Annotated in this window: 52 protein-coding genes and 2 rRNA genes (1 of these 54 running past the window's edge); 32 read left to right on the forward strand and 22 right to left on the reverse strand. The window is 42.2% G+C overall.

The features are described 5' to 3' along the window. From AC25JC_RS01895 to AC25JC_RS01920, 6 genes are all read left to right on the forward strand, one after another. Positions 1-80 (forward strand): 23S ribosomal RNA (locus tag AC25JC_RS01895); the annotation flags it as partial. A 190-nt stretch (positions 81-270) separates the two neighbouring features. After that, a 5S ribosomal RNA gene (gene rrf, locus AC25JC_RS01900) occupies positions 271-385 on the forward strand. Between the two features lie 160 nt (positions 386-545). Next, complete coding sequence (locus AC25JC_RS01905; RefSeq protein WP_486923354.1) at positions 546-1,745, forward strand: MFS transporter; 1,200 nt, start codon at positions 546-548, stop codon at positions 1,743-1,745. Between the two features lie 315 nt (positions 1,746-2,060). Beyond that, the gene (locus AC25JC_RS01910; protein ID WP_486923355.1) at positions 2,061-2,891 is read left to right on the forward strand and encodes a M48 family metallopeptidase; all 831 of its coding nucleotides are present in this window, start codon (positions 2,061-2,063) and stop codon (positions 2,889-2,891) included. Positions 2,892-3,120: 229 nt separating this feature from the next. After that, the gene (locus tag AC25JC_RS01915; RefSeq protein ID WP_180093187.1) at positions 3,121-5,532 is read left to right on the forward strand and encodes a YgiQ family radical SAM protein; all 2,412 of its coding nucleotides are present in this window, start codon (positions 3,121-3,123) and stop codon (positions 5,530-5,532) included. A gap of 434 nt (positions 5,533-5,966) precedes the next feature. After that, positions 5,967-6,509: a DUF2726 domain-containing protein gene (locus tag AC25JC_RS01920; RefSeq protein WP_078189487.1), complete on the forward strand. Its 543-nt coding sequence runs from the start codon at positions 5,967-5,969 to the stop codon at positions 6,507-6,509. A gap of 76 nt (positions 6,510-6,585) precedes the next feature. On the opposite strand, the gene AC25JC_RS01925 is transcribed toward AC25JC_RS01920, so the two are convergent. The 6 genes from AC25JC_RS01925 to mdtD form a co-directional block, all read right to left on the reverse strand. Continuing rightward, the gene (locus AC25JC_RS01925) at positions 6,586-6,942 is read right to left on the reverse strand and encodes a RidA family protein (protein ID WP_486923356.1); all 357 of its coding nucleotides are present in this window, start codon (positions 6,940-6,942) and stop codon (positions 6,586-6,588) included. A 30-nt stretch (positions 6,943-6,972) separates the two neighbouring features. After that, positions 6,973-8,289 carry a shikimate transporter gene (shiA, locus tag AC25JC_RS01930; RefSeq protein ID WP_486923447.1) on the reverse strand — a complete coding sequence of 439 codons (1,317 nt, stop codon included), beginning with the start codon at positions 8,287-8,289 and terminating at the stop codon, positions 6,973-6,975. Positions 8,290-8,524: 235 nt separating this feature from the next. Further along, positions 8,525-9,580 carry a DNA polymerase IV gene (gene dinB, locus AC25JC_RS01935; RefSeq protein WP_486923357.1) on the reverse strand — a complete coding sequence of 352 codons (1,056 nt, stop codon included), beginning with the start codon at positions 9,578-9,580 and terminating at the stop codon, positions 8,525-8,527. A gap of 63 nt (positions 9,581-9,643) precedes the next feature. Continuing rightward, positions 9,644-10,498, reverse strand: a complete 855-nt coding sequence (locus tag AC25JC_RS01940; protein ID WP_486923358.1) for an MBL fold metallo-hydrolase — start codon at positions 10,496-10,498, stop codon at positions 9,644-9,646. A 217-nt stretch (positions 10,499-10,715) separates the two neighbouring features. Beyond that, the gene (locus AC25JC_RS01945) at positions 10,716-11,501 is read right to left on the reverse strand and encodes a glycoside hydrolase family 25 protein (protein ID WP_180116071.1); all 786 of its coding nucleotides are present in this window, start codon (positions 11,499-11,501) and stop codon (positions 10,716-10,718) included. A 77-nt stretch (positions 11,502-11,578) separates the two neighbouring features. After that, on the reverse strand, positions 11,579-12,970 hold the full coding sequence (gene mdtD, locus AC25JC_RS01950) for a multidrug transporter subunit MdtD (RefSeq protein WP_486923359.1): 1,392 nt from the start codon (positions 12,968-12,970) through the stop codon (positions 11,579-11,581). A gap of 200 nt (positions 12,971-13,170) precedes the next feature. Between mdtD and AC25JC_RS01955 the strand changes: the two genes are divergently transcribed. Both AC25JC_RS01955 and AC25JC_RS01960 read left to right on the forward strand, forming a co-directional pair. Then, positions 13,171-13,308: a hypothetical protein gene (locus AC25JC_RS01955; RefSeq protein WP_486923360.1), complete on the forward strand. Its 138-nt coding sequence runs from the start codon at positions 13,171-13,173 to the stop codon at positions 13,306-13,308. Between the two features lie 158 nt (positions 13,309-13,466). After that, a complete protein-coding gene (locus AC25JC_RS01960) occupies positions 13,467-14,432 on the forward strand; it encodes a hypothetical protein (protein WP_078189479.1) in 966 nt (321 codons plus the stop codon). An 87-nt stretch (positions 14,433-14,519) separates the two neighbouring features. On the opposite strand, the gene AC25JC_RS01965 is transcribed toward AC25JC_RS01960, so the two are convergent. Beyond that, positions 14,520-15,140 carry an LOG family protein gene (locus AC25JC_RS01965; RefSeq protein WP_078192607.1) on the reverse strand — a complete coding sequence of 207 codons (621 nt, stop codon included), beginning with the start codon at positions 15,138-15,140 and terminating at the stop codon, positions 14,520-14,522. A 320-nt stretch (positions 15,141-15,460) separates the two neighbouring features. On the opposite strand from AC25JC_RS01965, the gene AC25JC_RS01970 reads away from it, so the two are divergent. The 6 genes from AC25JC_RS01970 (at position 15,461) to AC25JC_RS01995 (ending at position 24,013) form a co-directional block, all read left to right on the forward strand. After that, positions 15,461-17,032 carry a TerC family protein gene (locus tag AC25JC_RS01970; protein WP_180109860.1) on the forward strand — a complete coding sequence of 524 codons (1,572 nt, stop codon included), beginning with the start codon at positions 15,461-15,463 and terminating at the stop codon, positions 17,030-17,032. 133 nt (positions 17,033-17,165) lie between these two features. Then, positions 17,166-17,633 carry a YchJ family protein gene (locus AC25JC_RS01975; protein WP_486923361.1) on the forward strand — a complete coding sequence of 156 codons (468 nt, stop codon included), beginning with the start codon at positions 17,166-17,168 and terminating at the stop codon, positions 17,631-17,633. Between the two features lie 59 nt (positions 17,634-17,692). Beyond that, entirely contained in the window at positions 17,693-18,337 is a 645-nt protein-coding gene (locus AC25JC_RS01980) for a trimeric intracellular cation channel family protein (RefSeq protein ID WP_078189475.1), read from the forward strand. 144 nt (positions 18,338-18,481) lie between these two features. Further along, positions 18,482-19,801 (forward strand): niacin transporter NiaP, encoded by a 1,320-nt coding sequence (niaP, locus tag AC25JC_RS01985; protein WP_078189474.1) that lies wholly within the window; start codon positions 18,482-18,484, stop codon positions 19,799-19,801. Positions 19,802-19,964: 163 nt separating this feature from the next. After that, positions 19,965-22,184, forward strand: coding sequence for a DNA topoisomerase IV subunit A (parC, locus tag AC25JC_RS01990; RefSeq protein ID WP_180024223.1), 2,220 nt, complete (start codon positions 19,965-19,967; stop codon positions 22,182-22,184). A 149-nt stretch (positions 22,185-22,333) separates the two neighbouring features. Beyond that, positions 22,334-24,013: a long-chain-fatty-acid--CoA ligase gene (locus AC25JC_RS01995; protein ID WP_486923362.1), complete on the forward strand. Its 1,680-nt coding sequence runs from the start codon at positions 22,334-22,336 to the stop codon at positions 24,011-24,013. Between the two features lie 58 nt (positions 24,014-24,071). On the opposite strand, the gene AC25JC_RS02000 is transcribed toward AC25JC_RS01995, so the two are convergent. Continuing rightward, positions 24,072-24,461, reverse strand: coding sequence for a hypothetical protein (locus tag AC25JC_RS02000; RefSeq protein ID WP_078189471.1), 390 nt, complete (start codon positions 24,459-24,461; stop codon positions 24,072-24,074). A gap of 107 nt (positions 24,462-24,568) precedes the next feature. Between AC25JC_RS02000 and AC25JC_RS02005 the strand changes: the two genes are divergently transcribed. Next, a complete protein-coding gene (locus AC25JC_RS02005) occupies positions 24,569-24,967 on the forward strand; it encodes an MAPEG family protein (RefSeq protein ID WP_180116065.1) in 399 nt (132 codons plus the stop codon). Between the two features lie 115 nt (positions 24,968-25,082). Next, positions 25,083-25,619, forward strand: coding sequence for an inorganic diphosphatase (gene ppa, locus AC25JC_RS02010; protein ID WP_078189469.1), 537 nt, complete (start codon positions 25,083-25,085; stop codon positions 25,617-25,619). A 102-nt stretch (positions 25,620-25,721) separates the two neighbouring features. Here the strand turns inward: ppa and AC25JC_RS02015 are convergent, their stop codons facing one another. After that, a complete protein-coding gene (locus AC25JC_RS02015; protein ID WP_486923363.1) occupies positions 25,722-27,065 on the reverse strand; it encodes an OprD family outer membrane porin in 1,344 nt (447 codons plus the stop codon). Between the two features lie 715 nt (positions 27,066-27,780). Here AC25JC_RS02015 and AC25JC_RS02020 point away from each other — a divergent pair. Further along, positions 27,781-28,557 (forward strand): TorF family putative porin, encoded by a 777-nt coding sequence (locus AC25JC_RS02020; RefSeq protein WP_486923364.1) that lies wholly within the window; start codon positions 27,781-27,783, stop codon positions 28,555-28,557. 396 nt (positions 28,558-28,953) lie between these two features. Continuing rightward, positions 28,954-29,685, forward strand: a complete 732-nt coding sequence (locus AC25JC_RS02025) for a TorF family putative porin (RefSeq protein WP_486923365.1) — start codon at positions 28,954-28,956, stop codon at positions 29,683-29,685. A 43-nt stretch (positions 29,686-29,728) separates the two neighbouring features. Here the strand turns inward: AC25JC_RS02025 and AC25JC_RS02030 are convergent, their stop codons facing one another. Next, complete coding sequence (locus tag AC25JC_RS02030) at positions 29,729-31,219, reverse strand: YifB family Mg chelatase-like AAA ATPase (RefSeq protein WP_486923366.1); 1,491 nt, start codon at positions 31,217-31,219, stop codon at positions 29,729-29,731. 66 nt (positions 31,220-31,285) lie between these two features. Continuing rightward, complete coding sequence (locus tag AC25JC_RS02035) at positions 31,286-31,513, reverse strand: accessory factor UbiK family protein (protein ID WP_078189551.1); 228 nt, start codon at positions 31,511-31,513, stop codon at positions 31,286-31,288. Positions 31,514-31,791: 278 nt separating this feature from the next. Here AC25JC_RS02035 and glnK point away from each other — a divergent pair, with 278 nt between their 5' ends. From glnK to AC25JC_RS02070, 7 genes are all read left to right on the forward strand, one after another. Continuing rightward, positions 31,792-32,130, forward strand: a complete 339-nt coding sequence (gene glnK, locus AC25JC_RS02040) for a P-II family nitrogen regulator (protein ID WP_067763174.1) — start codon at positions 31,792-31,794, stop codon at positions 32,128-32,130. Positions 32,131-32,191: 61 nt separating this feature from the next. Continuing rightward, positions 32,192-33,583 carry an ammonium transporter gene (locus AC25JC_RS02045; protein WP_486923367.1) on the forward strand — a complete coding sequence of 464 codons (1,392 nt, stop codon included), beginning with the start codon at positions 32,192-32,194 and terminating at the stop codon, positions 33,581-33,583. 138 nt (positions 33,584-33,721) lie between these two features. Further along, positions 33,722-34,180, forward strand: a complete 459-nt coding sequence (gene nrdR / locus AC25JC_RS02050; RefSeq protein ID WP_067763170.1) for a transcriptional regulator NrdR — start codon at positions 33,722-33,724, stop codon at positions 34,178-34,180. 36 nt (positions 34,181-34,216) lie between these two features. After that, positions 34,217-35,320, forward strand: coding sequence for a bifunctional diaminohydroxyphosphoribosylaminopyrimidine deaminase/5-amino-6-(5-phosphoribosylamino)uracil reductase RibD (ribD, locus tag AC25JC_RS02055; RefSeq protein WP_486923368.1), 1,104 nt, complete (start codon positions 34,217-34,219; stop codon positions 35,318-35,320). After that, positions 35,317-36,609 (forward strand): DNA adenine methylase, encoded by a 1,293-nt coding sequence (locus AC25JC_RS02060; RefSeq protein WP_486923369.1) that lies wholly within the window; start codon positions 35,317-35,319, stop codon positions 36,607-36,609. Before ribD ends, AC25JC_RS02060 begins: the two co-directional genes overlap by 4 nt. Before the next feature lie 33 nt (positions 36,610-36,642). After that, entirely contained in the window at positions 36,643-37,302 is a 660-nt protein-coding gene (locus AC25JC_RS02065; RefSeq protein ID WP_078192598.1) for a riboflavin synthase, read from the forward strand. 112 nt (positions 37,303-37,414) lie between these two features. Beyond that, complete coding sequence (locus AC25JC_RS02070) at positions 37,415-37,960, forward strand: VTT domain-containing protein (RefSeq protein ID WP_111884846.1); 546 nt, start codon at positions 37,415-37,417, stop codon at positions 37,958-37,960. A gap of 62 nt (positions 37,961-38,022) precedes the next feature. Here the strand turns inward: AC25JC_RS02070 and AC25JC_RS02075 are convergent, their stop codons facing one another. The 4 genes from AC25JC_RS02075 to AC25JC_RS02090 all read right to left on the reverse strand — a co-directional run bounded on the left by AC25JC_RS02075 (position 38,023) and on the right by AC25JC_RS02090 (position 40,910). Further along, positions 38,023-38,241 carry a hypothetical protein gene (locus AC25JC_RS02075; RefSeq protein WP_078189459.1) on the reverse strand — a complete coding sequence of 73 codons (219 nt, stop codon included), beginning with the start codon at positions 38,239-38,241 and terminating at the stop codon, positions 38,023-38,025. A 142-nt stretch (positions 38,242-38,383) separates the two neighbouring features. Continuing rightward, a complete protein-coding gene (gene blhA, locus AC25JC_RS02080; RefSeq protein ID WP_486923370.1) occupies positions 38,384-39,022 on the reverse strand; it encodes a cell division protein BlhA in 639 nt (212 codons plus the stop codon). A gap of 39 nt (positions 39,023-39,061) precedes the next feature. Further along, positions 39,062-39,469: a DNA polymerase III subunit chi gene (locus tag AC25JC_RS02085; RefSeq protein ID WP_078192594.1), complete on the reverse strand. Its 408-nt coding sequence runs from the start codon at positions 39,467-39,469 to the stop codon at positions 39,062-39,064. Next, positions 39,462-40,910 carry a leucyl aminopeptidase gene (locus AC25JC_RS02090; RefSeq protein ID WP_486923371.1) on the reverse strand — a complete coding sequence of 483 codons (1,449 nt, stop codon included), beginning with the start codon at positions 40,908-40,910 and terminating at the stop codon, positions 39,462-39,464. Before AC25JC_RS02090 ends, AC25JC_RS02085 begins: the two co-directional genes overlap by 8 nt. Before the next feature lie 159 nt (positions 40,911-41,069). Between AC25JC_RS02090 and lptF the strand changes: the two genes are divergently transcribed. From lptF to AC25JC_RS02110, 4 genes are all read left to right on the forward strand, one after another. Beyond that, entirely contained in the window at positions 41,070-42,170 is a 1,101-nt protein-coding gene (gene lptF, locus AC25JC_RS02095; RefSeq protein WP_486923372.1) for an LPS export ABC transporter permease LptF, read from the forward strand. Between the two features lies 1 nt (position 42,171). After that, positions 42,172-43,242, forward strand: a complete 1,071-nt coding sequence (gene lptG, locus AC25JC_RS02100) for an LPS export ABC transporter permease LptG (RefSeq protein ID WP_486923373.1) — start codon at positions 42,172-42,174, stop codon at positions 43,240-43,242. 122 nt (positions 43,243-43,364) lie between these two features. Further along, positions 43,365-44,912 (forward strand): 2,3-bisphosphoglycerate-independent phosphoglycerate mutase, encoded by a 1,548-nt coding sequence (gene gpmI, locus AC25JC_RS02105; RefSeq protein ID WP_486923374.1) that lies wholly within the window; start codon positions 43,365-43,367, stop codon positions 44,910-44,912. A 17-nt stretch (positions 44,913-44,929) separates the two neighbouring features. Beyond that, the gene (locus AC25JC_RS02110) at positions 44,930-46,105 is read left to right on the forward strand and encodes a S41 family peptidase (protein ID WP_168378227.1); all 1,176 of its coding nucleotides are present in this window, start codon (positions 44,930-44,932) and stop codon (positions 46,103-46,105) included. Between the two features lie 22 nt (positions 46,106-46,127). Here the strand turns inward: AC25JC_RS02110 and AC25JC_RS02115 are convergent, their stop codons facing one another. The 3 genes from AC25JC_RS02115 to gacA all read right to left on the reverse strand — a co-directional run bounded on the left by AC25JC_RS02115 (position 46,128) and on the right by gacA (position 49,798). Next, the gene (locus AC25JC_RS02115) at positions 46,128-47,504 is read right to left on the reverse strand and encodes a sigma-54-dependent transcriptional regulator (protein WP_486923448.1); all 1,377 of its coding nucleotides are present in this window, start codon (positions 47,502-47,504) and stop codon (positions 46,128-46,130) included. Positions 47,505-47,574: 70 nt separating this feature from the next. Continuing rightward, positions 47,575-49,140 (reverse strand): sensor histidine kinase, encoded by a 1,566-nt coding sequence (locus AC25JC_RS02120; RefSeq protein ID WP_486923375.1) that lies wholly within the window; start codon positions 49,138-49,140, stop codon positions 47,575-47,577. A gap of 22 nt (positions 49,141-49,162) precedes the next feature. Continuing rightward, positions 49,163-49,798 carry a response regulator transcription factor GacA gene (gacA, locus tag AC25JC_RS02125; protein ID WP_111884856.1) on the reverse strand — a complete coding sequence of 212 codons (636 nt, stop codon included), beginning with the start codon at positions 49,796-49,798 and terminating at the stop codon, positions 49,163-49,165. Between the two features lie 212 nt (positions 49,799-50,010). Between gacA and AC25JC_RS02130 the strand changes: the two genes are divergently transcribed. Continuing rightward, positions 50,011-51,060, forward strand: coding sequence for a serine hydrolase (locus AC25JC_RS02130; RefSeq protein ID WP_143221671.1), 1,050 nt, complete (start codon positions 50,011-50,013; stop codon positions 51,058-51,060). A gap of 123 nt (positions 51,061-51,183) precedes the next feature. Here AC25JC_RS02130 and thrC read toward each other — a convergent pair whose 3' ends face one another. The 4 genes from thrC to xerD all read right to left on the reverse strand — a co-directional run bounded on the left by thrC (position 51,184) and on the right by xerD (position 55,647). Then, the gene (gene thrC, locus AC25JC_RS02135) at positions 51,184-52,323 is read right to left on the reverse strand and encodes a threonine synthase (protein ID WP_078192584.1); all 1,140 of its coding nucleotides are present in this window, start codon (positions 52,321-52,323) and stop codon (positions 51,184-51,186) included. A gap of 62 nt (positions 52,324-52,385) precedes the next feature. Then, positions 52,386-53,690 carry a homoserine dehydrogenase gene (locus AC25JC_RS02140; RefSeq protein ID WP_078192857.1) on the reverse strand — a complete coding sequence of 435 codons (1,305 nt, stop codon included), beginning with the start codon at positions 53,688-53,690 and terminating at the stop codon, positions 52,386-52,388. 130 nt (positions 53,691-53,820) lie between these two features. Beyond that, positions 53,821-54,633, reverse strand: coding sequence for a DsbC family protein (locus tag AC25JC_RS02145; protein ID WP_180102304.1), 813 nt, complete (start codon positions 54,631-54,633; stop codon positions 53,821-53,823). Positions 54,634-54,729: 96 nt separating this feature from the next. Next, positions 54,730-55,647, reverse strand: coding sequence for a site-specific tyrosine recombinase XerD (gene xerD / locus AC25JC_RS02150; protein WP_486923376.1), 918 nt, complete (start codon positions 55,645-55,647; stop codon positions 54,730-54,732). Between the two features lie 172 nt (positions 55,648-55,819). Between xerD and AC25JC_RS02155 the strand changes: the two genes are divergently transcribed. Both AC25JC_RS02155 and feoB read left to right on the forward strand, forming a co-directional pair. Beyond that, positions 55,820-56,083: a FeoA family protein gene (locus tag AC25JC_RS02155; RefSeq protein ID WP_078189444.1), complete on the forward strand. Its 264-nt coding sequence runs from the start codon at positions 55,820-55,822 to the stop codon at positions 56,081-56,083. Continuing rightward, on the forward strand, positions 56,080-57,671 hold the 5' portion of the coding sequence (feoB, locus tag AC25JC_RS02160; protein ID WP_180093144.1) for a ferrous iron transport protein B. 271 nt of this gene lie beyond the right edge of the window; the window shows 1,592 of its 1,863 coding nt (coding positions 1-1,592); it begins with the start codon at positions 56,080-56,082; its stop codon lies beyond the right edge, outside the window. Before AC25JC_RS02155 ends, feoB begins: the two co-directional genes overlap by 4 nt.

Raw genomic sequence — 57,671 nt, forward strand, 5'->3', positions numbered from 1 at the left:
TACGACGTTGATAGGTTGGATGTGGAAGTGCGGTGACGCATGAAGCTGACCAATACTAATTGCTCGTGAGGCTTGACTATACAACACCCAAACAGTTGTATGTAAAGCATCAATTGATTCGATATTAAGCAAAATAACTTGATTTAGTTAACGCTTAAGAACAAAATACTGCAACTCAGATATGATCTGTTAATAACTCATTTGGTAGAAAACTTAGCACGAAGAGCACTGCTCTGAGATTAGACTAAGCAAGTATCCATAAACAGTTGTGCTGGCGACAATAGCAAGAGTGAACCACCTGATCCCTTCCCGAACTCAGAAGTGAAACCTCTTAGCGCTGATGGTAGTGTGGGGTTACCCATGTGAGAGTAAGTCATCGCCAGCTCATTATTCGAAACACCCCCTGATATGTCAGGGGGTGTTTTTTTTTGTGGGGAAAAAGGGAGGGAAGGGGGAGAAAATAAAGAATTCTTCATTCATTTTTATGTGATTTTTAAATTAAAGGCAGAAAGGCGTATACTATCCTCGTCATTGATGGAAAGCTCATGTCTGATTTAGCCTCAAATTCTCCATATATTGAATATGGCACACGGCCATTTCTTGCCATTTTATTTTCTTTATTTTTAGCAGGTTTCGCAATTTTTTCATCGTTGTATTGTGTACAACCGATGATGCCCATCTTTGCGGATTTCTTTCATGTCAGTCCGACACATAGCAGCTTTCCATTATCTTTTTCAACCATTGCCTTAGCGGTAGGGCTGCTGTTCACTGGTTTGATTTCAGATCGATTCGGTCGTAAGCCTGTGATGGTCACCGCTTTATTTTTGGCAGCATCACTTTCAATTATCAGTTCTATATTTCCACTTTGGGAAATATTTTTACTGAATCGAGTGTTGATCGGATTAAGTGTTAGCGGTGTTGCTGCTGTTGCAATGACTTATATAGGTGAAGAAATTGCGCAAAAAGATATAGGCTTTGCAATGGGCCTGTATATTTCAGGTACCGCAATTGGCGGAATGGGTGGGCGTCTCATTGCTGGGGTATTGATTGATTATATCAGTTGGCAAAATGCCATGATGATTATCGGTATGGTTAACCTCTGTATAGCCACAGCGTTCTTTTTATTACTTCCGGCATCTCAACATTTTCAAGCTTATCCTATTCGTTTCAACCGATTTTATGAATCTTTCGTTAAAAATTTAGCAGATCCAAAGCTGAGAATTTTATTCCTTCAAGGTTTTATCCTCATGGGATGTTTTGTCTCTATATTTAATTATATGAGCTACCACCTATTAGAAGAACCTTATCAACTTTCTCAAACTTGGATTGGGCTAATCTCCATAGCATATTTGGCAGGAATATATAGTTCACCTCGTGCTGCAAGTTGGGGAAAACGCTTTGGCCGGGCAAAAGTTTTACCTTCGATGCTGATCATGATGCTGTTGGGGTTGTTGATCATGCTCATTCCGGCATTTTGGTCAGTCATTTTGGGGCTGATTATATTCACTTTTGCTTTTTTTGCAGCGCATTCCACGGCAAGTAGTTGGGTTTCGGTTCAATCCATGCAGTACCGTGCCGTAGGTTCATCTCTGTATTTATTTTGCTACTACTTAGGTTCTAGTATTTTGGGTAGTAGTAGTGGTTTGGTTTGGGAAATGTCTGGTTGGATAGGGTTGACGAGCTTTATTGCTGTTATCTTGATGATCGGTTTCTTATTAGCAATAAAATTGAATAAATTAAAATAGAAATATGTGAATAAGCTATTATTTAATATTCGTTTTACATCTATTTTTTAATATAAATAACACTATAAAAATGGCTGAATTTACTATTTTTATGATTATATAACTTTGGTTTAATATTTCTTTTAAAAGGTGCCTTATAATAATGAAACGCATCACAATATAATAAATAAAATATTTTTGGTTATCATTTTTTAAAATATAATATATTTTCAAGTTATTGATATTTATCATTTATATGTATTTTTCATATTTTTTGAATTTATTTTTGGTTGGAATTATATATAGATCATCATTGGTTTTAAACTGAAGGTGATTATGAAAAATATAACTATTTTAATGGTGGCTTTGGTTTTTATCTTAATCTCAGCTTGTGCAAGTACCACGAATTTAGGGACAACAGGCGCAGAGCGTAAACAGTTTTTTATCGTTCCTCAAAAGTTATTAACTAAACAGGCAGATAGAACCTATCAACAATTTATTCATCAGGCGAAAGACAAACAACTTTTGATCATAGATCCGAAATTGGATCAAATTTTAAATAAACTTAAGCAAAATGCGGAGTTTTACCGTCAAGGTTCGAGTCAATGGGATTGGCAAGTCAGTGGGAATCTCAATAAAGATTTAAATGCACATGGTTTCCCGAGTGGGAAAATTGTCATTAACACGGGTTTGTATTGGAGTTTAAAGCTGACTGAAGATGAATTGGCATTTGTGATGGCGCATGAAATGGCACATGCATTACGTGATCATCATCGTGAAAAGATTTCTTTGCTGTTTGCAAGTCAGGTGGCGATGATTTCTTCAACTGCGGGTATCGGTGCGCTTGCTACTGCGGCCAGTAGTGTGACTGGGCAAGCTGTTTTTTTGCCTAAAGTTTCAAATTTTGAACTAGAAGCTGATGTCCTTGCACTTGATCTGATGTCGAAAGCGGGCTTTGATCCAAATGCAGCATTGAGTTTTTGGCAAAAATATCAGCAGGAAATGATACGCCGACAAATGCTTGATGTAAAACCATTGATGACTCAAGACAGTATAGATAAGCGTAAGATTTATATTGAAAAATATTTCCCTGAAATGCACATTCAATTTCAACAGGCGCAGGATTTAATGTTGAATAAAAATACGATAACTCATGACACATTCTAGGTTGATTTAAACTAAAGCAAAGTTACAAATGATTTATTTAAATCTAGTTTTATAGTTGTGCTACAGCACTATTACATCTGATGTCTATATAAAACAATTCAATGATTCTCTAGCTATTGTATAAATTATAATCAAGCATGATGGATGGAATTCATGGTAAAATGATCGGCTTTCATCTTCTTTGATCTTTTTTCAGATCATTCCATCTGCCAGCCGAGAATTGCTAGCCATGTCTACTGCTTATACTATGCAGACTGCGCCAAAAGCGTTGTTTGATTACGACAAATATTGGGCGTCTTGTTTTGACCCTGCGCCATTTTTGCCGATGTCACGCGAAGAGATGGATCAACTCGGTTGGGACAGCTGTGACTTTATTTTGGTTTGCGGTGATGCGTATATCGATCATCCATCATTCTGTTCAGGCATTATCGGCCGTACCCTTGAAGCACAAGGTTTCCGTGTCGGGATTATTGCTCAGCCAGACTGGACCAATGTAGAAGCCTTCCGTGTGTTAGGTAAGCCGAATATCGCTTGGGGCGTTACTGCCGGTAACATGGATTCAATGATCAACCGTTATACGGCTGACCGTAAAATCCGTTCAGATGATGCGTATTCTCCTGATAATCAACCGAATAAACGCCCAGACCGTGCAGCAACCGTGTACTGCCAACGTGTGCGTGAAGCTTATCCAGATGTGCCTGTATTATTGGGCGGTATTGAAGCCTCGCTGCGCCGTATTGCACATTATGATTATTGGTCGGACAAAGTCCGCCGTTCAGTATTGATGGACTCGAAAGCCGATCTATTGATGTATGGTAATGGTGAACGTTCAATCACGGAAATCATGCATCGTTTGGCCCGCGGTGAAAAAATCCAAGAGATTACGGATGTCCGCGGTACTGCATTTATTGTGAATAAAAATAACCGGGCTTCAAAAGCGAAGTTTGTTGAAATCGCATCAAATGATGTCGATGCAATTGGCCGTGTCGATCCGATCATTAATCCTTATGTGATGACTGAAGACCTTGAAGGCTGTGAAATCGAGAAAGGCAAAGACAGCGTTACGCAATATCAGGGCTTCCAAAAAGAGGCGGTAGCAAATCCGATTGTTCGTGAAGGCGATAATTTAGACGCCGACACGCAAATCGTGCAGCTGCAACCTGCATCAAAAGCCATTAAGCATAAATTGCCGCCGCGTGAATTGGCGGTGATTCGTTTGCCTGCCTATGAAGATGTGGCGAATGATCCTGTGCTGTATGCACATGCCAACCGTATTTTGCATTTGGAAACCAATCCGGGCAATGCGCGCGCGATGGTACAAAAGCATGGTGAACGTGATGTCTGGTTAAATCCACCACCGATTCCATTGACGACGGAAGAGATGGACTACGTGTTTGATTTACCCTATGCACGTCTGCCACATCCTGCGTATGGTGAAGCGCGTTTTCCTGCCTTTGACATGATTAAGTTCTCTGTGAACATTATGCGCGGCTGTTTTGGCGGCTGTACCTTCTGCTCAATTACAGAGCATGAAGGGCGTATCATCCAAAACCGTTCTGAAGAATCGATTTTGCGTGAAGTTGAAAAAATTCGTGATACCGCACCGGGCTTTACTGGGATCATTTCTGACTTAGGCGGCCCAACGGCCAATATGTACCGTTTGGCATGTAAAGATCCTGAGATTGAAAAGAACTGCCGTAAGCCGTCGTGTGTATTCCCAGGTGTATGTCAAAACTTGCACACCGATCATGCGCCTTTAACCCAGTTATACCGTAAAGCACGTTCATTGCCGGGGATTAAAAAGATTCTGATCGGTTCTGGTTTACGCTATGACCTTGCGGTGTTAAACCCAGAATATGTCAAAGAATTGGTGACACATCACGTTGGCGGTTACCTGAAGATTGCGCCAGAACATACCGAAAAAGGCCCATTATCGAAGATGATGAAGCCGGGGATCGGGACCTATGACCGTTTCAAACAAATGTTTGATCGTTTCAGTAAGGAAGCAGGGAAAGAGCAGTATCTCATTCCTTACTTTATCGCAGCGCATCCGGGTACGACGGACTATGACATGATGAACTTGGCGATTTGGCTGAAGAAGAATGGTTTCCGTGCCGATCAGGTGCAAACCTTCTATCCATCACCAATGGCGACTGCAACGACCATGTATTACACTGGTAAAAACCCGCTGGCTAAAGTGGCGCGTTATACCGAAAATGTCGATATCGTGAAAGGTGAAAAACGCCGTCGTTTGCATAAAGCCTTCTTACGTTACCATGATCCAAACAACTGGCCATTGCTGCGTGAAGCGCTCAAAGAAATGGGCCGTCAGGATCTGATCGGGAACTCAAAACAGCATTTGATTCCGACGTATCAACCGGCTGGCAGTGCTGAGGGTCAATACCAATCTGCACGTAAAAAGAACTCAAGCATTGCGGGTGATTCACAAAAACGTACAGGTGAACAAGGTAATCGGACGAAGGCTGCTCAATCGCGTCCTTCAAATACCAAGAAGCGTCCTGAGCGCGGTCAAATCTTGACGCAGCATACTGGTCTGCCGCCGCGTGAAACGGGTGATGCGAAAAAACCTTTTGGCGGTCCGAAACCCAAAGGAAAATCGAAGCCTAAATCACGCGCTTAAAATGATTAAATAAAAAAAGACACTTCGGTGTCTTTTTTTATGGGTGTTATGCTCGGCAGCATAAGACAGTTTGCATTTTTATATGCTGTTACAAGCTCAATGCCATATGTGTGTCGGTTATCTCAATGAAATACGAGCAAAATTTGACAGCTTATCGGAATTGTCTGACAGTGAGAGGAAATGCACTTGCTGTCGTTTTAGCGAATGATCTAAAGTATCTGTATATAGCAATGGATGCTATTACTCTGAACGAAGTGGCATGTGATGTTTAACGCTTTAAGTTTGCAACTTTTTGTCAGTTTAAATACGTATTGTGTGAAAGTTAGAGTTATTTTTTTTAATAGGAAATTAAAAAAATAATACTGGTTGTATACTTCGTCTTCAAAAGAAGTATGTCAAAAACCAAAAATATAAGAAATATAAAGGATTATGAGATGACTATATACATAGTAATAGGGAGTATTTTACTCTTCTGTGTGCTCATAATGGCTTGGAAAAGTTTAGAAGGTGATTCTAAGCAACAAGATAGCGCATTGAAACAACGTGCTATTTTCAACATTAATGAGCAATTAACCTACACGCGTTTAAAAGAAATTTTGCCTAAGCATACGATCCTTGCGCACGTGTCTTTTGATGCACTGTTGACCACGAAATACTATCGTACGCGGAATAAGTATCGAAATATGGTGGCGGACTTTGTCGTCCTAGATGAACAGCATCAGATCTTGGCGATCGTCGCTTTAGATGATCCAATGGTGCTAAAACGGATGCAGCAGTCGCAATATCAAGATGCTTTGCTCGCTTTGGCAGGCTATCGGGTCATTCGTTATGATGATGTGCCTGAGTACGTTCAATTACGCGAAGATTTCTTGAATGAGCAGCGTGTACAAGCGCCATTTGTGCCGGTTAATGATCTGAAAAAATATCATTTATATTCAGATTTGGAACGTAAAAAGATCAAAATTATTGGATCTTAGGGATTCAAAGAGCAAAATCTTTTACAAAAAAAAGCATGTCTTTAGACATGCTTTTTTTGTAATTCAGGCTTAATGGTTATTCAGGCTTAACGGCTACGACGGTTAATTCTACCCGTACACGCGGGTCGTATAATTTGGCTTCAACACAAGTTCTGGGTAATGCTTCAATATCTGACACCCACGCATCCCATATGTCATTAAATGCTGCATAATCCTGTTCAATATCTTTAAGATAAATGGTCACTGACATAATGTGGCTTTTATCTGTACCGGCATCTGCAAGGAACTGATCAATAAGCTCAAATGTTTGCTGTGTTTGTCCTTTGATGTCTAAATCAAGGTCTGTTGCCAATTGACCTGCCAAATGGATCAATTGACCTGAAATAGCGATTTCGGAAAAGCGTTTTGAAACATGCAGGCGTTGGATGGTCATGCGGAATATCCTGAAAGCAAAAAAGAGCACTTAATCTTGAGTTTTAGGCATCGTAGCTGCAACTAAGGCCGTCAATAAACAGCCGACAGCAAGGTAGATTGCCACATAATGCCATGAACCATCACCCCAAATCACCAAAGCTGCTGCAATCATTGGGGTAAAGCCACCACCGATAATGCTAGCCACTTGATAGCCGACACCTGCGCCACTGTAGCGATAGGCGGTACCAAACAAGGAGGTAAAAATCGGTTGGTGTACACTCACCACCATATCATGGGCAATATTGGCAAGGAAAATTGCACCGACAATAATCAGCCAAGTATTTTGTGCATCAAGGGCCATAAAGAAAGGAAAGGCCGAAAGCGCACCAATTAAGCCACCCAATACACACATCTTACGATGATCAAATCGATCTGCTAGCCACGCAAATAGGGGAATGCTGAAGCAGCTAATGGCACCAACCATTAAGGTGATATTGAGGAAGAACTGTTTGTCCATGCCCAATTGAGCGGTGGAATAATTCAGTGCAAAGTTCGTCACCAAATACATGGTGAGTAACTCGGTCAGGCGCAGCGCAATAATGTAGAAAAAGGCTTTTGGGTGTTGGCTAATCGCTTGCAGAATCGGTAATTTTTGCGGCGTTTGTCGAGCTTTGACCACATGGTCGACGAATTCTTGAGATTCGTCTTGATCACGTCGGATCCACATTGCGATAGCCAGCAAGACAATACTGGCAATAAAGGGAATTCGCCACGCCCAATCAGCAAAAGCATCTTCACCCAAAGTGGCAATAATCAAAGACACAGCGCCTGTTGCCAGAACGAGTCCGACGCCATAGCCAATTTGTACACCACTACTGTAAAAGGCTTTTTTGCCTTTCGGGGCATTTTCTACAGCCATCAGGGCAGCGCCGCCCCATTCACCACCGACAGCAAAACCCTGTATTGCCCGAAGTGTTACGAGCAGGATCGGGGCCCACCAACCGATGGCCGCAAAATTGGGTAATAAACCGATACCGACAGTCGAAATCCCCATCAGGATGACGGTGAGCACCAACATTTTTTTCCGACCCAGCTTGTCACCAAAATGTCCAAACACAATGCCGCCTAAGGGGCGGAACAGGAAGCCGACGCCAAAGGTCGCCAAGGCTGCCAAGGTTCCCATATTGTTGCCAATACTGGGGAAAAACTGATCTTTGAAAATGAGTGCGGCAACAATGCCATAAAGTAAAAAATCGTACCAATCGACTACGGCACCAATGAAGCTACTTAATGCGGCTTTACGCGCACGTTGTTCTTGATTTTGTGAAATATTTTGAAGATTTGGAGCAGTTTTTGCAGAAGGCATACAGCGGGGTATTCCATGATTGACAACAGAGTTGCCCTGTAATATTCGGATTTGATCGTCACGCCAATCACAGGACAGCATGCTGAAAGTAAAGGTGATTTTCAGCATCTCAGCGCATACACGGATAATGTAGTGCGCTGATAGAGTACTCTAATTTTAGGCTTTGTGAATAGCAAAGTGCTTTAATTTTGTTCTTCTGCCTAAATCTTAAGCAAATACGATCTTCTTGAAGTTTTTAGAGCAGCGAAAGTTGTGTTTCTTGGTTTTGCGCACTTAATTGATAGACCCCTACGCCAATCAGGCGAAATTGATCGTCCTCAGAAATATGCATTTCATGCAGTAATCGCTGCAATACCTGCGCAAGGTCTTCACGATGATTCAGTGACGTTTTAAAACTTTTACTGTGCTGTAGCACTTGGAAATTCTTCAGTTTTAATTTGGCCGATACACCGCGCGCGCTTAACTGCTTTTTTTCTAAACTAGACCAAACTTGGTCAATCAATTTGGGCCAATAGGGCTGACATTGGCTCAGGGTGAGATCATCATCAAAAGTGGTTTCTTTGGAAATCTGCTGACGCTCGCGGCTAGATTGGACCGGTCGTTCATCAATCCCTTGAGCATACAGATAGAGTTGTCGGCCATATTTACCGAAATGATGAATCAGAACGGCTTCTTCAATTTGTTGTAAATCACCCAATGTATTGAGTTGCATGGCTTTTAATTTTTCTTGAGTCACTTTTCCCACACCGGGAATTTTTTTCAGTGCCAAGTCATGGATGAAATGCAAAACTTGAGACGGTTTGATAATACAAATGCCATTGGGTTTGTTCCAATCAGAAGCAACTTTAGCCAAAAATTTATTGGGCGCGACACCTGCGGAGGCAGTTAAACCAGTGCTTTGTAAAATCTCTGCCTGAATTCGCATAGCGACTTCAGTGGCACTCGGAATATGTTGTAAATTTTCTGTGACGTCCAAATAAGCTTCGTCTAAAGATAGAGGTTCAATCAGCGACGTATAGCGTTGAAAAATCGCATGAATTTGCGCCGAAACGGCACGATATTTTTCAAAATTAGGTTCGATCACCACGACCTGTGGGCAGAGTTTACGGGCCTGTGCCATCGACATTGCAGAACGTAAACCAAATTCACGTGCAGGATAGGACGCAGCACAGATGACTGCACGAGGGTGATGTGAAGACACAACAACAGGAAGCTGCTTGAGTTCTGGACGTTCCCGCAGCTCTACTGACGCAAAAAATGCATCCATGTCGATATGTATGATTTTCCTCATGCCTAATTAGATCAGTGCCTAAAAATTGAATGTCAGTATCGCACAGTCAATCCAGCGCTTTCCTCAATTTTTTAACTCGAACGACACAGGTTGACTGAGTAAAACCACCTTGTTGTTTTGAGCTGCTGCCGACTGTATCAATAGATTTAGGCTTTGAGGGGTGTCATCGGCAAAGCGAGGTAAAAATTCGAGCTCTGGATTCAGTGGTTTGAAAAAATTATCCCAATGAATTGGAATCACGGTGCTGGGTTGAAGAGTCGCTAAGGTTTCTTTGAAATATTGCTGTTGAAACGCTGCCGTTTGCTTGGAAAGCTGAGCGATGCCTAAAAATAAAGTATCTACTTCTAGTTTTTGCAACTGTTTGGGCACAGCACCTGTACTGGCTTTGACTAAACTGTAATCCGGCCCATATTGGATGAGATAATCATATGATCCACCTTCTTTAAACTGACTAAAATGTGCAGGGAGTTGCAGTGGCTGCGAAATTTCTTCCCCCAAATCATTATTAACGGCCGTTGGCGGAGTATGTTGCGAGGGGATGGCAGTAATGGTGAATTTACCGATTTGCATCGGCTGCCAAGCTTGAACTTCGTGTAATTGTGATTCAGCGATTGGCATTGCCCGTGCAATATTTAAGGTGCTTTTAGAGCCGACAATCATGGCTTTAGGGAGCTGGTGGGCCAACATTGGAATATCGAGCGCATGATCATAATGTGAATGAGTCACGAAAATAGCACGTGTGCGTTTTAAGTCGTATTGGTCGATATAGCTGTGTAATAAAGGTCGATCACTTTGAATCTGAGTGAATATGGTCTGACTAAGCGATGGACGAGTAAAGAAGCCATCGATGAGGATTTGCGCTTGACCATCGTCAAACAGTAAGGTCGAAACGCCAAAGAACTTTACGTGATAGGGCAAGTTAGAGAGATTATCTGCCGCGTTTTGTGTGGGATGTTATAATGCCACGTTTTAAACGCTGCCAAGGTCCCTGAAGGTTGGATCAAATAAGCCAATATCCCAATGGCGAGGATCATAAAGATTGAAAATATAATAAGAAAAATTTTTAAAATACGCATCCTGCGACTCAGTTTTCATGGATTATTTTGTTCGATGTTGTCCTGAGTCGGTGATTAAATCAACGGGGTTTGATCGGGGAAACGCCGTTTTTGTCTAAAAACTCAGTCCATGCCTTGGCATCACCTGAAAATACATTTAAATCGACGGTGGTCGAGATGCCTTGAATTTTTCCTTGATTGGTATGTTGCCAAATCAGCCATTTCGGATTGTTTTTTAGATCGGGTGGGCCTTTATATTCGCGGACCCACAGCGGCGTCTGTTTAAACTCGCCAGCTAAGACAATATTATAAAAAGACTTCGAGGTATAAAAAATCGGTTGTTTGCCATAATGGCGGTGCAAGCGATCATGCATATAGCTGATTTCTTTGAGTAACTGCTCTTTGCTGTAGGTGTTAATGCAGTTGGTGTCATATTCCAAATCAATCACGGGAGGAAGGGCATCGGCTTTTTTCGGCACGGAAGCAATAAAATTTTCCGCCTGAATCTTGCCATCACGGCACAGACGGTAAAAATGATAGGCCCCAACTAAAAAGCCGTTTTCCCGTGCTTGTAACCAGTTGTCTTGAAATTTCCGATCTTTAAAATCACCACCTTCTGTGGCTTTGAGATAAACGAATTGGTATTTTTTAGGTGAAATTTTTGACCATTGAATATCTTTTTGATGATGAGAAACATCAAAACCTTTGACGGGATATTCTTCTGCAGATGCATGGCGATGCGGCATCACGGCTAAATAACCTAATCCAGCCACCGCCAAGACGCCGCTGATAGCGCTGAGTGCAATAATCGGGCTGTATTTTTTGAGTGAACTTTTAGAGGTACGTGATTTGGCTTTTTTAGGCATGAAAATGTATCCAAGTATCCATTTTATCATAACCCTTTAAGGGCTGATCTGTCATAGATTTGCCCGATGACACAGGTTTAGACATCCACATGTTTAGGAATCTGCCAAAAAATCGCTGCGGTAATCAGGTTAATGCAGCCGAGTAAAATCAAGGTGCTATGGAATGCCGTTTCGATTTGTGCAGGACCATGATAGGCCGTAAACACGTTGACTAAAGTCCCTGCCAAAGCCACACCAATACTCATGGATACCATCATAATCATCGACAAGAAACTGTTGCCACTGCTGGCATCTTGTTGGGGTAAATCTTTGAGGGTTAAGGTATTCATCGAAACGAATTGCAGCGAGTTTAAAATACCAAAAATAAAAAAGTGTAAGGCACGTAACCAAGTGGGGGTTTCAGCCGTAGAGAGTGCAAAACTGCAAATACAGGCACCGACCAAGAAAGTATTTACCAATAACACTTTACGATAGCCAAAGCGTTGAATAATTTGACGAATAATCGGTTTTGATGCCAATGAACCGAGTACCGTCGGTATCATCAATAAACCTGTGATAAAAGGCTCAAAGCCAAAAGCCACTTGTAGCATTAAGGGAATCAAAAATGGCATGGCATTGCCGCCAAGGCGGGCAAAGAAGTTGCCGATAATACCGATGGCATAGATCCGATTTTGAAATAATTTACTGCGAAACAGCGCATTGGCGTGGGTATGTGCATGAAAGGCATAGATCAAACTAGCGATGATCCCCGCAGCGACCAAAAGTAGGCTCCACCATAGCGGCAGATGCGGGCTGGCAAAGTTTTCAATGCCTAACGATAAACCCACCATGGCGATGACCAATAAGAAAAAACCCATAAAGTCGAAGCGTTGTACGCTCGGTTCGGTCACATTGGGCATGGCTTTAAAGGTAATGAGTACCCCTAGCAGTCCCATTGGAATGTTAATTAAAAAGATCCAATGCCATGTTGCGACTTCCACCATCCAACCGCCAAGGGTAGGGCCAATTAAGGGGCCCATCAAACCGGCAAGGCTCATCAGACTCATGGCCGATAAAAACTGTGTCCGAGGAATCACTTTGAGCATCGCCAAACGCCCAACAGGCAGCAGTAATGCGCCACCTATGCCTTGAATTACCCGATAAACCAACAGCTCATTCAGGCTATTGGCCATACCGCAGCCTAGCGATGCTAACGTAAAAATAATGATGGCTGTGAAATAAGTATTTCGTACGCCAAAACGATCGGCCAACCAACCACTTAAGGGAATACACGCCGCAACGGACAAGACATAGGCCACGACCACACTATGCATTTGTAGAGGGTCTTCGCCCAAACTTCTTGCCATCGCTGGGATTGCGGTATTGACGATGGTCGTATCCAGACCTTGCATAAAAAAGCCAATAGAGACCAATAGCACTAGAAGTCTAAATTCGGGTTGTAAAGCCTGATGCGTTGGCGTGCTATTCATAAGTCAATAAAGCTGAGATTTTTAAACAGTTTAAATGAATATTGCCATTCAGATGTAGTAAAAGCTTTGCATAATTGAGCCAAAAAATTGCAAGAAAAATGCAATGAAAGTTTCATCTCTATGCAACCTAATGTTTATAAATTGGTCATATTAAAATAAAAGACGAATGAAAACATGAAACTACAAGTTTCGGCACTGATGTGGTTAAACAAGGCGATGTGGGACCTGAAGGTCTGATTTTTATTGCGGCCAAAGATTCACCCAATGCCCAACCTTTGTTGGTGGTTGGAAATGAAGTGAGCAGTAGCACTGCGGTTTATCAGATTAAATTGAAATAATTAAAGTTTAAAGCATTTGTTTTATTTGAGGTTTTTATTTTAGTGTTGAGAAAAGCGCGGCACGAAATTGTATGAACGCCAGATAAACTGTCATAATGCGCTCAAGTCCTTCATTTATTGGAGGGCTTTATTCTTTATGGCAAAGGTGTTTTGTTTTCATGACAATCGAAATTCTGATGGTCATAGGCTTCTGTCTCGCGGCCTATTCTATTGTCGGTAATGATGTGCCACAGACATTGGGAACCTTTATTTCATCCAATGCGCATCGCCCTTGGTGGCTGTTGTGGATCTATGTCAGCAGTATTCTAGCTATTGTATTGGTTTATGGTTGGTACAGTTCTGGCGTGGGGGATGCATCTTATGGTCGTTTAGAAACGATTCCATTTCCCGCAGAAGGGGTCACGTGGCTCTATATTGTGCCACCGATCTTACTGATCATTTTGACTCGCTACGGAATTCCGGTCAGCACCACATTCTTAGTGTTAACGATTTTCTCTCCGAGTAGTCTTGGGTCGATGTTAACTAAGTCGATGATGGGTTATGCGGTAGCTTTTGTTGTTGCGATTATTGTTTATCGATTTGTGATTAAAGGCATCTCGGTTTATTTCAGTAAAACACGTGATGAAACACCCTCGAATATTTGGGTGGGACTACAGTGGGTTTCGACGGCATTTTTATGGAGTCAGTGGCTGATTCAGGATTTGGCCAATATTTTTGTCTACGTCCCTCGTCAGGTGCCGCTGGAGTTCCTGATTTTTGCAATTGTGGTGTTTATCGTACTGCTTGGGATCATTTTGTACCAACGTGGCGGGGCGATTCAGGGCATTATCGACACCAAAACGGGTGTGGCTGATATCCGCTCGGCAACCATTATCGACTTTATGTATGCTTTGATTTTATTGGTGTTCAAAGAGTGGAGTAATATTCCAATGAGTACCACTTGGGTATTCTTGGGCTTACTTGCAGGACGTGAATTTGCCATGTCCATGCATTTACATGAAGTGAATAAATATCGAACTTCACGAAATGTCAGCAAAGATGCGATGAAATTGATGCTTGGTTTATTGATGAGTATTTTCTTAGCGACAACATTGCCATGGTTCTATCGTGTGGTGTCAGGTTAAGTCGGCACGATCTTGATTTGAAGTAGGACATCGAGCAATAAAAAAAAGGGGAATACTTTATTCCCCTTTTTGACATCTAAAATACAGTTAGACCACGAAATTTTTCGGGCAATCTAAATTTTTCAGTGCGCTAAAGATCTGCTTCGAAGAATTACATACGATCAGTTTGGCACGATGCTGCGGCGGCAAGAAACCTTCAGCGACCGCATGGTCTAATTGTGCAATTAGTGCATCATAGAAGCCATTGACGTTATAAAGCATCATCGGTTTTTGGTGTTGATTCAACTGTCCCCAAGTGGCGATTTCTAAAATTTCTTCGAATGTACCGAGACCACCGGGCAGAGCAACAAAGGCACTTGCACGTTCTGCCATCATGGCTTTACGCTCATGCATACTGCGCACGACGTGTAGTTCAGTCAAATGATTATGTGCAATTTCATAATCCAACATAAACTCAGGAATCACACCCACGGCTTCGCCGCCATGATCGACCACAGCGTCAGCGACTTGACCCATCAGGCCAATACTGGCGCCACCATAGACCAGACCAAAACCATGTTCAGCCAAGCCTTGCGCTAATGCGATGGCTTTTTCTTGATAAATTGGATTGTTACCAGAGCGGGAGCCGCAATACAGTGCGATTAAAGGTTGTGTTGTAGCAGGAGAAGGATTACCACGTTTTTCTGTCATTTTTAATCCGCTATTCATTACGTTTTAATTTTACCTTAGCATGTTATTTTTTATGACACTACATTGGCAGCTAAATATGACAATTTAATGTCATCATTGGGTTTAAATTCTTCCATACTGAGATTGTACTTTGGTAAAAAAGGGTGAATTTTTACCTTAACTTGCTATACTTAAAACTTCATTTTAAGCTAAAGAACCGTCATGGGTAGTGGTTGTTGTCACTCAGCACACATCAAAATATTAGAAAGAACGCCATTAAAAGCGTTTGCGCATGTCCAATGCATTTCATCTTCAAATCAGCATGATCCACGTGTGAATAACATTCAGGAGATACAACCATGATCTTTGAATGGATGTCCGACCCATCTGCATGGGTGGGTTTATTGACACTGGTGGTGCTTGAGATTGTTTTAGGTATCGATAACCTGGTTTTTATTGCGATTCTTGCGGAAAAATTACCGCCAGAACAGCGTAATACTGCACGGATTGTCGGCTTATTGCTTGCACTGTGTATGCGATTGATCTTACTGGCTTCAATTGCATGGGTGGTGACTCTAACCAACCCACTGTTCCATATTTTCGACCATCCATTTTCCGGTCGAGATCTAATTTTACTGTTTGGTGGGGTGTTCTTGCTATTTAAAGGCACCATGGAACTGCGTGAACGTCTTGAAAACAAGCCTATGCTCAAGGAAGAAAATCCTGTGCATGCGACGTTTTGGATGGTGATTGTGCAGATTGTGGTGCTCGATGCCGTGTTCTCGCTCGATAGCGTGATTACCGCTGTCGGGATGGTGAAACACCTTTCTGTCATGATGATTGCGGTCATTATTGCTGTCGGCATTATGCTGTGGGCATCTAAACCACTGATGAACTTCGTGAACCGTCACCCAACGGTGGTGATTCTGTGCCTGTGCTTCTTAATGATGATCGGTTTCTCGCTCTTGGTCGAAGGCTTTGGTTTCCATATTCCAAAAGGTTACTTATACGCTGCCATTGGTTTCTCTGTCATGATTGAGTTCTTGAACCAAACCATGCGTCATAATCAGGAAAAAATGGTGACAACCACAGACTTACGTTATCGCACAGCCTCAGCAGTGATGCGTATGCTCGGTGGGAAAAATGTTGCAGACAATCAAAATGAAAATGAAGATGTGCTTGCAACACGTGCTTTTGCTGATGAAGTCTTTGATGAAGACAATGGGGTTTACCACAGTGTCATGGTACAAGGGGTACTGGGTTTATCTGAGCGTCCAGTAAAGTCAGTGATGACACCTCGTCCTGAACTGGAATGGATTGATTTAGATGAAGAACCTGAGGCGATTCGTGCTCAATTACTCAGTACCACGCATTCACGTTTAATTGTGGCACATGGTGAGCTTGACAATATTGCGGGTGCGGTACTGACTCATAAAGTCATGAATGACTATATTGAAACGGGCGTACTCGATTTCGAAAAACATCTCCGTGAGCCAGTGGTGGTGCATGAAAATGCACAAGTCTTGATGGTGATGGAACAACTGCGTCAAGCACCGTTGCAAATGGCTTTGGTGTTAAACGAATACGGTTCAATTGAAGGGATTGCAACACCGATCGATGTCTTAGAAGCGATTGCAGGTGAGTTCCCCGATGAAGATGAACCGGAAACGGCAGCAGAAAGTCTCGATGATGGTTCATTGTTACTCGATGGCTCAACCGATATTCGCCACGTGTCTTTATTGTTGGGTCGTGACTTGGTGGATGATGCTGAACAGTATTCAACTCTGTCCGGATATATCTTATTTCATTTGGGCCGTTTACCAGCCAATGGTGAAAAATTCAAAGCGGATGAACACATCTTTGAAGTGGTCACAATGGATGGCCATAAGATCGAAAAAGTGCATGTCATTCCCATCCCAACTGAAGATTAAGCTGAGGCCAAGAGAACATTCAGCTTAATCTATATAGATCAATATTGATTCACATACTGCTGATGAAAATTGTGTGGAAAGATCCGTTAAAATAGCCTGCATTGTCAGGCTATTTTTTTTTATGGAAACAAACATGTCACAAGTCCAATGTCCATGTGGCAAAGGTGAGTATGGTAGCTGTTGTCAGCCCTTACATACGGGGCGTGAAAATGCACAGAGCGCAGAGCAGTTGATGCGATCACGTTATAGTGCATTTGCACAACATGAGATTGATTATATTGTACAAACAACTGCAATTGGACAGCAGCAAGCCTTGGATGTGAGTGCCATTGCAGCGTGGAGTCAGGCCAATCAGTGGTTAAAGCTTGAGGTGGTACAAGCCCAAGAAAAACTCGATAAAAACCATGCTCGAGTTGAATTTAAAGCCCATTATCACGATGGGCAGCAAGCGCAAGTACATCATGAAATTTCACACTTTGTGAAGTTCGAGCAGCGCTGGTATTTCCTTGATCCGACCACAGAGATGAAAATCACCATGAAGCAACCCTGTATTTGTGGTTCTGGACGAAAATTTAAACAATGTTGTGCGCAATTTTTATAACATTTGAGCAGATTTAGCTTAGAATAGCGCGCATCTCAACCCTCAGTGGAAGAAGGGCGATGTTACTTACCGTTATTTATATTATCGCAATCACGGCAGAAGCAATGACAGGTGCATTGTCTGCGGGTCGGCGGAGTATGGACTGGTTTGGGGTAACATTGATTGCCTGTGTCACGGCACTGGGGGGCGGTTCGGTTCGTGATGTGCTGCTTGGGCACTATCCACTGACTTGGGTTAAGCATCCAGAATATCTCATGCTGACCTGCTTTGCTGCATTTGTCACCATCCTGATTGCAAAGTGGATGCGTCATCTTCGTAATATTTTCTTGGTTCTCGATGCCCTTGGTCTCATTGGTTTTACCATTATTGGCTGTCAAATCGCTTTAGAAATGGGACATGGTTTTGTCGTTTCTGCGGTAGCAGGGGTGTTAACTGGGGTCTCTGGCGGTATTTTACGAGACATTCTATGTAACGATGTCCCGCTGGTGTTCCGTCGTGAACTTTATGCCAGTATTTCTTTTGTGTCCGTGATTTGTTATTGGCTCTGTATAGAGATTGGCTTATCGCTAGAATTAACCGTCATTGCGACGCTCATTTTCGGTTTCACCTTACGTCTGATCGCCATTTACTTTGGCTTAGAAATGCCTAAATTTATTTATAAAGATGATGATGATCAGTCAGTATCTTCAAAAGATTTGTCGTAACCGCGTTGCTATAACATGACATTAAAATGCTAAAAAGACGGATCAATGGTCGGTCTTTTGCATGGATCTATACTAAAAAACGCAAAATCATACATCCTGTTGGGAAAGCAGTGTTCATCCTTCCACCAGTTCAGAGATCTTGTTATGGACTTAGTCTCACGTATACAACGCTTACCCATCGGTAAGTTTCACTACACTTTACTTTGGGTTATTGGCCTTGGCTGGATGTTTGATGCCATGGATACGGGACTCATTTCCTTCATCTTAGCGAAAATGGCTGAAGATTGGGCCATGACACCAAATGATAAAAGTTGGGTAGTCTCGATTGGTTTTGTTGGGATGGCGATTGGCGCAGTATTTTCTGGTGGATTGGCTGATCGCTTCGGCCGAAAAACAGTCTTTGCATGGACATTGGTGATTTATAGCTTAGCCACCGCTGCATGTGCGTTTGCACCTAATCTAACTTGGTTGTTGGTATTTCGTTTTATTGTCGGCCTAGGTTTAGGGGGGCAACTCCCTGTCGCGGTGACTTTGGTCAGTGAATATATTCCGGCGCATGTGCGTGGTCGTTTTATTGTCTTACTAGAAAGTTTTTGGGGACTGGGCTGGTTGGTTGCAGCGTTGGTCTCACGCTTTATTATTCCGGATTTTGGTTGGCATGCAGCGTTCCTGATTGGCGGTATTCCTGCGTTATATGCGATCGTGATTTGGAAAATGGTGCCCGAATCGGTGCCTTATTTAATCAACCGTGGACGTTTTGATGAAGCACATGCATTGGTGAAAAAGATTGAAGCCAAATGTGGTGTAGAAGTTGTTGAAATCTTTGAAGTCAAACCAGTTGCAGAAAAGCACAATATCAGTTTTTCACAGCTTTGGTCAGGCATTTTTGCACGTCGTACTTTAATGCTGTGGCTCATTTGGTTCGGTATCGTCTTTTCTTATTATGGTATTTTTACATGGTTACCAAGCTTATTGGTCAAAGAAGGCTACACAATTGTTCAATCCTTTGAATATGTTTTGGTCATGATTTTGGCACAATTGCCAGGTTATATTGCAGCTGCATGGTTGGTCGAAAAATTAGGTCGTAAAGCTACGTTGGCGGGCTTCATTGGGATGTGTGCCATTTCGGCATATTTCTTCGGTCAGTCTGGCAGTGTGACAGAGATCGTGATCTGGGGCTGTTTAATGTCCTTCTTTAATCTCGGTGCTTGGGGCGTACTTTACACCTATACACCAGAACAATACCCGGCCAATATTCGTGCCTTTGGTTCGGGCTGGGCCGGTGCCATTGGTCGGATCGGGGGCATTGCCGCGCCTTTTGCTGTGACACATATGATGGATATGGATCATGGTTTTAGCTATGTCTTTATGATGTTTACAGCAGTCTTAATTGCCGTTGCCGTGGTGATTTTGGTTTTAGGTGAAGAAACCAAAGGCAAAACTTTAGAATCCATTGGGCTATAAAGACTGTTGAATTTTTAGTTGATCATGGTGAATAAAATGGATATTTTTACGCCATAAGACACAATTTGTCGCAGAGTGTTAGATCATCCCCTTGTATAGGGGGCACCTGCGACATAGCATAAGAACCCAATAAAGAACGAACAATTTAGGATTACAGGTTGTTATGACAAGCCTTGCGCATCATGCGACAGAAAACCGTTCCGTAGCAGAATTTACCGAACAAGCATATCTCAACTACGCCATGTACGTGATTATGGATCGTGCATTGCCACATATCAGTGATGGTCTAAAACCCGTTCAGCGTCGTATCGTCTATGCGATGAGCGAACTCGGGTTAAAGCCAACGGGTAAGCCAAAAAAATCTGCACGTACGGTTGGTGATGTACTGGGTAAATACCATCCTCATGGTGACTTAGCTTGTTATGAAGCCATGGTCCTCATGGCGCAGCCGTTTAGTTATCGCTATCCATTTATTGAAGGTCAGGGAAACTGGGGCTCACCAGATGATCCGAAATCCTTCGCAGCGATGCGATATACCGAAGCAAAACTGTCTGCGTATAGTGATTTACTATTGTCTGAGTTAGGGCAAGGGACTTGTGATTGGCAGGATAACTTTGATGGTTCGATGAAAGAGCCAGTGAATTTACCTGCACGTGTACCGAATATTTTACTCAACGGCACAACGGGTATTGCAGTGGGTATGGCAACCGATATTCCACCGCATAACTTACGTGAAGTGGTGAAGGGCACCATCGCCTTAATTCGCAATCCAAACTTAACCGATGAGAAAGTCGCAGAATATATTCCTGCACCTGATTTGCCGACACGTGCGGAAATTATTAGTTCTCCAGAAGAATTACTCAAAATACAAACCACGGGTCGCGGTAGTTATCGAACTCGTGCTGTGTACAGTATTGAGAAAAATGAAATCGTGATTACGGAGTTACCGTATCAGGTTTCAGGGTCGAAAGTGATCACGCAGATTGCAGATCAAATGCAGGCGAAGAAGTTGCCATTGGTCACGGACTTACGTGATGAGTCAGATCATAAAAACCCAACACGTTTAGTGATTGTCCTGCGCTCAAACCGTATTGATGCTGAATCGGTGATGAGTCATCTATTTGCAACCACCGACTTAGAGTCGAGCTATCGTGTCAATATGAACATGATTGGCGCTGACGGTCGTCCGCAAGTGAAATCGATCCGACGTATTTTGTTGGAATGGATTGAAATCCGTAAAAATACCGTAACACGTCGTTTGACTTATCATCTGAATAAAATTGAAAAACGATTACATATACTTGCAGGCTTGATCATTGCTTATCTGAATATTGATGAAGTGATTCGTATTATTCGAGAAGAAGATCAGCCTAAACCGGTGTTGATGACGCATTTTAATATCGATGAAATTCAAGCAGAAGCGATTTTAGAACTCAAGTTACGTCATTTGGCAAAACTTGAAGAAATGGAAATGCGCCGTGAACAAGAAGAATTGGAAGCCAAAGCAGCCATTATTCGTGAACAATTGGCGAACCCTGAGTCATTAAAAGCATTGATCATTAATGAACTTAAAGAAGATGCGAAGAAATTTGGTGATGACCGCCGTTCTCCAATTGTGAAACGTGCAGAAGCCCATGCGATTAATGAACAAGATATGCTTCCTGCAGATCCTGTGACTGTGGTGTTGTCTGAAGCGGGTTGGATTCGCTCGGCGAAAGGTCATGAAGTCGATGCTGAGAACTTAAATTTCCGTGCAGGTGACCAATATCTCAGCCATGCGCAAGGTAAATCGAATCAACGCGTTTATGTATTGGATGATGCCGGTCGAAGCTATGCTTTGGGCATCAATACCTTGCCATCCGCGCGTGGTTTAGGTGAGCCTCTGAGTTCTAAACTTGCACCTGCAAGTGGTGTCGGCTTTAAACAAGTGTTTATTGCCGAAGATGAAACAGAAGTCTTGGCGATGAGTAGTAAAGGCTATGGCTTTAAAACCCAAGCCAAAAACCTCGATACCAATGCAAAAGCGGGTAAAGCCTTCCTTAGTTTATCTGAAGGCGCGGCGGTCATGAATTTAACGGCGATTGAGAATGCAACACATCTTGCACTCCTCAGTTCTGCGGGTCGTTTGCTGTTGGTTGAACTTGATGAATTACCAGTATTGAATAAGGGTAAAGGTAATAAATTGATACAACTTGAGGCAAAAGATCAAATTGTATCCATGACAACTTTGAATTTAGATGAAATAATTCAAGTGCTTGCAGGAAATCAACAATTAAAGCTTAAAGGCGACGATCTGCAAAAATATGTGGGTAAACGTGCATCGAAAGGCGTGTTGTTACCACGTGGATATCAAAAAGCAAATAAACTGTTCATTCAAAGATAATACTAGCATCCATGGAACGAAATACGTTATATATGCTGTTATTCGTGAAATGGATGCAATATTAAGCACAAACAAGTTAAATAATGACCGCTTAATATTGAAAAAAAACAGTTGGATTATTAAGGATTACGACAGGAGAATTGGGCGTTATGGAAAAGATTTGGTTCGCTGAATACCAAAAGACAGGGATTCCAGAAACTGTAGAATTACCCGCAGAAAATACCTCATTGGTCGATATTTTTGAGCGTAATTTTCAGAAGTTTGGCTCAAGAAATGCCTTTATCTTCATGGATAAAGTCTTAACTTTTAAAGAACTTGATGAAGCAAGCCGTAAATTTGCAACTTATTTGCAAAGTTTAGGTTTGGCACAAGGTTCACGCGTTGCAGTTATGATGCCTAACGTTCTTCAATATCCTGTTGTTGCATTGGGTGTATTCCGTGCTGGACTGGTATTGGTCAACGTGAATCCATTGTATACCTCTCGTGAGCTTGAACATCAATTAAATGACTCTGGTTCAGAGGCATTGGTTATCATTGAAAACTTTGCATCTGTTTACCAAGCGATTATTGGTAAAACCCCAGTAAAACACGTGATCGTGGCATCTGTGGGCGACATGCTCGGTACACTGAAAGGTACATTGGTTAACTTTGTATTACGTTCAGTACGTAAACAAATTCCAGCTTGGAACATTCCAGGTCATATTCGCTTTAATGCAGCAATGTCTAAAGTGAGTGCAAACAATTACAAACGTCCAAACTTAACTCTAAGTGATACTGCAGTACTTCAATATACTGGTGGTACAACTGGCGTATCTAAAGGCGCAGAATTGACACATCGTAACCTTGTGTCAAACATGTTGCAGTGTGATGGTATTTTCCAAAGTAAATTTGGTCAGCAAGATGGTCAGCCAGATGATCGTATCTTCTGTGCATTACCGCTGTATCACATCTTTGCATTTATGGTGTGTGCACTTTACGGCATGTACAAAGGTCAGGCGAACGTATTGATTCCTAACCCGCGTGACCTACCTGCGGTAATGAAAGAATTACGTAAATACCAACCTTCATTCTTTCCAGCAGTGAACACTTTGTTTAATGCTTTGGTGAACAATGAAGAGTTCAAGCAACTTGACCACAGCAAGCTAAAAATGGCGATGGGTGGTGGTATGGCAGTACTTCCTTCGACTGCAGAAGCGTGGAAGAAAGTTACCGGTACCAATATCATCGAAGGTTATGGCTTATCAGAAACTTCACCTGTTGCAACTGCAAACCCTCCAGCATCAATGGAATTCAGCGGTACGATTGGTATTCCATTGCCACTGACTGAAGTTGCTATTTTAGATGATGATGGCAATGAAGTTGCTCAAGGTGAGCAAGGTGAAATTTCGATTCGTGGTCCTCAAGTCATGAAAGGCTATTGGAACCGTCCAGATGAAACTGCCAAAGTAATGACGGCGGACGGTTTCTTCCGTACAGGTGACATTGGTGTCATGGATCCACGCGGTTATGTGAAGATTGTAGACCGTAAAAAAGACATGATTTTGGTATCAGGCTTCAACGTTTATCCTTCTGAAATTGAAGAAGTTGTTGCAAAACATCCAAAAGTGCTAGAAGTTGCTGCGATTGGTGTTCCTGATGAAAAATCAGGTGAAGTACCTAAATTATTCGTTGTGAAAAAAGATCCATCTTTAACAACTGAAGAAGTTTTGGCATTCGCAAAAGAAAACTTAACTGGCTATAAACGCCCACGTTATGTTGAATTTATGGATGAATTACCAAAATCGAACGTCGGTAAAATTCTACGTAAAGATTTGCGTAAAACCGCATAATACGATGCATAAAAAAAGCGCCTTCGGGCGCTTTTTTTATCGCTTTTAATTTAGATCATTAAAGCTTGCCTTTATTCATCGACCAGCGATCAAAGTAGCGACGTCCTACACCAAAAACACCTAAGAAAATAAACATCGCGCCGAACTGACGACTAAAGCCAGATTGGTTATAGCTGCCATAGGTTAAAATATTGTCGACTAAACAATATAGTGCAATGACAATGACCCAATGCCAAAGGGGAAGTTGCTTGATGGAAACTGCATAGAATGCAATCCACATGATGACAAAGCTGAAAACAGTCGACCATACATTTAAGTTGGCACAGATCACAGCAAGTAAAAATGCAGTCACAGGAATGACAATTTTTAAAACACGATCGACGCGAAGCTGATGGCGTTTTTGCTCTTCAAGAACTTCAAATAATTGATCTTGATCAGAAGTGCTCATAGAGGATCCTTTCATCTGCCGATTATAAAAACACTATATTTAACAAAAATTATTCACGAAATGCCATGGTATTATAGCAGCCATAAAATCTTCCTGAGAAAAAACACATGCACAGCATCAGTGGGATCATCTATCTCATTTTGGCCGCTTGTTTACTGCCATATGTATTTACATTTATTGCGAAGCGAGCTGCAGGTTTTAAGTCGAGTGATAATCAAAATCCACGTGAAGTTTTAGCGCGCTCTACAGGGGTGGCGAGCCGCGCACATGCAGTGCAGCAAAATAGTTTTGAAAGTTTACCATTATTTATTGCAGCTATTTTAATGGCTGAATACATGGTGATTCATCAGCAATACATCATGACCTTTGGGATTGCCTATCTCGTTTTACGCGTCATTTATGGGTTATGTTATTTAGCCAATTGGGCAACTTTACGTTCGATCATTTGGACCTTGTCGATGTTGTGCCCAATTTGCCTGATGTTATTGGTCATTAAATTAAGCTAAATGTTCTGCTTGATGATTAAATTATCAGCATGATCGCTAAAATCACAAAAAAAGCGATAAAACCGTTATAATTGTGCCGGATTAAAAGATTTAACTTTGTTTAAAGAGTGATGCTATGAGCTACAGCAATATCCCAGCGGGTAAAGATGCACCAAACGACATCTATGTCATTATTGAAATTCCTGCAAATGCAGCACCAATCAAATACGAAATCGATAAAGATTCTGATGCGTTATTTGTAGACCGTTTCATGGGTACTGCAATGTTCTACCCAGCGAACTATGGTTATGTTCCAAATACATTATCTTTGGATGGTGACCCACTAGACGTACTTGTGGTAACTCCACATCCAGTAGAGCCAGGTTCTGTAATTCGTTGCCGTCCTGTTGGTAAATTGAACATGGAAGATGACGGTGGTGTTGACGCAAAACTCGTTGCTGTTCCACACGACAAATTGACTCCGCTTTATAAAGATGTTCAAGAATATACAGATCTTCCTGCATTATTGATCAATCAAATTGAACATTTCTTCCAACACTACAAAGACTTAGAGCCTGGTAAATGGGTTAAGTTAAGTGGTTGGGAAGGTGCTGATGTTGCTAAACAAGAAGTACTTAGCTCAATTGAAGCTTACAAAGCTGCGAACAAATAATATTGTTTTAAGCTGAGCATCGTTGTTATATGAAAACGATGCTCATAAAAAAACCTGCACAGTGTGCAGGTTTTTTTTCGCTATCTTAGAGTAGCTGCGAAATTAAAATAATTTCACAGGGATGTCTAAGAATAAACGCCATTCGTTTGTATCACCGATATAGTTACCAGCTTGGTAGTTATCACTTGCGCGGTAGTAAGAATGACGTACACGTAAGCTTGCGTCCTTAGCAAAACCAGATTGAACAGTATATTTCACTTGGTTAAAGAATTCGCGCTCTTGACCTTCTTTTGCTGAATTGTTGACTTTAATATCCCAGCCATAAACGAATGCAGAAGTCCAGTTCAAGCCTGGCACACCATAATCAGTAAAGTTTAAGTTATATTGAACTTGTGCCGATTTTTCATGGTTCCCCACAAAGTCAGATAAGTATGAGTTAGCTACATAGATTGACTGTGCGCCATCAGCATTTTCGCCATAGTCATAACCAGTGTTGCCTGTATTTTGTTGGTAAGCTAGCATGACTGAGTGAGCGCCTTGGTTTAATGTACCTGCAAGAGACCAGATGCTATTGCTGCGGCCGTCAACATTTTTATTACCAATTGTTGAAGAATAAGTTCTAGCTTGCTCGTCCCATTCAGTATGGTAGCCATTGAACTCTACATTTAATGAGCGTTTTTCAGCTAAAGGCAATGTGTAGTTTGCATTGATGTAGTGACGTTCAAGCGCATCTTCACTGTCTAAGCCATAGTAAGATGCATTAAGCTGATCGTTAAATTTGTACTTTGCACCCCAAACGATTGCATTATCTAGATGACGGCCATCAGTATTGATTTGATCTGAATATTGATTCTCTGTGAATTTACCAGCAATAACTTCTAGATTTTCAATTTCACGGCTTTTCGCAAGAACACCAGTGAAATATTCTGGAACCATACGTGCTGTATTAGACGCAAGTACAGGAAGATCTAGAACTTGGGTACCGTATTCAACAGTTGTATTTGATATACGTGCTTTTACACTGGCACCACCACGTGCCCAATGATCATAGGTATCACCGATGCCTTTTTGTAATTCACCTTTATCATTGATTCCAGTTTCACGAGGAATCATGCCATTGCCAGCATTATTATTACTGCCTAATTTGAATGAAGCATCACCAGTAATGTTTACACCAAAACCAACCACACCTTGAGTAAAACCAGATTCAAGTTTTACGATCGCAGACTGAGCAGTTGAGCTTGTGTCAGTTACACGTTTTTCTGCACCGGTACCATTTTCGATATAATTTGTTTTGTCACGGTGAATATAACCAGTACGGAAAAGTACAGAGCCTTCGGCATCTTCCACAAAGCCTTTAGATTCACTTTGTTCGCTAGCAAAAGCAGTAGAAATAAGAGCAGCGTTTACTAATACTGCAAGTGTTAGTTGTTGAGCTTTAAGCATTGGGAGAGAGCCTCATGCAAATTTGGTTAATATGTAGTGCGATTGTATATTTTTTCTTAAAAAAATCACTATTTTTAATGCGCTTATTACACTAAAGTTAGAAAACATTCAGATCATCGGTCAATCTGTAATAAGCAAATGTTTCGTATGTTATTGTTGTTTAACAGATAGTTTATTTAAATTGAATATATATTAAGCTAAAGAGAAGTTTATTCATTGCTTATAATAAAAAAATATAAAAAATGGTAAAAACTTTCATTTAACTTGCTGATTTATCATCACTCTTCGCGACAAATTGTGCTGAATCTAAATTCGTATTTTGATCAAAAAGTATATCAATGGTTGAGGTGCATGGCATCAATGTTCAGGCACAGTAAGCACCGTTGGCGTGTTTTTTGTAAATAGAGAATGACTTTTAGCGAAGTCGTCAGAAATTTTTCCTTAAAAAAACAGTTCAATAAAAGATGATATTAATCGTGATAAATACATATAAATGAATGCATTAAATCATTGTTAAAGACTTGAACGCTATAAAAGATATTTTATGAATCAAAAGCTTAGTTTTTACTGTTATATATAATCTTACCTTTGTTTTTAAAAGATTTAATTGATCAAAATAAGAAAAAAGGGGCTATACAGTGCCGTAAAATCGATTAAAATCGGCGCTAAATTTTACTCAACCCAATCCACGATCGATCCGATGTGGGGACTAAACATGATTCAATTTTATAAAAAAGCAATTTTAAGTATTTTAGTGACCCTAGGTACAGTCCCTGCATTTGCAGAACAAACTGAACAAGCCACAACTGCACAAGGTAAATGGTCTGGAAGTTTGGGTGTGGTAAACAAATATGTGTACCGTGCGAGTGAAGAAAATGATCAAGCTGCACTACAAGCCGGACTTGAATATGCACACAACAGTGGGCTGTTCGCGGGCTATTGGGGTTCTACACTCAACTATGACCCTACCGACGACAGTCAGTCGCATGGTTTTGAACATGATTTCTATGTCGGATATGGACGTGAACTCAATGAAGATTGGAGCTATAAGTCACAAGTGATGGCCTATGTCTATCAAGGTGGCGGTTCAGTTTATAACGACGACCGATCTGAAAAGCGTCGCACGACGGGCGTCGAATTTATTCAGGACATAAGTTATAAAGATTTAACTGCAAGCATGGCTGTATTGTTGTCTGATGTTAATTATGGCAACGCAGGTGATGTATATCTGAATGCTACTTATAGCTATGCATTACCCTATGACGTTTCATTAAATTCATCGCTCGGCGTTTCTGTTTTTAATGACAGTCGTGATGACAGCCTATTAACAACCACAGAAGATGTAGTATTCACTGAAGCACGTTTAGGCTTGAGTAAACCGATTGCAGATACTGGAATTGAACTTGCTGCTGACTATGTATGGGGCGGTAAAGATCGAGAAGGCGAGCAATTAGACGATAACGTTGTGGTTGGATTGACCTATTCTTTCTAACATTAACGAGTTGATCGTATTCGGTCATATTCTTGAAAGTGCATAATGGTGATTGTGCACTTTTTTTATGCATTTTTGAGATCGGTGTTGAAAAAATATACTCAAAAAAGCGCATTTTTAAAATCCTGTTACATCTATCAACCTGAAGATTTAAATAATCTAAATAGATGAAAATCTGCATTCTAAAATAAATTAAAGAGAAAAATGATCTAATAGGATAATTAAAAAATAATAAATAAAAACATCAATATATTGGTTTTTGATAAACCAAAATGGTGACTTTTATAAAAAAAATATGCGCTTTTTTTTAAACATGGCACAGCGCTTGCTAATACCTCATTGAGTTCAACGAAATAACCAAAAAATACGTCGTCGCACGATGTGGGGGAACAAACCATGAAATTTGCACTTAAAGCTTTATCAATCGCTGTACTAGGAGCAGCATCGACGTTTACTTTTGCTGAAGCACCTGCTTCTGAGCATTCTGTATCCGGAAATATCGGCGTACTGTCTAGCTATAATTTACGTGGTATTACCAATGTGCCTGAAAATAGCGGCGCAACTATTCAAGGTGGTTTGGACTATAGCCATGCGTCAGGCTTCTATGCAGGTTACTGGGGTTCAACCTTAGATTATGCACTTGGTGAAGAAGGGCGTGATTCTTTTGAACATGACTTTTATGCAGGTTATAACGGCAAAATTACTGAAGATTTAGGTTATACCGTCGGTGGTACGTATTATTACTACTATGAATCGGATGTTGATTCAGATGGTTTCGAAACACTCTTAGGATTGAACTACAAAGACTTTAGCCTAACTGCGCAAACCTTAACGCAAAATACGACTTGGGGTAACAAGGGCGATACGTATATCTTAGGTAGCTACAGCTATGCATTGCCAAAAGACTTCACGCTAAATACTTCATTGGGCCTATATGCATATGGTGATGATGACGAATTTGTAGAAACCACTGAAGACTTTGGCTTCCGTCATTTTACAGCGGGCTTAAGCCATCCATTGGGTGACACCGGTGCGAGCGTAAATATGGATTATATCGTAGGTGGTTATGACCGTCTGGATGAAAAACAAAAGAATAAAGTCGTATTTGGCTTGAAATACGAATTCTAATTTTAAAAAGCATTAAAAATGGCGACCTAGGGTCGCCATTTTTTTAAGTATTGAGCTGGCTTCGATAGGACAGTGCTTCAGATACGTGCTGAGCTTGAATGTGTTCACTTTGAGCCAAGTCGGCAATGGTTCTAGCCACACGTAATACGCGATGATAGGCGCGCGCAGATAAATTCATTCGTTGCTGGGCTAACTTTAAAATATTCTGTGCAGTAGCATCCAAAACTGCTTGTTGCTCCAATTGCGTCGGCGTGAGTGCCATATTGGATTTTTGCTGACGTTCTATTTGTAACTCATGGGCACGAATGACACGATGCCTAACCGTACTTGAGCTTTCAACCTCTTGCGAACTTTGTAATTCATGCGCTGCCAGTGGCGGGACATCTATATGTAAGTCAATACGATCTAATAATGGACCTGAAATACGGTTTTGATAGCGTTTAATGCTTTCAGCACTACATTGACAGCGGCTGTCTTGGTTAAAGGCATAGCCACATGGGCAAGGATTCATTGCCGCGATCAATTGAAAATTTGCGGGGAAGGTGATTTGACGAGAAGCCCGTGAAATCACAATTTCTTTGGATTCGAGTGGTTGCCGTAATACCTCCAACACCTTTCGATCAAATTCAGGCAGCTCATCTAAAAATAAAACCCCTAAATGTGCCAAGGTGATTTCACCTGGTTTAGGATTTGATCCGCCACCGACGAGGGCAATCGCAGATGCCGTATGGTGCGGCGCACGAAATGGACGTTGCCCAAAATGATGATTTGCACCTGCAATGGAATAAATACTCGCGACTTGCAAATTTTCTTGCATATCTAAGGGGGGCAGAATACTGGCTAAACGTGAGGCGAGTAGAGTTTTGCCTGTGCCCGGTGGACCCCGAAATAGTAGAGAATGACCGCCAGCCGCTGCAATTTCTAAAGCACGACGTGGTCTGAGTTGACCTTTCACATCAGATAAATCAAAAGGGTAACTGAGTTGATTGGCTGACGATGTCGAGGGATGGCTACTGATTAAGGCTGAACGACTTAAATGTTCACATACATCCTTAAGATGCTGCGCAGGAAAGACTTGGAACTCAGGCAGTTGCGCTGCTTCATCGGCATTGAGTGCCGGTAAAATCAGATGATGCCCGATATGCTGACAGGCAATGGCTATACTTAAGATGCCACTGACAGGTCGTAAATAACCATCAAGTGCCAATTCTCCAATAAATTCAAAACCATCTGCTGCATTTTCAGGAAGTTGTCCCGACGCGATCAGAATCCCTAAAGCTATGGCGAGATCTAAACGTGAACCATCTTTGGGTAAATCTGCGGGTGCTAGATTAATGGTCAGACGTTTGGTTGGGAACTGAAAGCCGCTATTAATAATCGCAGAGCGGACACGGTCTTTACTTTCACGGACGGCGGCCTCAGGTAGGCCAACAATGGTCAATGAAGGCAGACCTTGGCTGACATGAACTTCAACTTCAATTTGGGGTGCATTTAAGCCGAGCAAACCCCGAGTATAGATTTTGGCAAAAGACATATTATTGTTCCGTTATGGTGCATTATTTTTAATCGTTATGCGTCTTTTGTTGCACTAAAAAGGTGCTTATTTTTTGTTCTGAATTTTTTGTTCGAGTTCTTCGACGTGTTTCAACAATTCATTTAAACGTAAATTGGCATTATTCAGTGCAGTACGTTGGCGTTCGATTTCTTCTTTCGACACGAGATCCATTTTGCTCACAGCTTCATTGAGTAAGCTGCGAAGATTATGTTCGACGTCTTTTTTCGGCTGATCGATTTGTTCTAATATCGCTTGTAATAAGGTTTCAATCATTGTTGTGACCATCCTCAGTGAATTTGTTGCAGCAGTTTAACATCGCCACATTCATGACCATAGTGCTTTCATTTAAATATGCGTTTAATCGATCAGTTAAATCGTAATTCTTCTAGTAAAAACGTCTATTTTTATAAGCATACGCAAGATTATCCGTATAAAATAGGTTATAAAGAAATCTCATGCTGGGCTGACTATTTTCCCCCGACTGTAGTCATATTGGCATGAAAATTGAACATAAAACCTTACAGGTGAAATAAGCCGAAGGAAAACAAAACATGAAGCTCGTAACTGCAATTGTAAAACCTTTTAAATTAGATGACGTGCGTGAAGCACTCTCTGAAAATGGTGTTCAAGGGATCACTGTCACTGAAGTTAAAGGCTTCGGTCGCCAGAAAGGTCACACTGAACTTTATCGTGGTGCTGAATATGTGGTTGATTTCTTACCAAAAGTAAAAATCGAAATCGCAATCAGTGATGAAATGGTCGATACCGTAATTGAATCAATTACTCGTGTTGCAAGCACAGGAAAAATTGGCGACGGTAAAATTTTTGTAAGCAATCTGGAACAAGTCATCCGTATCCGTACTGGTGAAACAGGTGCAGATGCCGTTTAAAAAATTGGCATGAAGTTTGCTGAGTAGCTAATAACTCAGAAAATCAGGTCGGGGGATACGAATGAAAAAGATGCTAATTGCACTCGGCTTGTCCAGTGCACTTTTAGGTGGTTCTGTTGCGTGGGCTGAAGAAAGCGCAACAGCACCTACAGAAGAAGTCACAGCAGTTGATACTGCAAATACAACAACGCTAAATACAACAGAAGCTGCAGTTCCAGTTGAAGCAGCGCCAGCACCTGCAGAAGAAGAGCCTAAGCTCGATACAGGTGATACAGCATGGATTTTAGTGTCCACTGCACTTGTTTTACTCATGACAATTCCCGGTTTAGCATTATTTTACGGCGGTATGGTCCGTAAGAAAAATGTACTCAGCACCATGGCACACAGTTTCGTTGCGGCAGGTGTCGTGAGCTTAACGTGGGTGATTGTGGGTTATACCTTAGCATTTGGTGAAGGTAATGCCTTTATCGGTAGCTTAGACAAATTTATGTTATCGGGCATCACCACAGAAGCCTTGTCCGGTACGATTCCAGAGATTCTTTTTGTTATTTTCCAAATGACATTTGCCATCATTACCGTTGCCATTATTAGCGGTTCGATTGCAGAACGTATGAAATTCGGTGCTTTTGTTGCTTTTATCGCAATTTGGAGTGTCGTGGTTTATGCACCAATTACCCACTGGGTATGGGGCGGTGGTTGGTTAGGAAACGACGGTGCGCTTGATTTTGCGGGTGGTACGGTTGTTCACATCAACTCAGGTGTTGCGGGTCTTGTTGCAGCGTACATGCTTGGTAAACGTATGGGGCTTGGTCGTGAATCTATGGCGCCACATAATCTAACGTTAACCGTCATCGGTGCAAGCCTTGTATGGGTAGGTTGGTTCGGTTTCAACGGTGGTTCTGCATTGGGTGCAAATGGTTCAGCTGGTTATGCATTGGTGGTAACACAAGTTGCAGCAGCAGCAGCAGCAGTGGCATGGTTAATTACTGAAAAAGTGGTTCGTGGTAAAGCGTCTGTCTTGGGTGGTGCTTCTGGTGCGGTAGCAGGTCTTGTGGTGATTACACCTGCGGCAGGTTTCGTAACCGTTGGCGGCGCTTTAGCGATGGGTCTGATCGGTGGTGTGGTTTGCTTCTGGGGTATTACTGCGCTGAAACGTGCGTTGAAAGCGGATGACTCTTTGGATGCGTTTGGTCTACATGGTGTCGGTGGTATCGTGGGTGCGATCCTTACAGCATTCTTTGCCAGCGAATTCATCATGGGTGATAAAGCACCAAGCAACTTAATGCATCAATTATGGGTTCAAGTCGAAGGTGTACTAGCGACCATCGCTTACTCAGCTGTGATGACATTCATTATCTTGAAAGTGATTGATCTAGTGATTGGCATCCGTGTTGAAGCTGATGACGAACGTATGGGTCTAGACTTAAGTCAACATGGTGAACGTGTAGAATAATAAGATCACAGTAAATCAATATATTGTGTAAAACAGCCCGAAAGGGCTGTTTTTTTTCCATATCTAGCGTAAAGCTCTACAAATTTCAAAATTTTTGCTACACTCTAAATCCATTCGGATTTGTTCAATTTAACCGCTATGCATTGTCCATTTTGCAACGCTGAAGACAGTAAAGTGATTGACTCACGTCTTGCTGCTGAAGGCTGTCAGATACGCCGCCGCCGTGAATGTATTAGTTGCGGTGAACGTTTTACAACTTTTGAAAGCTATGAAGTGGTGATGCCGCGTGTCATCAAGTCGGATTCAAAGAGCGAACCTTTTGATGAGGCCAAGCTCCGCCGCTCGCTGATGCATGCCTTGCAAAAGCGTCCAGTAACGCAAGAGCAAATTGAAACGGTACTCAGTGATATTCAATTGCAAATTCGCCGTTTGGGTGAACGTGATGTGAAATCACGCACCATTGGTGAAATTGTTATGCAGTCTTTGTTTGCTTTAGATCATGTGGCTTATGTGCGTTTTGCTTCTGTGTATCAAGACTTCCAAGATGTAGAAGCTTTTCGTCGTCAAATTGAACAAATGCAGCAGCGTGAGCACTAATGCACATCTGCTTCCATTTTTATCATGAGTGATTACATGTCTGAGTTAGATCAAGTGACGTTGCAGCAGCATCAACAGTGGATGCGGCGTGCAATTGCATTGGCACAGCAGGGGCAATACAGCACTCGTCCCAATCCCAATGTGGGCTGTGTGATTGTCAAAGACGGTCAATTGGTTGGTGAAGGTTTTCATCCAAAAGCGGGTCAGCCGCATGCAGAAGTCTTTGCAATGCGTGATGCAGGTGAGGCCGCACGTGGCGCAACCGCTTATGTGACTTTGGAGCCTTGCGCACACTATGGACGTACGCCACCTTGTGCCAAAGGCTTGGTGGAAGCAGGTGTTGCTCAAGTCATTGTGGCATGTCCCGATCCGAATCCATTGGTTGCGGGTAAAGGTGTACAAATCTTACGTGATGCTGGCATTGAAGTGATCACAGGTATTTGTGAAGCAGAAGCACATCAATTGAATTTGGGCTTTTTAAAAGCCATGGCGACGGGCATGCCTTATGTTCGGCTCAAAGTCGCATCGAGCCTAGATGGGCGTACTGCCATGGCCTCGGGTGAGTCTAAGTGGATTACCGGTGCGATGGCGAGACAAGATGTACAGCATTGGCGTGCGATATCAGGTGCTGTGATTACTGGTATTGAAACAGTATTAGCCGATGATTGCTTACTCAACGTACGTCATCTCGATGACGCTGTTGACATGCGTAACGTGGTTCAGCCGAAACGTATCGTGCTAGATCGTCAAGGCCGCTTGCCATTAAGCGCAAAAATATTGCAGCAACCTGAAACCGTGATGGTCATGGGGCCATATCGTCAGGAACTTGCTGACTTGGGCGTGGTACAATTTGAAATTCAGCCTTTGGCCGATCTGTTAGCAGCATGCGTTCAACAGTTCCAAATTTATGATGTACTTGTGGAAGCCGGTGCGACACTTTCGACCGCTTTCTTACAAGAACATTTGATCGATGAAATGATCAGTTATGTTGCACCGACCTTGTTGGGTCAGTCAGCACGTGCGATGTTTAATGCGGAATTTGACCGCATGGCAGAGCAGCTTCGATTTAAGCTGAAAGATGTCACTCAATTGGGTGATGACATTCGCTTAAGGTTAATCCCTTCTCAAGAGACGCTATGAATTCAGAGTCTACGGTTTATCACAAACGTCGTCATGCGGCTCGTACCACAGACGAATATCTTTTCCATCAGTTGGTTCCTTATTTGGGAAACAAACGCCGTCTATTACATCTGATTTTAGAAGCACTTGAGCAAACGGGAACCTTAAAACGCGAAGATGGTCGTGCGCCGATATTTGCTGACTTTTTTGCAGGCTCGGGTGTAGTGTCACGGTTGGCACGTCAAAACGGCTATCGTGTTATTGCCAATGACTGGGAACCCTACAGCCACGCCTTGAACAGCGCGATTCTCTCTTGCGTTGAAGCACCAGGGTTTAAAGAGTTGGGTGGCTATCAGAAAGCGATTGATTATCTGAACCGTTTGCCAGAAGTGAAAGGTTGGGTGACCCATAACTTGTGTCCACGTAATGATGAAATCTACGATCCTGCACGTGACCGTTTATTCTTTAAACGCCGTAACGGTATGCGTATCGATGCGATTCGTCAGCAAATTGCAACTTGGCAAGCTCAAGGCGCGATTGATGATGTGGAAATGAGTGCTTTGTTAGCGCCGTTATTGTATTCAGCAAGTTTTGTCAGCAATACCAGCGGTGTATTTAAAAGTTTCCATCATGGTTGGGGCGGTAAAACCCAAGCAGCCTTAGATCGTATCGGTTCATTGTTATGGCTGACCCCAAGTCGTTTTTGTGAAATTGGTGATCCGAAAAAACCCGCCGCTGAAATGTGGTGTGTCGACGCACAGCATTTGGCTAATCAAATGAGTGGCTTTGAAGTGGATGTGGCTTATCTCGATCCACCGTATAACCAGCACGCTTACAGCAGTAACTACCATGTGTTGAATGCTTTAACGTTATGGGATCAGGTGGATTTACCAACACCAGACACCAAGGGTTTTAAGAGCGGAATCGATCGTGCATGGCGTAAAGAACGTCCAAGTCCGTATAATTCTTCGAAGCATGCGAAAGAAGCTTATGAAAAATTATTAGAAACCATCAATGCACGTTACATCCTGACGAGCTATTCAACCGATGGTAATATCAGCGCCACAGATTTATTACAAGCCAATTTAAAACGTGGCCGAGTAAGCTTATTGACGCAAGATGTACCACGTTACCGCGTGAGTAAGCAGCGTCAGTCTGAACGTGCACGCGTACTAGAGTTTATTGTCATCACGGATACGCATGCCAAATCAGGTCCACCGATCCGTCAGTTGTTGAGTCAATTGCACCATTTTGCAGAGTTAGGTGGTGTAGATACATCTGGCGTGAGCACGCAACTTGATTTGTGGTAAAAATCATCGCCCCATATTTTTCAGGGATTGAACATGTTTACAGGCATTATTGAAAGTCTAGGTAAAGTTGAAAGCATTCAAAACGTGGGTGGCGATGTCCGCTTGCGTATCCAGACAGATTTAGACATGTCGGATGTGCATTTGGGGGACTCGATTGCCACCAATGGCATTTGCTTAACCGTGATCGACTTTGGCAGTAATTGGTATGCAGCCGATGTTTCACGTGAAAGTTTAAATCGGACCACCTTGGAACATTGGAAAGCAGGGCAGGCGGTAAATGTGGAAAAAGCCATGTTGCCGACCACGCGTTTTGGTGGACATATTGTCAGTGGTCATGTCGATGCCGTGGGTGAAATCACTCAAGTTCGTTCAGATGCACGTTCAATTTATTTTGAAGTGACCGCACCGAAAGAAATTGCACGCTATTTAGCAGAAAAAGGCTCTGTGACCGTAGACGGTATTAGCCTGACGATTAACCATTTACGTGGCAATGTGCTGAGCTTAAATTTAATTCCGCACACGGCTGAACGAACCAATATCGGTACGTGGAAAGCTGGGGCTAAAGTGAACTTGGAAGTGGATGTTTTAGCACGTTATATTGAGCGTTTATTGCTCGGAGATAAAGCCGCTGAGACCACAGCGCAATCTAAAATTAGCTTAGATTTTCTCGCTGAAAATGGCTTCTTGAAATAAGTTGATACCGAAGAAAACCAAACAGTCTGATTGAAAAATTAGACTGTTTTTTTATTTTTGGTGATAATGCGTCGCGGAATGACATATATGATGAATAATCAGACAGGTGATAATGATTGATTTCTTACTGAATCTGGAACAGTGGTTACCCATGTTATTGGAAAATTATGGTGTGTGGATTTATGCCATTTTATTTCTGGTGATATTTTCAGAAACGGGTTCAGTATTTATGTTCTTCCTGCCGGGAGACAGCCTATTGCTTGCCATTGGCGCATTATGCTCAACGACGGAAGTGGTGCATTTACACACCATGGGGTTGATGTTATTTGTCGCATCAGTCTTGGGCTACTGCGTCAATTACTACACGGGCAGCGTGCTAGGCATTAAGTACTTTAATAAGCACACACGTTACTTTAAGCCCGAATATATGGTCAAAACCAATAAATATTTTATGAAGCATGGTGGTAAAACGATTTTAGTCGCACGCTTTGTACCCTTTGTACGTTCTTTTGCGCCTTTTGCTGCTGGATCTGCACGCATGAACCTTGGCACATTTATGTTCTATAACGTGCTAGGTGGTTTCATCTGGATTGGATTATTACTCGGTATCGGTTATTTCCTAGGACATACCGTTTCTGCAGTTGCAGATTTGGTCTAAGCCAAACTTAGACATAAAAAAAGCCCACAGTTGTGGGCTTTTTTTATGGAGTAGATGACCACTTAGTGTTTTGTAACGGTCACTACATCAAGGGTTTGAAAAATCGAGCTGTGGGGCAGTTGCTGAATGCTAAAACCACCTTTTTCTGATTCACGGCTGAGATAAACCGAAATACTGTGAAAGTCTGAATGACTCAGCCAAAGATCTTTGGCACGAATGTCCCATTGTTCTCCAGCAGATAGAGAGGATATTTTCTGGGTAATCTGGTGAATGATGTCCATATTGAATTCCCATCTGGATGCATGATTATATTTTTAGGATGACTGAAGCATTGTGTTTTGAGGGACAATGCTTCAGTCATATGAACATCATGTTGCAAATACATGTCAGTTTAATGACAGTGACCAGATTTCGATGGGCGGCTTAAGATGCTTGGGACGATGTAGATTCTGTCGAAAAATTGGAGTTTTCTAAGATATAGTCAATTTCTTCTTGTGCGGCAGCTTTCAATTTTGCACGGAAATCACTGATGGCCATTTCGATTTGCGTTTCTGCCTCAAGTTCCAAACGCACGCGTACACTTTCAAGTTCTGACAACATCTGTCCTTCGCTGACCGATAAGCTTTGGCTTAATCCCGCTAAACCCGTTTCAGGGTTTTTATGATAGCGAGCAGCATAGTGTTGTACTTCACGATCAAGATTATGCTGCATCATGGTGAGCGCTTGCGTTTGTGCAGCAAAGCGTAACTCTTCGTCACGTTTCAGTTGTTCTGCATAGGCTTGTTCAGCTTCACGTTTTTCTTCTAAGGCTTTTTCTAAAGCCAGTTGTTTGCGAATACGAGCATCTTCTATCAACTGTGCTTTTAAATCTGCATAGGCAGACTCAATTTTGTCAAAAGACACTTGCTGTTGCTGTTGGTCATTGACTAGCCATTGTTGAATGTCTGTGCTTGGATTGAGTACATCGCAAACGCGACCAAGGTCATCAATAAAGGTCTGACGAATAGCTTCAGGTACTTTTAACCAGCGCTGTTTAAAGTCTGGACCGACATTCAATGCCATGGTGCATCTCCTTGCAAATATGGTAAAACCAATATCACGTTAAAGTTTATGGGTCTGTGGTTGAACGCCCAAACGTCGATATTGTTTATATTTTTCACGCCCGATAATTTTAGCGGGTTCGTTATTTTCAATAATTTCGATAATGTGACTAAAACTTGCGAACTGTTCAAGTGCTTGATCGTTAAAATTAAACACAATCCAGTCGGCTTGCTCAGGCAATTGGGCAGAAATACAGACCGTTGCCTCGGGTTGATCGATACCATGGGGAATGAAACCTGTGTGATCGAAACTCCACAGGCGTTCATCAAGTTGTTGCTGTAAGTCTGGGTCAGCACAATGTAGCCAAATACGTACAGGCTGACGCAGGATCTTACGGCATAAACGACAAGTGCTTTCGACTTGTCGTTCAGGACTTTTTTCAAATAAATAAAAGCTAACTTTAGCCATTCGCTTGAACACGATTTGCCAAGAATTGCATTAATAATGGTACAGGACGACCTGTTGCGCCTTTATTTGCACCAGAGTTCCATGCAGTCCCAGCAATGTCTAAATGCGCCCAACGATATTCACGCGTAAAGCGTTGAAGGAAACATGCAGCGGTCACAGAGCCTGCTTTTGGACCACCAATGTTGGCAATATCTGCAAATGGAGAATCAAGTTGTTCTTGATAATCTTCAATTACTGGCATGCGCCATACGCGGTCAAAGCTGTGTTGACCCGCAGCAGTCAATTCAGCCGCAAGTTCATCATCCGGAGTGAACATACCGGTAAGGACTGAACCTAATGCCACAACACATGCACCAGTGAGGGTTGCAATATCAATCACCAGTGCAGGATTAAAGCGTTTTACATAGGTCAAGGTATCGCACAGAACCAAACGACCTTCGGCATCGGTATTTAAAATTTCAACGGTTTGACCGCTCATGGTGGTTACGATGTCGCCCGGGCGAGTGGCATGACCAGACGGCATGTTTTCTGCAGCAGCAATTGCGCCGACCACATGAATCGGTAATTTCGCTTCACACAGCGCACGGATGGTACCCAAAACTGATGCAGAACCGCACATGTCGAATTTCATTTCGTCCATGCCCGCACCTGGTTTAAGTGAGATACCACCCGTATCAAAAGTCACACCTTTACCAACAAGCACCACTGGCGCTTCTTCACGGTTTGAAAGGTATTCGATGGTAATAATACGGCCTGGACGGTCAGAACCTTTGCTCACAGCAAGGAAAGCACCCATACCGAGATCAGCCATTTGCTGTTCATCGAGTACAGTCACTTTGAGTTGATCTGGGAATTCAGCTGCAAGCGCTTGAGCTTGTTCGGCTAAATATTCAGGGAAACAGATATTGCCCGGACGGTTACCTAGGTCACGGGTAAAGCTCTGACCTGATTGCACTGCAGAAATTAAGTCAAGCTGTGCAGTGGTTAATGGACTTTCAGCAGCGATTAAATGGATCTGCTCCAAAACAAATTCATTTTTCTTAGACTTGTATTCATCAAATGCATAAGCCGCTTGCGTCAGGCTAAGTGCAAATAAATAATGTTGTTCTTGTGGTAGGGCAGAGATATCGACACTGATCTGTTTGAATTTTTTTTGTGACGCTTTAATAATGGTTTGTGCAATTTTTGCAAATTTATTGACCTGTAATTCAGCAACTTTGCCGAGGCCTAAAAGAGCGCTATTGCGACAAGCGGCAATGTTCGCCACCAAAGGCAGGCTTTCATTGAGTGCTGCTTTAAATTGAGTTGCTTCAATTAAATTATCTAAATCATTGATTTGATATGAAGTAGCTGCATTTTTAACGTGCTCAGAATCTACTAATATCAACAAATATTGGCTGGACGCATTCGCTTGGAATGACGTATTAATAGAAAGTTTCATGTGCGGTATTTATGCCTTTTTAAATTTATAAACCATTAAACCATTGAAACATTTATATGAATAGAGTTTCAATGAGCAACAAGGGTATAGGTTTTATATTTTCTACATTCGGGTAAACTAACGCTAGTTTTTATTGGCCCTATTTTTGGAAGAATTAATTTGATTATTCGGCGTTATCTGGTCAAGCAAGTGGTGTCGACATCACTGGTTGTGATTGCCTTATTGACCTTGATCATGATGGGTGGTCGTTTGATCAAGTACTTTGGTGTGGCGGCGCAAGGTCGTTTAGATGCAAGTATTTTATTTAGCATTATTGGCTACCGTTTGCCTGAATTTTTAACCTTAATTCTTCCGCTCGGTTTCTTTATTGGTCTGATGTTGGTCTTTGGTCGTCTGTATGTCGATCATGAAATGGCTGTACTCAATGGTAGTGGTGTCAGTCGCAATCAATTGTCACGTTTATTGGTGCCAATGACCGTGGTCTTTATGGCTGTTCAAGCATTTTTGATGCTGTGGGCATCGCCTTGGGGCATCCGTCAGTTTGAAGCATTAACGACTTCGCAAGCGGTACGAACAGGCTTTGACTTGGTTCGACCGAAAGAGTTTATTTCCTCTGGGCCCTATACCATTTATGCAGGCGACTTGTCAGAAGACCGTAAAAACTTAAAAGATATTTTCTTCTATCAGCGTGCAGAAAAAGAGGGTAAGCCTGATGTCATTATTTTGGCGAAGGAAGCGACCCGCGTCGAAGTGCCCGATGATAATGCCAATGTGGTGGATTTGGTTGAAGGCCGCCGTTACGAAATCTATCCGGGGCAACCGCGTTATTCTCAAGCTGAATTCCAAAGTTATCGTTTACGTTTAGAAAATGATAAAGAAGCAAAATTTGAAAGTACCGAAGTAGAAGCTTTACCAACCTCGAAGTTATGGGATAACCGTCATGATCCTGTGGTTGCCAGTGAACTCGGTTGGCGAATTTTTGTGCCGTTCGCTATTTTGGTGGCGTTATTGCTTGCCACCGCTTTGTCTGAGGTCAGTCCTCGTCAAGGGCGTTACCTAAAACTGTTCCCAGCCTTACTTATTTTTGCCAGTTTAATCGTGGCTTTAATGGCGATCAAAACGCGGATCAGTAAAGATGAAATGGGGATTTGGGCTTATCCAATGGTCTTAGTGATTTACGGTATTGCAGCAGCATTGTTCTCGCGTAAACAAAAATTAGCGCCCAAAATTAAGAAACAAATTCAGCGAGTGAGGTCTTAAAATGTTGGCACGTCGTATAGTTGCAAAACATGTGACCAAAACTACTGCTTTAGCCATGCTTGGTGCGACAGCGGTATTGGCTGGCTTACAAGTGCTTTTTACTTATTTAGGTGAATTGGGCTCGCTGAAAGAAGGCTATAACGCATGGAATGCTTTGCAGTATGTGTTATGGAGTTCACCGAATTATTTATATGAAATTTTACCGATTTCAGCCTTGATTGGCGCGGTACTGGGTTTAGGGACTCTAGCTTCAAACAGTGAATTGATTGTGATGCGTTCGGTCGGCATCAGCCTTTGGCGGATTGTGGGCTGGGTGATTCGTTCGGCACTCATTTTGGTAGTTTTATCCTTTGCATTAAGCGAATGGGTCATTCCCTATACTAATGAACAAGCCAAAAGCGTCAAAAGTCACCGCACTGCGGCTGAGTTGGGTGAAGTCAAAGGCTATTGGTCGCGTGAAGGTCAGCGCTTTATTTATATTGACTATGCCAATTCGCAAGGTCAAATTAAAGATGTTCAGGTTGTTGATTTTGATGAAAAATATCGTTTGCGAGGCACTTTGGATGCGGAGCAAGGGAATTTTGTCAACAATGGCTCTTGGTCGCTACAAAATTCAACCCAAGTCGATCTCTTAGCGACGGGTGATGCCGTCTCGAAGAAAAATGTTGAACAGCCGCTTTCATTGGCGTTGCAACCTAAATATGTGCATATGGTTACCATTGACCCTGAAGACCTATCACCGAGTCAATTGGTGAGCTTTATGAGCTATATGCATGAATATAGCCAAGTCCCGAAAACTTACCAATTGGCGTTTTGGCAAAAGTTTGGTTCACCCTTTGCTTTAATTGCCTTGGTGGTGATCGCGTGTTCATTTATTTTTGGACCTTTACGTCAACAGTCGATGGGTTTCCGCTTGGTGATTGCCTTATTTGCTGGACTGGGTTTTTACTACTTACAAGATTTCTTGGGTTATGCAAGTTTGGTGTACGCGCCATCGCCTGCATGGTTCGTCTTTATACCAATTATTTTGATGTTTGTAGCGGGTGGCTACTTGCTGCATCGCGCACGTTAAGTGCATGCAAGATTGAGTAAAACAATGTTGATGACCTAGATAAACCATGGTTGTCACATAGAGTCTTCACCGAAAATTCGGTAAGATAGTATGATTAATTTATAAACGAAAGAGTGTTCATTATGACGGATGCAACTGCTGGCAAAATCCCACACGTATTGGTAATTATGGATGGTGTGGGTCATCGCGAAGCGGTCGAGGACAATGCCTTTTTAGCAGCAAAACGACCTAACTTGACTGCAATGCAGGAAAAGCATCCGCATGGATTGATTTCAGGCTCTGGCGAAGACGTTGGTTTACCTGATGGACAAATGGGTAACTCTGAAGTGGGCCACATGAACCTTGGTGCAGGACGTGTGCTGTATCAAGACTTTACTCGTATTACCAAAGATATTCGTACCGGTGCATTCTTTGAACATGACGTATTAGTCGATGCGGTTGAAAAAGCCAAAGATGCCAATGGTGCAGTGCACATCATGGGCTTATTGTCTGAAGGTGGCGTGCATTCACATGAAGATCACATTGTGGCGATGGCTGAATTGGCATTAAAACGCGGTGCAAAAGTTTATCTTCATGCATTCCTTGATGGTCGTGATACACCGCCAAAAAGTGCTCAGCCTTCTTTAGAAAAATTAGATGCATTATTTGCGCAATATCCAGGTCAAGGTCGTATTGCCACCATGATTGGTCGCTACTTTGCAATGGATCGTGACAACCGTTGGGATCGTGTTGAGCAAGCCTATCGTCTTTTAACTGAAGGTGAAGCAGTGCGTACAGCAGCGACTGCTGTTGAAGGTCTAGAGCAGGCTTATGCTGCTGAAGAATCAGATGAATTTGTGAAAGCGACGCGTATTGGTGATTTAGCACCGATCCAAGATGGTGATAGCGTTGTCTTCATGAACTTCCGTGCTGACCGTGCGCGTGAAATTACCAAAGCTTTTGTTGAAAAAGATTTTGCAGGTTTTGAACGTAAAGTGGTTCCCGCTTTATCAAAATTTGTCATGTTGACACGTTACCAAGCAACAATTGATGCACCTGTGGCTTATATGCCAGAAGCGTTGCATAACTCGATTGGTGAATACCTGTCTAATTTGGGTAAAACACAACTGCGTATTGCTGAAACTGAAAAATATGCACACGTTACTTTCTTCTTCAGTGGTGGTCGTGAAGATGAATATCCGGGTGAAAAACGTATTTTAATTCCATCACCAAACGTTGCGACTTATGACTTAAAACCAGAAATGAGTGCTTATGAAGTCACTGATGAGTTGGTTGCCGCAATTAACTCAGGTGAGTACGACTTACTCGTGGTGAACTATGCCAATGGTGATATGGTTGGTCATACTGGTGTGTTTGATGCAGCAGTCAAAGCAGTTGAGGCCGTAGACACGTGCTTAGGTCGTGTATATGAAGCTGTGATGGCAAATAAAGGTCACATGTTAGTGACCGCCGATCATGGTAACGTAGAGCAAATGCAGGATTACCAAAGTGGTCAGGTGCATACTCAACATACCACTGAACTTGTGCCGTTTATCTATGTTGGCCCGACCAATGCAACAATTGCAGAAGGTGGTGTTTTGGCTGACGTAGCACCGACACTTTTAACGCTTATGCACATTCCTGTACCAACAGAAATGCAAGGTCGTAACTTGATTACTCTTGAAGCTTAAAATGTAAGGAAGCATGAATGACTAAAGCACACTGGATGTCAGTTGTAAGCCTTACAGCCTTGCTGCTGTGTTCTAGTCATTCGACATGGGGAGCCGACAAAGCAAAGTCGGCTTTCGATGAATTTGATGGCAGCTATGAACAAAGTTATGCCGAAGTACCTGTCGAATCGATCCAACAATTTGTTCAAATCTATGGCATTGTCAAAGAAAATTATGTCGTTGAAAAAAATGACGATGCATTATTCCAACAAGCCATCAAAGGCATGGTCAGTGGTTTAGACCGCTATTCACGATATCTTTCACCTGAAGACTATAAGCAGCTTTTGCAATACACTGAAGGGGATATTGCGAGTGTCGATTTCAATTTGCGCTTTGATGTAGGTTTACAGCAATGGGTCATCACCAATTTAAAGCCTGATGCCGATTCAGCAAAGCTAGGTCTGAAAAATGGCGCGGCGGTGTTTAAAATTGATGATCAAGAACTCAAAAAACTTAATCAAGATCAAGTGCGACACCTGCTCACAGGCAGTATCGGCTCGACGCTGAATCTACAGTTGATAACTGCAAGTCAACCGGTCAATTTGGTCAGAAACACTAAAGTTGAAACAGATATAGAATCTAAATTATTAAATAATCAGGTTTTAGTTTTACACGTAAAAGTTTTTCAACAAGATACAGCCAATGAAATTAAGCGTTTAATTGAAAGTCATGGTTCACGTGTCAAAGCTGTATTGTTTGATTTAAGAAATAACCCCGGTGGGTTATTGTCCGCAGCAGTGGAGTCTGCCGATTTATTTTTGAATCAGGGCATTATTGTGTCGACTCGAAGTCGATCTGAAGGTGACCAACAATTTCAGGCTTTACCGAGTTTTGAATTTCAAAATATGAAAGTTGGTATTTTAATCAACAATCGTTCTGCTTCTGCCGCAGAGGTCTTTACCGCAGCATTAAAAGAGCATAAACGTGCATGGGTAGCGGGTGAGAAAAGTTATGGTAAAGGTGTGGTTCAAAAACTATTTCCATTGAGTAATGGTGCAGCTTTACAAATGACTGTGTCGCAATATCTGACACCGAATGGCAAAATGATTGAAGGAATTGGAGTGCAGCCAGACTATAACTATCCGCTACAACATGATGCACGTGAAGATCACTATGTCGATCATGTTGCAGAGTTATTGCTGAATCAAAAATAAACAGCAATACGCTTGAAAACTTTTACTCTTCGTCTTCAGTATCTAAGCCGAATTTTTTCAACCGATAGCGCAATGAGCGGAATGACATGCCTAATTTTTTTGCGGCAAGGGTTCTGTTCCAGTGAGTCAAATTCAACGCATTCATGAGCACTTCTTTTTCGATATTTTCTAAAAAAAGCTCTAAACCTTCTTCAGGCAGTTTACGAGGAACGACACTTTGTTCATTGCTGTTTGCACCTAGCTGAGCAGATTCATTCATAGCTGGAGATGAATTGAACTGAGCACTCGGCTGTCTTAATGGAGCACTTTGCAGATGTTGAAGGTCAATTTGCTCATCATCGCAGAGGGTCATGGCACGTTCGATAATATTGCGGAGTTCACGCACATTACCCGGATAATATTGGTTGAGTAGGAAATTTTTCGCTCGTTCAGTCAGAGGCTTAGTGGCAATTTCCCATTCATGGCTAATTTTTTGAATAAAATGTTGCGCCAATAAGAGGATATCGTCGCCACGTTCACGTAAGGCAGGCAACACTAAATCCATCACATGGATACGGAAGAATAAATCTTGGCGGAATCGACCTTGTTGGACAAGAGCTTCTAAGTCCTGATGACTGGCACTGATCACACGGAAATCAACATCAATTTCACAGTCTGAACCTACGGGGCGAATACGTTTTTCCTGTACCGCACGTAGCAGTTTAACTTGCATGGCTAAAGGTAATTCGGCAATTTCATCCAGAAATAAGCTACCACCATGTGCAGATTGAATCAGACCTTGCTTGTCTTGGGTGGCACCACTAAAGCTGCCTTTTTTATGGCCAAAAAGTTCACTTTCCATTAACTCTGTGGGAATTGCCCCACAGTTAATAGCAATAAAGGGCCCTTCATTACGGTTGCTTAAACGGTGAACCAGATTGGCCACGACTTCTTTACCCGTACCAGATTCACCCGTAATAAAAACAGGTGCTTGTGAACGTGCAATTTTCTTTAGAGTTCGACGCAATTGCTGGATTGGGAGCGATTCACCAATCAACATTTTATGCTCTAAAGCATCTTGCGAAGTAATGTCTTCGTCCAAAGGCTTATTCAGGGCTTTTTGTAGCAGTTGTTCAAGATGTTTTGGATTGATCGGTTTGCTGACAAAGTCGAAAGCTCCCGCCTTTAATGCGGCAATGGCAATATCCATGTTGCCATAGGCTGTTAGCACAGCAACTGGAAGGGCAGGACAGTGTTCATTCATCCAATCTAAAAGCTGTAGACCATTACCATCGGGTAAGTTGAGATCGGTTAGGCAGGCATCGTAGCTATAGGTAGACAAGGCTTTTTTAGCTTCGTCGAGGCGATGTGCAACATGCGTTTTAACCCCCATCCTTGATAAAGACATTTGCATCAGCATACATAAGTCTTCTTCGTCATCAACTAACAATACCAGTGGTTGTGAATCCACAGTTTTCCCCTAAAAACAATTAAATAACAGCTTGTAAGCACTCAATCCTAAAGCAAGCTCCCTGTTTTTGTTCTACATAGGAAAGCTGTGCTTGATTCGCTTCACAGAAGCTATGAGCAAGATATAATCCTAAACCAGTTCCAGTGATTTCGGTACTAAAAAATGGTTGAAATAACTGTGCGCGGTTTTGTAAAGCAACCCCATGACCGAAATCTCGGACATCGATTTGGACTTTTTTCTGATCTGTACGCGCCACCACTTCGATATACGACATGTCCGGATTGTTATGGCGAATCGCATTACGAATCAGGTTGATTAAAATTTGTCTGAACTGTGCCTCATCAAAATCGATCAAAGTTTTGGCTTGTACATTGAGTCGAATGTTCTGTTGAATGTCTGCCAGATCTTCATGCAGGAACAGAGGTAAAAATTGTTCTAAATTCAGGCGAGTAGGGTGGGTTTCTTTATTACGCACCATATTTAGCGTGTCTTGAATAATTCGGTCAATCCGCACTGCTTGACGTGAAATCATATGATTCAACATGTGCTGTTGTTCGGTATCACTTTGCGGATATAAATCATTGGCATGCACAATTGCAGCTAAAGGATTGCGAATTTCGTGGGCAATACTGGCGGAGAGTTGACCTAAAGCGGCTAATTTTAATTGTTGCACTTGCTGATTGAGTTTTTGTGCATCTTGTAAAATCAGCAAGGTCAGCATTTGATGCGGCACAACGAGTTTTTGTACGAGTACCTGAATGTGGTATTGGCTTTGCTGCGATTCAAATTGGAATTTTTCCCCGCTTTTTAAATCTTCAAACTTGAGTAATTCAAATAAGTCGGGCTGCGTGGTATACAGCGGATATTGGTCATGATGATAAGAATTTGGCATGCCGAGTAAATGGCATGCAGCAGGATTACTCAACACCACATGACAGTTTTCATCCAAAACCAAATAGCCCGTGTCAATCTGCTCTAAAATATAGCGATTAATGTTTTGTAGCCGATGGAGCTCTAAGGATTGCGAAAAATTCAGATTTTCTAATAACTGGAAACGTTTCACGGCAATTTGCGCACTGCCATACACTACACAAAATAAAAAAGCCAAAATCGCACTGTTGGTTAAATTTTTAAGTGAGGTAAATTCAAGAATTGAACCTAAAAACAGTTGATATACTACACAGATCACAGCGATGAGGGTAATGACCAAAGCTTTTTGGGCATCTAATAATAGGGACGCTGCAAAAATCGTAATCACAAACAGCAAACTCAAATGTAAATTGGGTCCATCGATGGCTAAGGTCAGTAAGCTCAGCGAAATCACATCTACGATGAATAACAGCAGTAGCTGGTTTGGAATACGGACTTTGAAGCGTCCAAGCGACATGAATTGAATGCTGGTAAACAGCAAATAAATCGTCAATACATATAGGTATAAACGTGGGTATTCATAATCTGAACTGAATTGAGTGTAGGTCAGTAAAAAGACCAGTAACAGACAGGCACTGATGATAAAGCGATAAGCACTGTACCAAAGGCCTAAATGATACTGGTTCAATTCACTATGAATTGAACGCTGTGTCATAAGTAACAGGATGTACGTTGTGTTAAGGTTTGATTAACCCGTAGCGAATCGCCAAGTGAGTTAGTTTGACATCACTATCAATATTCAGTTTTTCAAAAATGCGGTAACGGTAGGTATTCACTGTTTTAACACTAACGAATAATTTATCAGAAATTTCTTGCGCACTAATACAATTGACCACCATCATGGCAACTTGCATTTCACGCTCAGACAGGGCGTCAAAAGGTGATTGTTGTGTATCAGACAAATATGAGCTGGCCAGTTGTTCTGCAATGTCTGCACTGAAATATTTGCCGCCTTGCATCACTTTATTAATCGCACGGACCATTTCATTAACTGGTGCACCTTTGGTGATATAGCCTTTGGCACCTGCTTTTAACAATAAAGACGGGTAGGGTTCTTCAGCAAGTCCACTGACGGCGAGGACTTTTGTATCTGGCGCTGTTTGAAGTAGGCGACGTGTGGTTTCTACCCCCCCGATCCCCGGCATATTGACATCTAATAAAACAACATTTGGATGGTGTTGGCGAACAAGTGTAATCGCATCTTCACCAGATTCGGCTTGTCCAATGACTTGGATATCTGCATGGTCTTCGAGCATACGGCAAATACCAGTACGGACTAATTCATGGTCATCTACCACCAAAACTGTGATCACCTACACTCTCCCTCAAATCAAAATCTGTTTTTTTTGTTACATAAAGCAAAATAAGCTTGCAATGAAACGACAAAATTAGCAATCCTATTCTTATATGAAATGAAAAACTTCATACACAATGTGTGAGCAAAAAATGTTCGTAGTTGTGACCAATGTACGGCATATTGCTGGTCTTGCGCAAATGTTTAGTATCCTGAGTTGAGTGAGCAATGGTGAAAAAATTAAATAAATCCTTCATGCACGTTTTGGGCATGTCAATTTTATTCAGTATGAGCAGTTTCAGTTCTGCTGAAATTGTGATGAATAGTGCTGCAAATCAGCAGTCAAATATTAGCTGGTCATCTGAAGATGCAAACCAGTTACTCAACGGTGACGTGTCTTATAGCGCTGAAGAGCCATCTCCTCAAGGGTCAACGAAAGTGACTACTTCTGTACGTAGTACAGGCGGCGTGGTACAGACAGCACCATCGAAAACGGTCCGTATTATTGATACCAATCAATACGCAGGACAGCCCTCTGTAAATGCGCGTGCAGCACTGGTTATGGATGGTCAAACTGGTGAAGTGCTATATAGCAAAAATAGCAATACCGCTTTACCGATTGCATCAATTACCAAACTCATGACAGCAGTAGTGATTTCAGATGCCCGATTAAACATGTCTGAAAAGATTACCTTACAACAGTCTGATTTCTCATGTTCAGGTTGTAAAAGCTCAAGTTCAACGCTGCGTGCTGGCGACAGTATGAATCGTGCAGAAGCATTGCTGTTTGCTTTGATGAAATCTGAAAACCCAGCTGCTTCGGCATTAGCACGTACTTATCCAGGTGGTCGTTCTGCATTTATTGCAGCGATGAATGCGAAAGCACGCTCATTAGGGATGAACTCGACTCATTATGTGGAATCGACTGGCTTGCACCCAGGCAATGTCGCTTCGGCACGTGACTTAGGTATTTTGGTGAATACCGCTTCGCAGTATGGTTTGATTCGTCAATTTTCAACCACACCAAGTTATGACTTTAATTTGGGCTACCGCGTGTTGAAATCAAACAATACCAATGCTTTAGTACGTAATGGTGGTTGGAATATTAATATTTCAAAAACTGGATTTATTAATGAAGCAGGGCGCTGTGTGGTGATGCATACCACACTGAATAACCGTCCAGCGGTGGTGGTGTTATTGGGTGCGGATTCTTCAGTTGCACGAACCAATGATGCGACTCGTTTAATGAATTGGGCGAGCCAGTTACCAAAACGTATTTAATAAGATTTCAGATTTTTCATTCTTTCGGTATTTGGATTTACTCAACGTTTAAATGCTGAAGTGAATGCAAGATATAAAAAAGCCCTGCAAGAGCAGGGCTTCTTTATTTAGTCAGCATATGAATTACATATTTGACAGAATTGAATCGCGAACTTGATCCATAGTTGCATCAATCGACAACATTACGGCATCTTGGCATTGCTTGATGGCAGTGTCAGGATCTTTTAAACCGTTACCTGTCACAGTACATACGATCACAGAACCTTCAGCAATTTTACCTGCTTTGATGTCACGAATCGCGCCACCGATAGACGCTGCAGAAGCAGGTTCTACGAATACACCTTCGTACATAGACAGTAGACGCTGTGCTTCTAAGATTTCAGCATCTTGAAGTTCATCGAACCAACCTTCTGAATCGCGGACTACTGCTTTAGCATGGTTCCAGCTTTGTGGATTACCGATACGGATTGCAGTTGCTACTGTTTCAGGGTTTTCTACAGGTGCGCCGCGTAGGAATGGTGCCGCACCAGCAGCTTGGTAACCCACCATTGTTGGTAGACCCGCAGGTTTTGGACCTGTGAATTGATCAGTTTCAGGATCATAAACGACTTGTACAAATTCTTCTTTAGGCTGATTCGCCACAGCTTCGGTATAACCCATCCAGTGTGCTGTGATGTTACCCGCATTACCTACAGGTAGGCAGTGGTAATCTGGCGCACGACCTAATTCGTCAACGATTTCGTAAGCAATGGTTTTTTGACCTTGCAGACGGTATGGGTTGATTGAGTTTACAATCGTAACTGGTGCTTGATCTGCAACTTCTTTTACAAGACGCATACCGTCATCGAAGTTACCGTGAATTTGCATCGTTACCGCGCCATACATCATCGCTTGTGCCATTTTACCCATGGCAATTTTGCCTTCTGGGATGAGCACAAATGCTTTAATGCCTGCACGTGCAGCATAAGCAGCCGCTGCAGCAGATGTATTACCTGTAGAGGCACAGATAATTGCTTTAGAGCCTTCTTCAACTGCTTTTGTTACAGCCATGGTCATACCACGGTCTTTAAATGAACCAGTCGGGTTTAAGCCCTCGTACTTCACATAAATTTCAACATTTTTGCCAATAATGCGTGGAATATTCTCAAGCTTAATCAGTGGTGTATTACCTTCGCCCAAAGAAATTGCGCGAGTAGTTGCAGATACGGGTAAACGGTCGCGATAGCGGTCAACTAAACCAGTATAACGATTGGCATTAGACATGATGATGTTCCAATTGTGTGTAGAGCTTGGCGAGAGGAACTGAAATATTCCCCTCGACCCGATTAATTATCAAGCGATTCTAAACGAATTCGTACAATTTCGCCATGAATGACAGGCAATGCTTGAATTTGTTGAAGGGCTTCATCCATTTTAGATTCTTTAACTGGATCAGTCAGAATCACGATAGGAATAAGATCTTTTAAGCGCGGCTGTTGCATGATCGCATCGATGCTGATTCCTGCACGGCTTAAAATCGTAGTGACATCAGCAAGAACGCCAGTTTGATCTTCGGCATTAATACGGATGTAATATCCAGTGGTCATTTCTTCACGTGGAAGAATTGGTAAATCAGTTAGAGCTTCAAACGCAAGCTGTGGAATTGTACCTGCGCCATCTTCGGTATATGAGATGTCACGGACAATATCGACAACGTCGGCAACCACTGCTGATGCTGTCGGGCCTGCACCTGCACCTGCGCCATAGTAAAGCGTTGGACCAACGGCATTGGCTTGAACCAATACGGCATTTTTAACGCCATTTACATTGGCAATCAGTTGGTCTTCAGGGATCAGCGTTGGATGAACACGAAGCTCAATGCCAGTTGCAGCACGACGTGCAATACCTAAATGTTTAATACGGAAACCAAGGTCTTCAGCATATTTGACATCTTGTGCAGTAACTTTGCTGATGCCTTCAGTGAAGACTTTGTCAAACTGGAGTGGGATACCAAAAGCAATAGAAGCCAGCAATGTTAACTTGTGCGCCGCATCGATCCCTTCGACGTCGAATGTTGGATCTGCTTCGGCATAACCGAGTTCTTGCGCTTCTTTGAGAACGTCTGCAAAGGCACGACCTTTTTCACGCATTTCAGTAAGGATAAAGTTCCCTGTACCGTTAATAATACCAGCCAGCCAGTCAATTTTATTGGCTGCCAAACCCTCACGGAGGACTTTAATAATTGGGATACCACCTGCGACAGCTGCTTCATAAGCAATCTGAACGTGATGATCATCGGCCAATTTAAATAATTCATTACCGTGTTCAGCTAATAAAGCTTTGTTGGCTGTGACCACTTGTTTGCCATGAACGATTGCTTCACGAATCACTTCATACGCAGGGTGAATGCCGCCCATAACTTCAACTACAACGTCTACATCGGGTTGACGGACGATATCCAATAAATCAGCACTTTGCTTCACTGAAGCAGGCAGTTCTAAATCAGGACGAGGGCGACGCGTACCCACATGGGTAATTTCAATTTCACGACCGGTGCGACGTTTAATCTCAGCAGCATTTTCTTTTAGTAGTTTAAGGGCACCACCACCCACAGTACCAAGACCGAGGATTGCCAGACGAACTGGTTTCACGTCACACTCCATTTATTTCATCATTGCTTTAAGTGAGTTTAGATCATAGCTAAAAAAACGTTCGGACTCTAGGGTGGAAATCACTTTATTCCCACCCATAAAAAACATTCATTTAGCCTATAAAAATTAGTTATTTAAGCGCACTTTCAAGTTCGGAAGCCGACATGTAAGCACCGATGTGTTTGCCTTCTGCGTTATAGATCGCTGGCGTACCATTCACACCAATATTTAGACCCATTTCATACATGCTACGCACAGGGTTTTGACATGATGCAGGCTCGATTTGCTCACCGGCAATGGCTTTATCAAATGCGGCACGACGGTCTTTGCTACACCAGATAGTTTCCATCATTGGCATGTGTTGTTCACCACGTGGCCAAGCGATATAACGGACTTCAATGCCACGGGCATTAATATCATCCATTTGTTCATGTAACTTATGGCAATAAGGACAGCTGACATCGGTAAACACATAAATCACGTGTTTGGTTTTACCTTTGGCTTTATAAATCAGTAGGTCTTCAGTTTTTAATTGATCAAATAATTTTTTGTTGGCCTCTGCTTGTAGGGTATCGCCTACATTAAAGAGTTGCTTTTCACCTAAACGAACCACGTCGCCTTGGAAAATGTATTTACCATCAGCTGTAGCATAGACCGCAGGCATGCCTTCAAAGCTTACCCAAAACAAATTAGGAACTTCAGTCGCTTTCACCCCAGTGACTTTGGCATTGATATTGGCTTTTTGCAGATTGGATTGCAAAGTATCAATTAAACGCTGCTGAGCATTACGTTCAGATAAATTCGAAGCTTCACCAGTTGCAGGCGTACTTGCCGTTAATGTCGCATCTTTCTTTTCGTCATTATTTGAATTAGAACAAGCCACTAACGCCATACTGGCAACAAGTGTCGATGCGAGAAAAATTTTTGAACGGGTAAATAACATAAACAACCCTTTTCTTTTAGCTTTATCAAACAGGTGAGTAAGCATAGCAAAAAATATCGGGCACAATAGAACTTCTTGGTCTGATATTTCCTGCCGTTAAGCTCTCGGATGATAATCTGAATGTAATTTTTGCATACGAACCTGCGCAACATGGGTATAAATTTGTGTGGTGGATAAGTCACTGTGGCCGAGCAGCATCTGCACTACACGTAAGTCGGCACCGTGGTTGAGCAAATGCGTGGCAAAGGCGTGGCGTAAGGTATGTGGTGATAATTCGGCTTGAATGCCTGCAATGAGCGCATAGCGTTTAATCGCGTACCAAAAGTTTTGGCGACTCATCATTCCACCGAGTTGAGTGAGAAATAAAGCATCGGTTGCGCTTTTGTATAAGACGGGGCGCGCTTCGGCTAAATATTTCTCGATCCATTCCACCGCCATTTGACCTAAAGGAACTAAGCGTTCTTTATTGCCTTTACCGGTAATTCGTAAATAGCCTTGTTTAAGATTGATCAGTTCTAATCTTAAATTTAATAACTCAGAGACACGTAAACCACAGGCATACAGCACTTCGAGCATGGCACGATCACGTAGACCCAATGCGGTGTTGAGGTCTGGGGCATTAATCAGGGCTTCAACATCTGCTTCAGATAAATCCTTTGGTAGGACACGACCCAATTTGGGTGTTTTATGGATTGCAACAGGATTGTCACTGCGTATTTTTTGTTCACGCAAGAACTTGAAAAATGAACGCAGTGCAGAAAGTGAGCGGGCGATCGAGCGTGGACTTTTTCCTTGTTTAGTCAGGCTAAGCAAGACATCTGAAATGTCGTCACTGCTCCAATCAGTCATGACATGCGTATGACACTCACTGCATTGAATTAAATCAGATAAATATGCATTTCGAGTGTGTGGACTGACGGTTTGAGCTATTAAATGATCACGATATCCGTGTAAAAAACTGAGTGATTCTGGAATTTGGACTGGGGTTGGAATACGTGGTTTTTTATTTAACATGTGCCGCTCATTTTCGAAATTAAACCAAGAAATCACAATGGTTTAATGCAATGTAATTTAAAAAAATAGTCGTGTCGATGCTAGATTGTTAAATGAGAATTGAAATCGAATCCGATTTGTTAATTATTCTCATTTGTTTGTATAATATTCAAAATTTTTTAGGGTTAGTTGCGTGCGATTATCTGATTTGAAAGTGAAACAAAGCGCAGTCATTCATAAGGTACATCGTAACCAGAATGGCAACAATGCTCCGGCTGATTTAGTCGCTAGCCGTTTAGAGACTTTGGGTTTTGTTCCCGGAACAAAAGTACAGGTGATTACCAAAGGTATTTTTGGTGGTGACCCGATTTTAATTCAAGTTGGGTTTACTCGTTTCGCACTGCGAAAAGTAGAAGCTGAAAAAGTGGAAATAGCAATGGAAGGGGCATCAGCATGAGTGATGCGTTACGTATTGCCCTCGTTGGTAATCCAAACTGTGGTAAAACTTCATTATTCAATCATTTAACGGGCACACGTCAGAAAGTTGCGAACTATGCTGGGGTAACGGTTGAGCGCAAGGTTGGTCAATTTACGTTGCCATCGGGTAAATCTGTTCGAGTTTTGGATTTGCCGGGGACATATAGCTTAGAAGCGACGAGTCCTGATGAAGCCATTACGCGTGATGTCGTGCAAGGTAAAATTGCAGAAGAAGGGCATCAAGATGTCTTTTTATGTGTAGTTGATGCGACAAACTTAAAATTGCACCTCGGTTTGGTCATGGAAATGATCGATTTGGGTCGTCCAATTTTACTTGTCCTCAACATGATGGATGAAGCACGTCGTCGTGGCATGCAAATCAATACCCAAAAGCTGTCTCAGCGTTTGGGTGTGCCTGTCGTAGAAACCGTTGCTGTACGTAATGCGGGTATTGAAAACTTAATGGGTGCTTTGGATGCTGAAGGTTTCAGAAAACCAGATGCGTCATTAAGTGATACCAATCTTTCTGGGACTAACCACGAAAAAATTGAACAAATTTTAAAAGACGTGGTGGTGTTTGTTGATCATGAAGATAAACGCTCAGACTTTCTCGATAAAATTTTTCTACATCCAGTCTTTGGTTTAATTACCTTAGCGGTGATGATGTTTATTATCTTCCAAGCGGTGTTTGCATGGGCTGCGCCGTTTATGGATGGTATTGAAACCTTCTTCGGTTGGTTCGGTGAATTGGTCGGTGAACACATTTCACATCCACTCCTGAACAGCTTGGTGGTTGATGGGATCATTGCGGGTGCAGGCGGCGTGGTGGTGTTTTTACCGCAGATTTTAATTTTATTCTTCTTTATCTTGGTTTTAGAAGAATCAGGTTATTTACCACGTGCAGCGTTCTTACTAGATAAGTTGATGTTTAAAGCGGGTCTGAGTGGTCGTGCTTTTATTCCTCTGCTATCGAGCTTTGCCTGTGCTGTACCGGGCATCATGGCAACCCGGAGTATTCAAGACCCTCGAGATCGTCTGGTAACGATTTTAGTTGCGCCGTTGATGACGTGTTCGGCACGTTTACCAGTTTATGCTTTGCTGATCTCGGCATTTATTCCACAGCAAATGGTCTGGGGCGTCTTTAACTTACAAGGCTTGGTGCTATTTGCATTATATGCAGCAGGGATTGTGAGTGCCTTAATTGTGGCAACAGTGCTGAAATTCTTCCAAAAAGATAAATCACAGCATGCCTTATTGATGGAACTTCCAAGCTACCGTTTCCCAGATATTAAGAGTGTTTGGATTGGTTTACTGGACCGTGCCAAGATTTTCTTGAAACGTGTCGGTGGCATCATTTTCGCTTTATCGATTTTGTTATGGTTCTTGTGTACTTTCCCGCAACCGCCAGAAGGCGCAACCTTGCCGGATATTGATTATTCATTGGCAGGTATGCTTGGGCATGTATTACAACCGATTTTTGCACCATTAGGTTTTAACTGGCAGATCTGTATTGCCTTAATTCCAGCGATGGCTGCACGTGAAGTCGTTGTGGCGGCATTGGGTACGGT

The sequence above is a fragment of the Acinetobacter sp. P37 genome, from assembly GCF_057480965.1.

Coding starts and splice junctions, on each gene's coding strand:
- AC25JC_RS01905 (WP_486923354.1), top strand. CDS start 546: ATGTCTGATTTAGCCTCAAATTCTCCATATATTGAATATGGCACACGG.
- AC25JC_RS01910 (WP_486923355.1), top strand. CDS start 2,061: ATGAAAAATATAACTATTTTAATGGTGGCTTTGGTTTTTATCTTAATC.
- AC25JC_RS01915 (WP_180093187.1), top strand. CDS start 3,121: ATGTCTACTGCTTATACTATGCAGACTGCGCCAAAAGCGTTGTTTGAT.
- AC25JC_RS01920 (WP_078189487.1), top strand. CDS start 5,967: ATGACTATATACATAGTAATAGGGAGTATTTTACTCTTCTGTGTGCTC.
- AC25JC_RS01925 (WP_486923356.1), bottom strand. CDS start 6,942: ATGACCATCCAACGCCTGCATGTTTCAAAACGCTTTTCCGAAATCGCT.
- shiA (WP_486923447.1), bottom strand. CDS start 8,289: ATGCCTTCTGCAAAAACTGCTCCAAATCTTCAAAATATTTCACAAAAT.
- dinB (WP_486923357.1), bottom strand. CDS start 9,580: ATGAGGAAAATCATACATATCGACATGGATGCATTTTTTGCGTCAGTA.
- AC25JC_RS01945 (WP_180116071.1), bottom strand. CDS start 11,501: ATGCCTAAAAAAGCCAAATCACGTACCTCTAAAAGTTCACTCAAAAAA.
- mdtD (WP_486923359.1), bottom strand. CDS start 12,970: ATGAATAGCACGCCAACGCATCAGGCTTTACAACCCGAATTTAGACTT.
- AC25JC_RS01960 (WP_078189479.1), top strand. CDS start 13,467: ATGACAATCGAAATTCTGATGGTCATAGGCTTCTGTCTCGCGGCCTAT.
- AC25JC_RS01965 (WP_078192607.1), bottom strand. CDS start 15,140: ATGAATAGCGGATTAAAAATGACAGAAAAACGTGGTAATCCTTCTCCT.
- AC25JC_RS01970 (WP_180109860.1), top strand. CDS start 15,461: ATGATCTTTGAATGGATGTCCGACCCATCTGCATGGGTGGGTTTATTG.
- AC25JC_RS01975 (WP_486923361.1), top strand. CDS start 17,166: ATGTCACAAGTCCAATGTCCATGTGGCAAAGGTGAGTATGGTAGCTGT.
- AC25JC_RS01980 (WP_078189475.1), top strand. CDS start 17,693: ATGTTACTTACCGTTATTTATATTATCGCAATCACGGCAGAAGCAATG.
- niaP (WP_078189474.1), top strand. CDS start 18,482: ATGGACTTAGTCTCACGTATACAACGCTTACCCATCGGTAAGTTTCAC.
- parC (WP_180024223.1), top strand. CDS start 19,965: ATGACAAGCCTTGCGCATCATGCGACAGAAAACCGTTCCGTAGCAGAA.
- AC25JC_RS01995 (WP_486923362.1), top strand. CDS start 22,334: ATGGAAAAGATTTGGTTCGCTGAATACCAAAAGACAGGGATTCCAGAA.
- AC25JC_RS02000 (WP_078189471.1), bottom strand. CDS start 24,461: ATGAGCACTTCTGATCAAGATCAATTATTTGAAGTTCTTGAAGAGCAA.
- AC25JC_RS02005 (WP_180116065.1), top strand. CDS start 24,569: ATGCACAGCATCAGTGGGATCATCTATCTCATTTTGGCCGCTTGTTTA.
- ppa (WP_078189469.1), top strand. CDS start 25,083: ATGAGCTACAGCAATATCCCAGCGGGTAAAGATGCACCAAACGACATC.
- AC25JC_RS02015 (WP_486923363.1), bottom strand. CDS start 27,065: ATGCTTAAAGCTCAACAACTAACACTTGCAGTATTAGTAAACGCTGCT.
- AC25JC_RS02020 (WP_486923364.1), top strand. CDS start 27,781: ATGATTCAATTTTATAAAAAAGCAATTTTAAGTATTTTAGTGACCCTA.
- AC25JC_RS02025 (WP_486923365.1), top strand. CDS start 28,954: ATGAAATTTGCACTTAAAGCTTTATCAATCGCTGTACTAGGAGCAGCA.
- AC25JC_RS02030 (WP_486923366.1), bottom strand. CDS start 31,219: ATGTCTTTTGCCAAAATCTATACTCGGGGTTTGCTCGGCTTAAATGCA.
- AC25JC_RS02035 (WP_078189551.1), bottom strand. CDS start 31,513: ATGATTGAAACCTTATTACAAGCGATATTAGAACAAATCGATCAGCCG.
- glnK (WP_067763174.1), top strand. CDS start 31,792: ATGAAGCTCGTAACTGCAATTGTAAAACCTTTTAAATTAGATGACGTG.
- AC25JC_RS02045 (WP_486923367.1), top strand. CDS start 32,192: ATGAAAAAGATGCTAATTGCACTCGGCTTGTCCAGTGCACTTTTAGGT.
- nrdR (WP_067763170.1), top strand. CDS start 33,722: ATGCATTGTCCATTTTGCAACGCTGAAGACAGTAAAGTGATTGACTCA.
- ribD (WP_486923368.1), top strand. CDS start 34,217: ATGTCTGAGTTAGATCAAGTGACGTTGCAGCAGCATCAACAGTGGATG.
- AC25JC_RS02060 (WP_486923369.1), top strand. CDS start 35,317: ATGAATTCAGAGTCTACGGTTTATCACAAACGTCGTCATGCGGCTCGT.
- AC25JC_RS02065 (WP_078192598.1), top strand. CDS start 36,643: ATGTTTACAGGCATTATTGAAAGTCTAGGTAAAGTTGAAAGCATTCAA.
- AC25JC_RS02070 (WP_111884846.1), top strand. CDS start 37,415: ATGATTGATTTCTTACTGAATCTGGAACAGTGGTTACCCATGTTATTG.
- AC25JC_RS02075 (WP_078189459.1), bottom strand. CDS start 38,241: ATGGACATCATTCACCAGATTACCCAGAAAATATCCTCTCTATCTGCT.
- blhA (WP_486923370.1), bottom strand. CDS start 39,022: ATGGCATTGAATGTCGGTCCAGACTTTAAACAGCGCTGGTTAAAAGTA.
- AC25JC_RS02085 (WP_078192594.1), bottom strand. CDS start 39,469: ATGGCTAAAGTTAGCTTTTATTTATTTGAAAAAAGTCCTGAACGACAA.
- AC25JC_RS02090 (WP_486923371.1), bottom strand. CDS start 40,910: ATGAAACTTTCTATTAATACGTCATTCCAAGCGAATGCGTCCAGCCAA.
- lptG (WP_486923373.1), top strand. CDS start 42,172: ATGTTGGCACGTCGTATAGTTGCAAAACATGTGACCAAAACTACTGCT.
- gpmI (WP_486923374.1), top strand. CDS start 43,365: ATGACGGATGCAACTGCTGGCAAAATCCCACACGTATTGGTAATTATG.
- AC25JC_RS02110 (WP_168378227.1), top strand. CDS start 44,930: ATGACTAAAGCACACTGGATGTCAGTTGTAAGCCTTACAGCCTTGCTG.
- AC25JC_RS02115 (WP_486923448.1), bottom strand. CDS start 47,504: ATGCTGATGCAAATGTCTTTATCAAGGATGGGGGTTAAAACGCATGTT.
- AC25JC_RS02120 (WP_486923375.1), bottom strand. CDS start 49,140: ATGACACAGCGTTCAATTCATAGTGAATTGAACCAGTATCATTTAGGC.
- thrC (WP_078192584.1), bottom strand. CDS start 52,323: ATGTCTAATGCCAATCGTTATACTGGTTTAGTTGACCGCTATCGCGAC.
- AC25JC_RS02145 (WP_180102304.1), bottom strand. CDS start 54,633: ATGTTATTTACCCGTTCAAAAATTTTTCTCGCATCGACACTTGTTGCC.
- xerD (WP_486923376.1), bottom strand. CDS start 55,647: ATGTTAAATAAAAAACCACGTATTCCAACCCCAGTCCAAATTCCAGAA.